At 70.2% G+C, this 55,976-nt stretch carries 54 protein-coding genes and 4 pseudogenes (2 of these 58 only partly in view); 35 read left to right on the forward strand and 23 right to left on the reverse strand.

Annotated elements, in window-relative coordinates; translation table 11 throughout:
* On the forward strand, positions 1–5 hold the 3' portion of the coding sequence (locus ACTMS0_RS17445) for an iron chaperone (protein ID WP_441156267.1). 445 nt of this gene lie to the left of the window's left edge; the window shows 5 of its 450 coding nt (coding positions 446–450); its start codon lies off the left edge, out of view; it ends in the stop codon at positions 3–5.
* Between the two features lie 213 nt (positions 6–218).
* Here ACTMS0_RS17445 and ACTMS0_RS17450 read toward each other — a convergent pair.
* Both ACTMS0_RS17450 and ACTMS0_RS17455 read right to left on the reverse strand, forming a co-directional pair.
* Positions 219–592, reverse strand: a pseudogene (locus ACTMS0_RS17450) (VOC family protein).
* A gap of 234 nt (positions 593–826) precedes the next feature.
* Entirely contained in the window at positions 827–1,516 is a 690-nt protein-coding gene (locus ACTMS0_RS17455) for a hypothetical protein (RefSeq protein WP_441156268.1), read from the reverse strand.
* Positions 1,517–1,578: 62 nt separating this feature from the next.
* Between ACTMS0_RS17455 and ACTMS0_RS17460 the strand changes: the two genes are divergently transcribed.
* Positions 1,579–2,175, forward strand: a complete 597-nt coding sequence (locus ACTMS0_RS17460; protein WP_441156269.1) for a sigma-70 family RNA polymerase sigma factor — start codon at positions 1,579–1,581, stop codon at positions 2,173–2,175.
* A 153-nt stretch (positions 2,176–2,328) separates the two neighbouring features.
* Here ACTMS0_RS17460 and ACTMS0_RS17465 read toward each other — a convergent pair whose 3' ends face one another.
* Positions 2,329–5,667 (reverse strand): S8 family peptidase, encoded by a 3,339-nt coding sequence (locus tag ACTMS0_RS17465; protein WP_441156270.1) that lies wholly within the window; start codon positions 5,665–5,667, stop codon positions 2,329–2,331.
* 320 nt (positions 5,668–5,987) lie between these two features.
* The gene (locus ACTMS0_RS17470; RefSeq protein ID WP_441156271.1) at positions 5,988–6,329 is read right to left on the reverse strand and encodes an MmcQ/YjbR family DNA-binding protein; all 342 of its coding nucleotides are present in this window, start codon (positions 6,327–6,329) and stop codon (positions 5,988–5,990) included.
* Between the two features lie 937 nt (positions 6,330–7,266).
* On the opposite strand from ACTMS0_RS17470, the gene ACTMS0_RS17475 reads away from it, so the two are divergent.
* Complete coding sequence (locus ACTMS0_RS17475) at positions 7,267–7,680, forward strand: STAS domain-containing protein (protein ID WP_441156272.1); 414 nt, start codon at positions 7,267–7,269, stop codon at positions 7,678–7,680.
* On the opposite strand, the pseudogene ACTMS0_RS17480 reads toward ACTMS0_RS17475, so the two are convergent.
* Positions 7,681–7,833: pseudogene (locus ACTMS0_RS17480) on the reverse strand (ANTAR domain-containing protein); the annotation flags it as partial. It abuts the gene before it with no gap.
* Between ACTMS0_RS17480 and ACTMS0_RS17485 the strand changes: the two are divergent.
* The 3 genes and pseudogenes from ACTMS0_RS17485 to ACTMS0_RS17495 form a co-directional block, all read left to right on the forward strand.
* A pseudogene (locus tag ACTMS0_RS17485) lies at positions 7,833–7,943 on the forward strand (ANTAR domain-containing protein); the annotation flags it as partial. The pseudogenes ACTMS0_RS17480 and ACTMS0_RS17485 sit on opposite strands and share 1 nt — an antisense overlap.
* Before the next feature lie 284 nt (positions 7,944–8,227).
* Positions 8,228–8,761 carry a baeRF2 domain-containing protein gene (locus ACTMS0_RS17490; protein WP_441156273.1) on the forward strand — a complete coding sequence of 178 codons (534 nt, stop codon included), beginning with the start codon at positions 8,228–8,230 and terminating at the stop codon, positions 8,759–8,761.
* Positions 8,762–9,232: 471 nt separating this feature from the next.
* Positions 9,233–9,391: a hypothetical protein gene (locus tag ACTMS0_RS17495; protein WP_441156274.1), complete on the forward strand. Its 159-nt coding sequence runs from the start codon at positions 9,233–9,235 to the stop codon at positions 9,389–9,391.
* Between the two features lie 323 nt (positions 9,392–9,714).
* Here the strand turns inward: ACTMS0_RS17495 and ACTMS0_RS17500 are convergent, their stop codons facing one another.
* Positions 9,715–10,212 carry a hemerythrin domain-containing protein gene (locus ACTMS0_RS17500; RefSeq protein WP_441156275.1) on the reverse strand — a complete coding sequence of 166 codons (498 nt, stop codon included), beginning with the start codon at positions 10,210–10,212 and terminating at the stop codon, positions 9,715–9,717.
* A 270-nt stretch (positions 10,213–10,482) separates the two neighbouring features.
* On the opposite strand from ACTMS0_RS17500, the gene ACTMS0_RS17505 reads away from it, so the two are divergent.
* From ACTMS0_RS17505 to ACTMS0_RS17520, 4 genes are read left to right on the forward strand one after another with little or no spacing between them, the layout of a single operon-like run.
* The gene (locus ACTMS0_RS17505; protein WP_441156276.1) at positions 10,483–11,457 is read left to right on the forward strand and encodes an SDR family oxidoreductase; all 975 of its coding nucleotides are present in this window, start codon (positions 10,483–10,485) and stop codon (positions 11,455–11,457) included.
* On the forward strand, positions 11,454–12,215 hold the full coding sequence (locus ACTMS0_RS17510; protein ID WP_441156277.1) for an alpha/beta fold hydrolase: 762 nt from the start codon (positions 11,454–11,456) through the stop codon (positions 12,213–12,215). Before ACTMS0_RS17505 ends, ACTMS0_RS17510 begins: the two co-directional genes overlap by 4 nt.
* Positions 12,212–13,489 carry a hypothetical protein gene (locus tag ACTMS0_RS17515; RefSeq protein WP_441156278.1) on the forward strand — a complete coding sequence of 426 codons (1,278 nt, stop codon included), beginning with the start codon at positions 12,212–12,214 and terminating at the stop codon, positions 13,487–13,489. Before ACTMS0_RS17510 ends, ACTMS0_RS17515 begins: the two co-directional genes overlap by 4 nt.
* Positions 13,490–15,922, forward strand: a complete 2,433-nt coding sequence (locus tag ACTMS0_RS17520) for a low temperature requirement protein A (protein ID WP_441156279.1) — start codon at positions 13,490–13,492, stop codon at positions 15,920–15,922.
* An 11-nt stretch (positions 15,923–15,933) separates the two neighbouring features.
* On the opposite strand, the gene ACTMS0_RS17525 is transcribed toward ACTMS0_RS17520, so the two are convergent.
* From ACTMS0_RS17525 to ACTMS0_RS17535, 3 genes are all read right to left on the reverse strand, one after another.
* The gene (locus ACTMS0_RS17525; RefSeq protein WP_441156280.1) at positions 15,934–16,653 is read right to left on the reverse strand and encodes a hypothetical protein; all 720 of its coding nucleotides are present in this window, start codon (positions 16,651–16,653) and stop codon (positions 15,934–15,936) included.
* Positions 16,593–17,120, reverse strand: a complete 528-nt coding sequence (locus tag ACTMS0_RS17530; RefSeq protein ID WP_441156281.1) for an FUSC family protein — start codon at positions 17,118–17,120, stop codon at positions 16,593–16,595. The genes ACTMS0_RS17525 and ACTMS0_RS17530 overlap by 61 nt, the downstream gene beginning before the upstream one ends.
* Before the next feature lie 244 nt (positions 17,121–17,364).
* Positions 17,365–18,147: an alpha/beta fold hydrolase gene (locus ACTMS0_RS17535; protein WP_441156282.1), complete on the reverse strand. Its 783-nt coding sequence runs from the start codon at positions 18,145–18,147 to the stop codon at positions 17,365–17,367.
* A 79-nt stretch (positions 18,148–18,226) separates the two neighbouring features.
* Here ACTMS0_RS17535 and ACTMS0_RS17540 point away from each other — a divergent pair, with 79 nt between their 5' ends.
* On the forward strand, positions 18,227–19,618 hold the full coding sequence (locus tag ACTMS0_RS17540) for a hypothetical protein (RefSeq protein ID WP_441156283.1): 1,392 nt from the start codon (positions 18,227–18,229) through the stop codon (positions 19,616–19,618).
* A 216-nt stretch (positions 19,619–19,834) separates the two neighbouring features.
* Complete coding sequence (locus ACTMS0_RS17545; protein ID WP_441156284.1) at positions 19,835–21,046, forward strand: low temperature requirement protein A; 1,212 nt, start codon at positions 19,835–19,837, stop codon at positions 21,044–21,046.
* A gap of 109 nt (positions 21,047–21,155) precedes the next feature.
* Here the strand turns inward: ACTMS0_RS17545 and ACTMS0_RS17550 are convergent, their stop codons facing one another.
* Positions 21,156–22,514, reverse strand: a complete 1,359-nt coding sequence (locus ACTMS0_RS17550) for a hypothetical protein (RefSeq protein WP_441156285.1) — start codon at positions 22,512–22,514, stop codon at positions 21,156–21,158.
* 475 nt (positions 22,515–22,989) lie between these two features.
* On the opposite strand from ACTMS0_RS17550, the gene ACTMS0_RS17555 reads away from it, so the two are divergent.
* The 8 genes from ACTMS0_RS17555 to ACTMS0_RS17590 all read left to right on the forward strand — a co-directional run bounded on the left by ACTMS0_RS17555 (position 22,990) and on the right by ACTMS0_RS17590 (position 32,379).
* Complete coding sequence (locus tag ACTMS0_RS17555) at positions 22,990–24,036, forward strand: LacI family DNA-binding transcriptional regulator (RefSeq protein ID WP_441156286.1); 1,047 nt, start codon at positions 22,990–22,992, stop codon at positions 24,034–24,036.
* Positions 24,037–24,076: 40 nt separating this feature from the next.
* Positions 24,077–25,672 carry an FAD-dependent oxidoreductase gene (locus ACTMS0_RS17560; RefSeq protein ID WP_441156287.1) on the forward strand — a complete coding sequence of 532 codons (1,596 nt, stop codon included), beginning with the start codon at positions 24,077–24,079 and terminating at the stop codon, positions 25,670–25,672.
* Between the two features lie 352 nt (positions 25,673–26,024).
* Positions 26,025–27,305 carry an ABC transporter substrate-binding protein gene (locus ACTMS0_RS17565; RefSeq protein WP_441156288.1) on the forward strand — a complete coding sequence of 427 codons (1,281 nt, stop codon included), beginning with the start codon at positions 26,025–26,027 and terminating at the stop codon, positions 27,303–27,305.
* 8 nt (positions 27,306–27,313) lie between these two features.
* The gene (locus ACTMS0_RS17570; protein WP_441156289.1) at positions 27,314–28,261 is read left to right on the forward strand and encodes a carbohydrate ABC transporter permease; all 948 of its coding nucleotides are present in this window, start codon (positions 27,314–27,316) and stop codon (positions 28,259–28,261) included.
* On the forward strand, positions 28,251–29,093 hold the full coding sequence (locus ACTMS0_RS17575) for a carbohydrate ABC transporter permease (protein WP_441156290.1): 843 nt from the start codon (positions 28,251–28,253) through the stop codon (positions 29,091–29,093). Before ACTMS0_RS17570 ends, ACTMS0_RS17575 begins: the two co-directional genes overlap by 11 nt.
* Positions 29,090–29,989 carry an ROK family protein gene (locus tag ACTMS0_RS17580; RefSeq protein WP_441156291.1) on the forward strand — a complete coding sequence of 300 codons (900 nt, stop codon included), beginning with the start codon at positions 29,090–29,092 and terminating at the stop codon, positions 29,987–29,989. Before ACTMS0_RS17575 ends, ACTMS0_RS17580 begins: the two co-directional genes overlap by 4 nt.
* Before the next feature lie 39 nt (positions 29,990–30,028).
* Complete coding sequence (locus tag ACTMS0_RS17585; RefSeq protein WP_441156292.1) at positions 30,029–30,742, forward strand: N-acetylmannosamine-6-phosphate 2-epimerase; 714 nt, start codon at positions 30,029–30,031, stop codon at positions 30,740–30,742.
* Positions 30,739–32,379, forward strand: coding sequence for a DUF4127 family protein (locus ACTMS0_RS17590; protein WP_441156293.1), 1,641 nt, complete (start codon positions 30,739–30,741; stop codon positions 32,377–32,379). The genes ACTMS0_RS17585 and ACTMS0_RS17590 overlap by 4 nt, the downstream gene beginning before the upstream one ends.
* A 34-nt stretch (positions 32,380–32,413) precedes the next feature.
* On the opposite strand, the gene ACTMS0_RS17595 is transcribed toward ACTMS0_RS17590, so the two are convergent.
* Entirely contained in the window at positions 32,414–32,476 is a 63-nt protein-coding gene (locus ACTMS0_RS17595; protein ID WP_441156454.1) for a hypothetical protein, read from the reverse strand.
* A 354-nt stretch (positions 32,477–32,830) separates the two neighbouring features.
* On the opposite strand from ACTMS0_RS17595, the gene rph reads away from it, so the two are divergent.
* Both rph and ACTMS0_RS17605 read left to right on the forward strand, forming a co-directional pair.
* Entirely contained in the window at positions 32,831–35,419 is a 2,589-nt protein-coding gene (gene rph, locus ACTMS0_RS17600) for a rifamycin-inactivating phosphotransferase (RefSeq protein WP_441156294.1), read from the forward strand.
* Between the two features lie 203 nt (positions 35,420–35,622).
* Positions 35,623–36,312, forward strand: a complete 690-nt coding sequence (locus ACTMS0_RS17605; RefSeq protein ID WP_441156295.1) for an alpha/beta fold hydrolase — start codon at positions 35,623–35,625, stop codon at positions 36,310–36,312.
* 230 nt (positions 36,313–36,542) lie between these two features.
* On the opposite strand, the gene ACTMS0_RS17610 is transcribed toward ACTMS0_RS17605, so the two are convergent.
* The 3 genes from ACTMS0_RS17610 to ACTMS0_RS17620 all read right to left on the reverse strand — a co-directional run bounded on the left by ACTMS0_RS17610 (position 36,543) and on the right by ACTMS0_RS17620 (position 38,138).
* Positions 36,543–37,022 carry a YcxB family protein gene (locus ACTMS0_RS17610; protein WP_441156296.1) on the reverse strand — a complete coding sequence of 160 codons (480 nt, stop codon included), beginning with the start codon at positions 37,020–37,022 and terminating at the stop codon, positions 36,543–36,545.
* 57 nt (positions 37,023–37,079) lie between these two features.
* Positions 37,080–37,574, reverse strand: coding sequence for a nitroreductase/quinone reductase family protein (locus tag ACTMS0_RS17615; RefSeq protein WP_441156297.1), 495 nt, complete (start codon positions 37,572–37,574; stop codon positions 37,080–37,082).
* A 141-nt stretch (positions 37,575–37,715) separates the two neighbouring features.
* On the reverse strand, positions 37,716–38,138 hold the full coding sequence (locus ACTMS0_RS17620) for a VTT domain-containing protein (protein ID WP_441156298.1): 423 nt from the start codon (positions 38,136–38,138) through the stop codon (positions 37,716–37,718).
* On the opposite strand from ACTMS0_RS17620, the gene ACTMS0_RS17625 reads away from it, so the two are divergent.
* Positions 38,137–38,442: a hypothetical protein gene (locus tag ACTMS0_RS17625; RefSeq protein WP_441156299.1), complete on the forward strand. Its 306-nt coding sequence runs from the start codon at positions 38,137–38,139 to the stop codon at positions 38,440–38,442. The two genes, ACTMS0_RS17620 and ACTMS0_RS17625, sit on opposite strands and share 2 nt — an antisense overlap.
* A gap of 135 nt (positions 38,443–38,577) precedes the next feature.
* On the opposite strand, the gene ACTMS0_RS17630 is transcribed toward ACTMS0_RS17625, so the two are convergent.
* The gene (locus tag ACTMS0_RS17630) at positions 38,578–39,141 is read right to left on the reverse strand and encodes a PadR family transcriptional regulator (protein WP_441156300.1); all 564 of its coding nucleotides are present in this window, start codon (positions 39,139–39,141) and stop codon (positions 38,578–38,580) included.
* 75 nt (positions 39,142–39,216) lie between these two features.
* On the opposite strand from ACTMS0_RS17630, the gene ACTMS0_RS17635 reads away from it, so the two are divergent.
* Both ACTMS0_RS17635 and ACTMS0_RS17640 read left to right on the forward strand, forming a co-directional pair.
* Entirely contained in the window at positions 39,217–39,633 is a 417-nt protein-coding gene (locus tag ACTMS0_RS17635; protein WP_441156301.1) for a nuclear transport factor 2 family protein, read from the forward strand.
* A gap of 16 nt (positions 39,634–39,649) precedes the next feature.
* Complete coding sequence (locus ACTMS0_RS17640) at positions 39,650–40,675, forward strand: LLM class F420-dependent oxidoreductase (protein ID WP_441156302.1); 1,026 nt, start codon at positions 39,650–39,652, stop codon at positions 40,673–40,675.
* 93 nt (positions 40,676–40,768) lie between these two features.
* On the opposite strand, the gene ACTMS0_RS17645 is transcribed toward ACTMS0_RS17640, so the two are convergent.
* Positions 40,769–41,752: an NAD(P)-dependent alcohol dehydrogenase gene (locus ACTMS0_RS17645; protein ID WP_441156303.1), complete on the reverse strand. Its 984-nt coding sequence runs from the start codon at positions 41,750–41,752 to the stop codon at positions 40,769–40,771.
* A gap of 112 nt (positions 41,753–41,864) precedes the next feature.
* Between ACTMS0_RS17645 and ACTMS0_RS17650 the strand changes: the two genes are divergently transcribed.
* The 5 genes from ACTMS0_RS17650 (at position 41,865) to ACTMS0_RS17670 (ending at position 46,307) form a co-directional block, all read left to right on the forward strand.
* Positions 41,865–42,581, forward strand: coding sequence for a TetR/AcrR family transcriptional regulator (locus ACTMS0_RS17650; protein WP_441156304.1), 717 nt, complete (start codon positions 41,865–41,867; stop codon positions 42,579–42,581).
* 172 nt (positions 42,582–42,753) lie between these two features.
* A complete protein-coding gene (locus tag ACTMS0_RS17655) occupies positions 42,754–43,161 on the forward strand; it encodes a YciI family protein (RefSeq protein WP_441156305.1) in 408 nt (135 codons plus the stop codon).
* Positions 43,162–43,165: 4 nt separating this feature from the next.
* Positions 43,166–44,311: an RNA polymerase sigma factor gene (locus tag ACTMS0_RS17660; protein WP_441156306.1), complete on the forward strand. Its 1,146-nt coding sequence runs from the start codon at positions 43,166–43,168 to the stop codon at positions 44,309–44,311.
* Positions 44,312–44,819: 508 nt separating this feature from the next.
* Positions 44,820–45,866, forward strand: a complete 1,047-nt coding sequence (locus ACTMS0_RS17665; protein WP_441156307.1) for a P1 family peptidase — start codon at positions 44,820–44,822, stop codon at positions 45,864–45,866.
* A gap of 66 nt (positions 45,867–45,932) precedes the next feature.
* Positions 45,933–46,307, forward strand: coding sequence for a hypothetical protein (locus ACTMS0_RS17670; protein WP_441156308.1), 375 nt, complete (start codon positions 45,933–45,935; stop codon positions 46,305–46,307).
* A gap of 102 nt (positions 46,308–46,409) precedes the next feature.
* Here ACTMS0_RS17670 and ACTMS0_RS17675 read toward each other — a convergent pair whose 3' ends face one another.
* The 5 genes and pseudogenes from ACTMS0_RS17675 to ACTMS0_RS17695 form a co-directional block, all read right to left on the reverse strand.
* On the reverse strand, positions 46,410–46,673 hold the full coding sequence (locus tag ACTMS0_RS17675) for a virginiamycin B lyase family protein (protein ID WP_441156455.1): 264 nt from the start codon (positions 46,671–46,673) through the stop codon (positions 46,410–46,412).
* A gap of 19 nt (positions 46,674–46,692) precedes the next feature.
* A pseudogene (locus tag ACTMS0_RS17680) lies at positions 46,693–46,950 on the reverse strand (virginiamycin B lyase family protein); the annotation flags it as partial.
* The gene (locus ACTMS0_RS17685; RefSeq protein WP_441156456.1) at positions 46,947–47,588 is read right to left on the reverse strand and encodes a CatB-related O-acetyltransferase; all 642 of its coding nucleotides are present in this window, start codon (positions 47,586–47,588) and stop codon (positions 46,947–46,949) included. The gene ACTMS0_RS17685 and the pseudogene ACTMS0_RS17680, both read right to left, overlap by 4 nt.
* A gap of 23 nt (positions 47,589–47,611) precedes the next feature.
* On the reverse strand, positions 47,612–48,013 hold the full coding sequence (locus ACTMS0_RS17690; RefSeq protein WP_441156309.1) for a VOC family protein: 402 nt from the start codon (positions 48,011–48,013) through the stop codon (positions 47,612–47,614).
* Between the two features lie 149 nt (positions 48,014–48,162).
* On the reverse strand, positions 48,163–49,050 hold the full coding sequence (locus ACTMS0_RS17695; protein WP_441156310.1) for a LysR substrate-binding domain-containing protein: 888 nt from the start codon (positions 49,048–49,050) through the stop codon (positions 48,163–48,165).
* Between the two features lie 589 nt (positions 49,051–49,639).
* Between ACTMS0_RS17695 and ACTMS0_RS17700 the strand changes: the two genes are divergently transcribed.
* Positions 49,640–50,311 carry a hypothetical protein gene (locus ACTMS0_RS17700; protein ID WP_441156311.1) on the forward strand — a complete coding sequence of 224 codons (672 nt, stop codon included), beginning with the start codon at positions 49,640–49,642 and terminating at the stop codon, positions 50,309–50,311.
* Between the two features lie 390 nt (positions 50,312–50,701).
* On the opposite strand, the gene ACTMS0_RS17705 is transcribed toward ACTMS0_RS17700, so the two are convergent.
* Complete coding sequence (locus ACTMS0_RS17705) at positions 50,702–51,049, reverse strand: CPCC family cysteine-rich protein (protein ID WP_441156312.1); 348 nt, start codon at positions 51,047–51,049, stop codon at positions 50,702–50,704.
* Between the two features lie 354 nt (positions 51,050–51,403).
* Here ACTMS0_RS17705 and ACTMS0_RS17710 point away from each other — a divergent pair, with 354 nt between their 5' ends.
* The 4 genes from ACTMS0_RS17710 (at position 51,404) to ACTMS0_RS17725 (ending at position 55,409) form a co-directional block, all read left to right on the forward strand.
* Positions 51,404–52,918, forward strand: a complete 1,515-nt coding sequence (locus ACTMS0_RS17710; RefSeq protein ID WP_441156457.1) for an ISL3 family transposase — start codon at positions 51,404–51,406, stop codon at positions 52,916–52,918.
* Between the two features lie 184 nt (positions 52,919–53,102).
* Complete coding sequence (locus ACTMS0_RS17715; RefSeq protein WP_441156313.1) at positions 53,103–53,264, forward strand: hypothetical protein; 162 nt, start codon at positions 53,103–53,105, stop codon at positions 53,262–53,264.
* A 257-nt stretch (positions 53,265–53,521) separates the two neighbouring features.
* Entirely contained in the window at positions 53,522–54,571 is a 1,050-nt protein-coding gene (locus ACTMS0_RS17720) for a hypothetical protein (protein WP_441156314.1), read from the forward strand.
* A gap of 157 nt (positions 54,572–54,728) precedes the next feature.
* Positions 54,729–55,409, forward strand: coding sequence for a hypothetical protein (locus tag ACTMS0_RS17725; protein ID WP_441156315.1), 681 nt, complete (start codon positions 54,729–54,731; stop codon positions 55,407–55,409).
* Between the two features lie 420 nt (positions 55,410–55,829).
* Here the strand turns inward: ACTMS0_RS17725 and ACTMS0_RS17730 are convergent, their stop codons facing one another.
* A protein-coding gene (locus tag ACTMS0_RS17730; protein WP_441156316.1) for a TetR/AcrR family transcriptional regulator crosses the window boundary here: on the reverse strand, positions 55,830–55,976 show its end. Its footprint extends 456 nt past the window's final position; only the last 147 of its 603 coding nucleotides appear in the window; its start codon lies beyond the right edge, outside the window — the gene reads right to left on this strand; it ends in the stop codon at positions 55,830–55,832.

Raw genomic sequence — 55,976 nt, forward strand, 5'->3', positions numbered from 1 at the left:
CCTGACCGTTGCCGCGGCCGCCGCGGATGCGTCCTGGTCGCGTTTGGTTCGTTGAGGGACATGCCGGCCACGAAACACCACGCCGACGGAAAGGCCAAGGCAGCTCGTCGCGCACTGCGTGCGGCGCGCGGTCGGGCGTGTCAGTGCACTCGACCTTGGCGCACTCGTGGCCGAGTTCATCTACAGCACCAGATGCAACGGCCGTGGGCCGGCCTCGGTCAGGTGGTTTGCACGATCTGGATCAGGTTGCCGCAGGTGTCGTCGAAGACCGCTGTGGTGACGGTATCCATCTGCACAGGCTCCTGGGTGAACCGCACGCCCAAGCCGCGCAGTCGTTCAAATTCTGCGTGGACGTCCTCAACCGCGAAAGACGTGTACGGGATGCCGTCATTTACCAGCGCCACGGTTTGGCCGCGGGGTGTCCGTCTGGTTCGAGCAGCAACTCGCAGCCATCCGGATCGTCGGGCGAGACGACCGTGAGCCAACGGTCCTCGCCGAGCGGAACCTCCGTCTTCTTCACGAAGCCCAGCACCTCGGTATAGAACCGCAGGGCCTCGTCCTGGTTGTGGACGAGAACGCTGGTGACGTAGATGCCGCATCAGTTCTCCTTCGTTTCGCGGTTACGCCATCGATCGGTCAGGAGCTCCAGGGGTCCGGTGTCGATGTAGTGAAACTGGTAGCGACCCTCACGGTCCTCCCATCGTCGTCGCCGTCACCAAGATCAGCTCTCTGCGGTCGCCTGCGTTGACAACGGGTAGTCAAGAGCCAGGGCATCGTGTCCCGCATCAAGCGGAGCACGACATCGCCGGCAGCCGGCTGTCCGGTCTCAGCGCCTGGGTGACAGATCGGTATCTGGACCTGCGTGACACTCTGCCGAGCGTTGGTCGAGATCAGCGTGGAACGCACCGCTCCTAGCCGGCTCTGCCTTCCTCCACACACCGGCCAGCGCTCCGACCGCCACGGCCTCAGCGATCAGGCACCCCGCGAGGGACGCCAAGAGCTGAGGCTGAGCATCGAACAGATAGCCCTGGGCGGCGACCCACAACGCGAAAAGCGCGATGGCGACTGTCGTTGCTATGAGCGGGTATAGCAGGTCCTGCCTGCCAAGCAGCCCACGTAGGACCACCACAGCTATCGGCAGTGTCAGAGCGTGATACGGCAAGTAGACCGCAAAGTTAGCGGCAAACCGACCCCCGGCCTCCAGGTCGCCCCATGCCTGTTGGTTGTGCGGAGAGAAGATCAGGCCGTAGCCGAGCGCCGCCCAAGCGACTGCCACCATGGATGCGGCCAGTCGTCGCCATGCACGTCGGACCGCGAAGCTCGATGGTGACTTCTGCACGCGGGAGACGATAGTCCTGCGGTGAATGCCCTGGACAGAGCTGGGCTGCTTGTTGGCCACCCGCGGAGGCGGATCCGGTCGCCGCCCGCGACGCCAGCCGTCATCGGCGTCGACGCCAGCGCCCGCCAGCGCCTTCATCTCGGATGTCGCGGCTGGATTGTGGCCGGGATGTGCCATGGCGCCAACGTGCCGGTCGCCAGCCATTGCTCAGGTCGAAGGTGAGCCAGTTCCCTTCACGGATGACCGTGTCCCCTACCGATTTGATCTACAAGCTTGCAGACGGCGTGAAACGCAGCGCCATCGCTGGCACGATGCTGCGGGCGCCCGACGAATCACCGGCCGGCCGGGCCGAGCGCATGACCGCGCTGCATGCGGACCACGCCCGTGCCGTGCTGCGTCTCCTGGTCGTGCTGACCCACGGCCAGCGGCAGACGGCCGAGGATCTGGTCCAGGAGACGATGCTGCGGGCCTGGCGGCACCTCGATTCGGTGCCGGCCGAGCCCGATGCCGCCCGCCGGTGGCTCGTCACCGTCGCCCGGCGGCTCGTCATCGACGGCGTCCGGCTGCGGCGGTGCCGCCCGGCCGAGGTCCACCTCGTCGACATGACCTGGATACCCGCTGGTGACGACACCACCGGCACCGCGCTGGCGTCGCACGCCATCCGGCACGCGCTCGGCCGGCTGAGCCCGGCGCAGCGCAGTCTGCTCTCCGAGGTCTATTTGATCGGGCGGTCGCCGGAAGAGGTCGCGGGCCGGCTGGGAGTGCCGATCGGCACGGTGAAGTCCCGGACCCACCATGCGCTGCGCGCCCTGCGCACCGGCCTCGAGGCGGCCTGAACAGGAACGATTCGCAGCGCGCCCGGACGCTCTTCGACTGGCTCGACCGGCACGCCGACGGACTCGCCGATGGTCCGGCGGATCCGCGACCGGCTGCTCTGGCACCGGTGACCCGGACGCGGCGCCGGTGGACGCCGCGTCCGGGGCTCACCCTCAGTACCGGTAGGCGCGGATGATGGTCTGCTTGACCGTGTTACCGCTGGTGTCCGTCGCGGCGGCCCGCAGCGAGACGAAGCCGGTGCCGGCCGGGTTGCGCACCCAGGCGACCGCCTTCTCGCCGGACCGCCGCACGGTCAGCGGCCGCCAGGTCTTGCCGTCGTCGAAGGACGCCTCGACGGTCAAGGTCCTGGTCCGGCCCGGCGCCGCCCCGACCTGACGGTCGAGCGAGACCGGGATCGCGAACAGCCGGCCGGCCGGTGCCCGGTTGTCGATGTCGAGCTCCGGGGTGTACCGGATCGCCGTCATCGGCAGCTTCACCAGTTCGCCGTCGCTCACATGCGCCGACTTGAAGGTCCACTCCGCGTCGACCACCGTCGACAGGGTGAACGCCGGGTCGCTGCGGAAGGTCGCGGCGAGCCGGTAGTCACCCGTCTCCGCAGGCACGTTCCACACCCAGGGCGCCTCGTTCGCGTCGCCGACCTTGACCCCGTTGCGGTAGAGGGTCACCTGCACGCTGCCGCCGCGAACGTGTCGGAAGCCCATGTGCCCGGTGCCGTCGCCGTGCAGCGGCCCCGGCCCGCCGATCAAGTCGCCCCAGTAGCGGGTGGCGAACTGCTGGCCGAAGTTCGGCTCCGGGAAGACCGGCCCGGCCACCGCATTGGCCCACTTCACCGTGTACGCGCGCCCGGGCTGGAAGCTGGTCCACGCCGACTGGTAGTACGTGTACCTCAGCTGGGCCGAGGTCGACTGCCACACCGCCTGCTTGTCCTGGTTGTAGTACTCGGTGATGGTGCTCGGTACGTCGTAGGTGAAGCTCGGCGGGACGCTGCGCTCATCGCGGTAGATCGGCGAGTTGCCGGGCGCGTGCGCGACCGCGGTCCGCGCAACCGGCACGCCGGCCACGTCGGCGCTGATCCGGGAGCGGACCGTGGCGAAGTCACCCGCGCGCAGCGTGCGGGTCAGCCCGGTCATCATCTTCTTCGGCTCGTACAGGTAGACCCGGTAGGCGTACGGGCTGTTGTGCAGGCTGTAGTCCTGGGCCACCTGGCCCCACATGCCATTGACGTAGGAGACGAAGCCGGGCGTCTCGCCGGCCCCGATCTGCGCGGTCCGCAAGTGGTCGAAGGGGATGTTCATCAGCACGGCGAACAGGTCGTTGCTGCCCCATATCTGCGGCTGCTCGGTCCGGATCGTCCAGCCGAACTCCTGGTGGACCGCGGTGGCCTTCGGGTTCGGCACCGACACCGCGATCGGCTTCGCCAGGCGGGCGTCCATGGTGAGCGCCTGGTCCGTGGTCAGGTCCAGGCTCGGGCGCACCAGCGAAGTGATGTGCGGCGGCAAGAACGGGTCGCCGGTCACCAGGTAGGTCTGGACCAGGTAGCGGCCCGCGCGGACCCGGTACCTGGTGGCGGCGGGGTCGCCGAGCACCAGGATGGTCTGCCGGTCCAGGTCGGTCAGGACGGTCACCCAGCCCTGCTCGGGCGTGGGCGCTCCGCCGTCCGGCCCGACGAGCTTGAGGGTCAGCTGGTGGCGGGCGACGTCGAGCGCGACCGGGGTCTGCACCTGCGCGCCGCCGCCGGTGGCGGTCACCTCACCGCCGAAGTAGCGGTCGGGCAGGTCGGCGCCGGCCTGCACGTTGACGGTCACGGTGGCCGTGCCGCCGGCCGGGACCGTCACCGAGGAGGCGCTGAGGCTGAACAGGCCGGCCGGCGCCGAGGCGCCGTCGGCGTCCTTGGCGTCGAGGGAGACAGCCAGGGTGAGGGCCGAAGAGCCGCTGTTCGCGTACGTGATCGTGCTCTCCTGCGCAGCGGTGGTCCGCTCGAAGGCGACGCTGACCGGGCTCGCCGTGACGGTCTGCTGGATCGCCCGGCCGACGTCGAGGAAGCCCGCGCCCTGCTCGTAGACACCGATGGCGGCGCTCGGCTGCGCGGCTGCCATCAGCGTGGACTTGATCCGCTCAGGCGCCCAGTCCGGGTGCTGCTGGGCCATGATCGCCGCCGCACCGGCCACGTGCGGAGTCGCCATCGACGTGCCGTTGAGGCTGGCGTACTGCGGGTTCTCGTCGTCCGGCCACATGTCGGAGGTCGAGCTGCGGGCGGCGACGATGCCGACGCCGGGCGCGGTGATGTCCGGCTTGATGCCGGCGTCGCCCGCGCGCGGACCCCGGCCCGAGAACTCGGCCAGCTCGCCCGTCTTGGTCACGGCGCCCACGGTCAGCGCCTCGGCCACGCCGCCGGGCGAGCTCACCGTGGACTCGCCGGCCAGGCCGTCGTTGCCCGCGGCGACGACGAAGAGCACGCCGTAGCGGTGGGTGAGGTCGGCCAGGGCCGCCTCGATCGGGTCGGTCCCCGGGCTGTCCGGGCCGCCGAGGCTCATGTTGGCGACCTTGACGCCCTGCTGCGCCGCCCAGGTCATGCCGGCCAGGATCGCCGACTCCGGGCAGCCCACTTCGGTGCAGACCTTGGCGCTGTAGAGGGTCGCGCCGGGTGCCACGCCCTTGTAACGGCCCTGCGACGCGGCCGCGCCGCCGGCGATGGTGGAGGCGACGTGGGTGCCGTGGCCGACCCGGTCGAGGGTGTCCGGGTCGGCGGTGAAGTTCTCCGCGGCGGCGACGTGGCCGGCCAGGTCGGGGTGGGTCTGGTCGACACCGGTGTCGATCACGCCGACCTTCACCCCCGCTCCCGTCCAGCCGGCCTGCCAGGCCTTCGGCGCGCCGATCAGCGGGACGCTGACGTCGAGGGTGGGGCGGCGCAGCCCGTCGAGCCAGACTTTGTCGAACCCGGCCCGCAGTTGCCGCTCCCTGCCACTCGCGGCGGAAGTGACGTTGTTCCAGAAGGACACCGCGTCGGCGCGGCTCTCCTCGACAGCGCTCGCCCCGGAAAGCTTGCGGGTGGTCCGGGCGCCTCCGAGGCCGGCGGCGGCGGCATCGCTGTGCTGGACGATGAGCGGCAGGGTGGCCCGCGTGTCGTCGTAGCCGAAGCCGACCAGCATCGAGATGTCGAAGAGCCGCTCGTCGAGCTTGCCCCGGTTGAGCAGGCCGACGGCGTCGGCGGGGATGACCCGCACGTCCTCGCCGGCGCTGTGGGTGATGAACGGGATCCGTTCCCGTCCCTTGCCCGGCACGACGTCGACAGCCGTCTGGCCGTTCACAGTGCTGACGTGGACGGTGTCGCCGGTGAGCAGAGTGACCGTCCGGGGCTTGGACGCGACCGCGGGTGTGGTCGTCGGCTTCGCGGCCCCGGGCTGCGCCGACGCCGGCAAACCGCCCGGAGCCACCGCCGAGACGCCCAGCACCAGCAGTGCCAGCGCCGATAACTTGCGAACTGAAGGCATCATTCTCCCTGGATGAACGCGAGAGGTATCCGGATGCTCCGGACGTGACCGGCGGGTGAAAGTTCACCCCGAGTGATCTAGGTCACTTGGCCACGTTCGGCGCCGAGGAGTCGACCACCACGGTCTCCAGTGCCGTCGTCAGCGGCACTGTGGTCGCCGGCCAGGCCGGTGCCCCGAGCGGCTGTCCTCGCGGACGGTCTGATGCTGCAAGTCGGTGCCCCAGCAGAGCGGGAACGACAGTCGGGGTTCGGGTCACGCCCGCGGCGGTAGGCCCGCCACGTTCATGGTGAAGTGCGTCGCCGCCGGTGTGCGGGCCCCGTTCAGCCGCCCAGCCGCTGGCGGGCCAGGAACTTCGGCACCACCATCCGCCAAGCCTCGCTCACCAGCTCGATCATCCGGTCGTGGTCGAGACGGTCGAGATGGCAGCAGACCCACTGGAAGCGCAAGTCGGCCGGGCCGGGCAGGAAGAACAGCTCCGGCTCGGTGGCGACCAGGGCGGCGCGTTCCTCCCTGGGGAAGCCGAAACCCATAGTCGTCTCGTCGCGGGAGAACGCCACGTAGACGATCGCGCCAACCCGGAACTTCACCCGGTCGCGGATCAGGTGCTCGGTGGTGCGGGGCAGGGTGAGCGCCAGCGCCCGGACGTCGGCGACGGTGACCATGCCGGCACCCTAGCGGCGCCGTGCGACAGCTATCGGCCGCGTACCTGATTCACCCAGGGCCACGCTGGCCAGCACGGCTACCGGTCGTGCCCGGTCGGGCGGGCCATGTTGGACAAAGCGTCCTGCGGCGCTGCCGTGCGGAGGTAGTCGCGGCGCATCGTCCGCCGCTTGCGGCGGCACCGTTGGCACGCCCACGGAAGCGGCCACCACCGGCCGCAGATCCAACACTTCACGTCGATACCCCCGCGGACACCGTACGCGGAACGCCAACCTCATCGGTTGCGGCCACGTTTCGTCACTGCCCGACCTGCCGGCACCGGCACTCCGGCTGCCGACCGCACACTTCCTGTCCCTGGCGGTAACGCTTCTGCTCAACGGCGCCTCCGGACGACGGTCAGCGCAGCTGCTTCCCGTGTCCACACGTGACCGCTGCGCGCCACGGCCACTGGCCCACAAATGCCCACGACGGGTTGGATCCACGACCACTCCGCGATCTGCCTCCCATTCGGCCCGGCTTCGCCGGCGGCAGCGCACGGCAGGCGCGCCGGCCGCGCTGCTGGACCGGCGCGCCCTGGCCGTGCGCTCGCCCGGGACGGACGCACAGTTGTCACCAGCAAAGCCCACCACTGCCGGATCTGCAAAGGTGCGCGAGCGGAGTAGCCGTCTAGGGGGATTGTGGTCGCCTCAATCGCGGGATGGTCGCGGACCGGCTGGCCTCCTGATGCGGGCCTGGCTGGGAAGGAGTACCGTCGGGGACGGGTCAAGACGGGTGCCCTCGGCCGGCCGGTTCCGCCGCGCAACTGTCGCGGTGGGCGGCACTTTCCCGAGCTCTGCCGGAGAAGCCATGTCGTACGTCCCGCAGCGCCCCGAACGTGAGGGGTGCGATTCCTCAGACGGTCAATCTCCGCCACCAGGCGAGCCCATCATGTGTCTCACCATGGCCAGCGAGGGTCCGACCAGGTCGATCAGCGTCTCGGGTGAGATCGACATGAGTAACGCTCACCTGCTCGTGGACATGGTCGAGCTGGTCGCGGCGCCGCCCGCGCCGTGGGTCGCGCTGGACCTGTCGGAGGTCACCTTCTTCAGTGCGCATGGGATCAGCGCCCTGCTCCGAGCGCACCACCTGGTCACCTGTGCCGGAGGCGTGTTGACCCTGCCGGCCGTGTCACCGGTCGTCCGGTACATCCTCGGCGTGACGGGCGTCCACCACGTCTTCGGAGTCCACCCGCCGTCAGCACGGCGGGAGATCATCGCCCACCGGTCCCGGCTGTCCGGACGGCCAGCCACGCTGGTGCACCTACCCGCCCCGAATCGCGGCGGGGACCGGACTGGTCCCTCCCGCTACGCCTGATCACGAGCGGCGGGCGTCACCCTTCGCAACGTCCGTCGCCCGCCGCACCAGCGCTTCCGCCACCTCCCGGAGCTTGCGGTTGGAGTCCTGAGAAATCTTGACGAGCAGGGCGAAAGCCTCCTCGGCCGTGCAGCGCCGCTCCCCCATGATGATGCAGTGCCGACGAGGCGTTCGCCGTCCTCGCCAAGGTCTCTCAGGACTCCAATCGCAAGCTGCGTGAGGTCGCCGAGGCGCTGGTGGACCAGACCACCCGCGGACGGTGACCGTGAGGAATCGAACGCTCGCCTGAACCGAGTCGACCCGGCCGTCGTGACACCGGCTTGCTGACCGAGCGCCTGCTCTGCTCCTCGAAGCCGTCACGTGGCCGGCCATCGGGTCGCCACGCCTGGTCGGGTTAGCACCGGCCGTCCGGCCCCTGGCCCACTCCGGATGCCAGCCGGGGGATGGACAGCCCCGTCCCGCTTTTCGACGGGCCCGGCCCCTGGACGTCGGTCTACCTTGACGCGACGCGCGCCGGGGAGAACGCCGACCACGAGGTCGACCTGCGGTGGTCGGTGGGGACGTCCGCGCGGCGCAGCTCTTCGTCGAGCAGCTTCCTGATCGCTGGCGGGACCGGACCGTACGTACCGACGCCGGTTCCCGGCACGCCGGCGCCGACCTGGACGGCCTTGACGATGTGACGGTGCAGGCGGTGGCGGAGGTGGCGGATCGCCGTGCCCGCGATGTGATCGACCGGTACCGGGCCCAGCGCAGCGACCGCTCGGCCCCCACCGGTCTGGCCGAGGTCGTGGCCGGGTTGCAGCGTGGTCAGCTCGACACCGTCCTAATGGTGGACGACGCGTCGTCGACGGACACGCTGTGGATCAGCCCCGACGACCCGAACCTGGTCGCGGTGGACGAGCAGACGCTCCGCGACTTGGGCGTCGCGCACCCTCAGGAGGTACGTGCCGACGCCGCGCTGCTGCGGGCGATCGCGGGGACCGGCACCCGGCTCGTGCTCGTCAGTCCCGACGACGTGCCGCTGGAGCACGGCATCGGCGGCGTCCTGCGCTACGCCGACGCCAGCACCGTCGGCTCCTGACGGTCTGCGTGCGGTGGGCTTTCACCGCTTCGTTCACGCCAGCCATTGCCGCCCGCGCTCAGTCCTGGGGCGGGAGTGGCTCGTCCGGCAGGGGCGAGGGGCTCTCGTTCGCCGTCTCGAACGTCGCACGCCCGGCTTCCGGGGTGCTTCGCCCACCCGGTCCCCCGGTCGGCTGCTCGGGATGGGGGCCACCACCTGGTGCGGCGGGAGGCTGGACGGGCGTGCGGTCAGTGTCGCGCCGCTGGTCGTCGTCCGATCTGCTCATCCGATCCTCCTTCGGGGTGCCGTTGCCTCCCAGACGCCCCTCACGAGTGAACCCGTCTGTCCGATCACTGGTCCTCGCCTAGCCGGTCCGCTGACCGGCACACCCGGCGCCGACGGCTCCGCTGGTGTTAGGTCCGCCAGCGCAGGGGAAATCACCCCGGCCAGTACGGCCCGTTCCGGGCTCTGACACCTACAGGGGAGGCTGACATGGCCGATCGCGAGCGGCTTCACGACCTGCGGCAGCGCGCCCACGACGCGGGAATCCAGGGCAACTCGAAGATGACCGAGGACCAGCTGCGGGAGGCCCTGCGCAAGGTAGGCAAGGGCGCCGAACCACAGATGGCGAAGCGAGAAGCCAAGCGCTGACCGTCGGTCCGCCGACGCCAGCATCCGGTGGGGTGCTGGCGTCGCCGTCGGTCGGCATCGGCGTCACCGTCGTCCCGACCTTCCGCTACCCCGGTCCTCCGTGCCTTCTCTCCCGCGTGTGCCGGCATCGAATCTCCCAGCTCAGCTGATGGTCGCGGCTAGATCCCGGCATGCGCGCACTCGTTGAGCGCGTCGACGGTCACCCTTCCTGCGCTTCGCACGCGCCGCGGCCGCCTGCGCGCCGCCCGCGGAACCGGCGTCGTCCAGGGAGCCGCTCGACGCCACCGACACGTTCGTGCAGGTGCTCGAACTGGTGTTCGCGCTCAGGCCTTCACCGCGTCCATGGCCTTCTTCAGGGCGCGGGGAGCAGTCGGCTTCCGGGGCGCCTTCTTCATCATGTCGGCCAACCGCGCGCCGAGATCCTGCAACTGCTCAGGGCCGACACCCGCCCGCAGCTTGGGGAACCACTCCTGTTCTTCCTCCTCGATGTGGTGCGTGACAACCTCGATGAGGACCATGGTCTTGGCCTCGAAATGCTCATCATCGGGACTCATCATGGCGAGTTCGAAGCCGAGCACATCGGCGACATGATGCTCCTCGTACGATTCCAATACGGCCTCGTTGAGGTCGGGCAGCAGTCGACGCGCCTCCGGGTACATGCACTCATTCTCGATGTAGGTGTGCACAGTCAAGGCCTCGATAATCTGCTTGACCACCTGGCCCCTTTTACGGGTGTCGGAACTCGCGTCCTGGAATTCCTGGAACAGCCCGCGTATCTTGCGGTGGTCCTCGACGAGCAGGTCGATGGCGTCAGTCGGCATGTGGCTCCCTCGGATGGCTTTGGTGGCGTCTCAGAGCCTAGGACAGGCCTAACCCGTCATGCCGATGTTTCGGCAAGGCCGTACGGATGCAACGGTCGGTGCTGGCCGTAGCTCAATCCCGCTGCGCCGGTTGACCAGCGGCGTACCGCACCACCGCACGACTCTGCGGGCGATCAGCGACGACGCTTGCCAACACGTACTTTCAGCTCAGGGTCGCGTCGACCGGCGGGTGGCGGCTTGACGGCCTTGGTGTGGGGTAACCGTCGGCACATGCGGACCAGGGATCTGGTTGTTGTGGTCACCGGGGCGTCCAGTGGCATCGGGCGGGCGACCGCTCAGGCGTTTGCCGGTCGGGGCTGTGCTCTGGCGTTGGCCGCGCGTCGGGGTGACGCGCTGGAGCAGGTCGTACAGGAGTGCGTGGCGCGAGGTGGGCAGGCGATGGCGGTGCCGACAGATGTCAGCGACGCCGCCGCGGTCGAGGAACTCGCGCGGCGGACGCTGGAGCGGTACGGGCGCATCGATGTGTGGGTCAACAACGCCGCGCTGAGCATGTTCGGCCCGTTTCAGGACGTACCGTTGGAGGACTTCCGGCGGGTCCTGGACGTCAACGTGATGGGCTACGTGCATGGGGCGCGCGCAGCGCTGCCGGTCATGCGGGAGCAGGGCAGCGGCGTATTGGTGAACGTGTCGTCGATTGTCGGCGTGGTGGCGCAGCCGTACACGCACGCCTACACGATGGCGAAGTTCGCGATCCGGGCGCTGAGCGCCAGCCTTCGGCAGGAGTTGCAGGTGGAGGGCGTACGCGGGGTCGAGGTGTGCACCGTGCTGCCCGCGACGATCGACACTCCGCTGTTCCAGCACGCGGCGAACTACACCGGTCGGGCCGTGCGGGCGATGCCGCCGGTCTACCGGCCGGAGCGGGTCGCGCGGGCGATTGTGAACCTGGTGCGGCTGCCGCGGCGGGAGGTGGTTGTCGGCCCGGCCGGCCGCGCACTGGTGATGCAGTCCCGGTTGACGCCCAAGCTGGTCGAGAAGCTCATGGCCGTCCGGGTCGACCGGTCGCACCTGTCGCGGGGGCGGCCCGCACCCGCCAGCGCGGGGAATCTGTACCAGCCGGCCGCGGGGTCGGGGTCGGCGCATGGGGGCTGGGATCGCAGCCCGCGGGCAGTGCTGCGCCTGGCCGGTACCGCCGCGGCCTTACTGCTGGCCGCGACCGCGGCTGCGGGTCGCTGGCTATTGAGATGAGCGGCTGGTGGCGGTCCGAGTTCACCGCGGCGGCGGGTACGCGGATGCATGCCGGCGTCCTCGGCCCGCCGGTCGCAACCGACGTGGTGTGCGTGCACGGCCTCGGGTGCTCGCACCGCTACTTCCTGCCGTTCGCGCGGCGACTGGCGCCCGCGGCGCGGGTGGCGGCCCCCGACCTGCCCGGCTTCGGCCGCACGCGCGGCCCGCGAGAGGCGCTGGACGTCCGGGGGCTGTCCCTGGCACTGGCCGATTGGTTACGGGCGACGGCACGCGGCGGCGCACTGCTCGTGGGCAACTCCGGCGGATGTCAGGTCATCGTTGACCTCGCCGTGCACGCCCCGCAGTTGCTGGGTCCGGTCGTGCTCAACGGGCCGACGGTGGACCGGCACACTCGCTCACCGCTACGCCAGCTCTTGCGAACATTTGCCAACAGCCGGCTGGAACGCCCGACTCTGAATCTCGTCATCGCCCGCGACTACGTGGACTGCGGGCCGCGCCGGTTGCGTGCGACCTTCTACCACCTGCTCGGTGACCGCATCGAACGCAAGCTGCACCACGTGCGTACGCCGGCTGTGGTCGTGCGTGGCTCCCGCGACCTGATCGTGTCGAGGCCGTGGGCCGAGGAGGTGGTCGCCGCACTGCCCGACGGTCGTCTCGCCGAAGTGCCCGGCGCCGGCCACGCCCTCAACTACTCGGCCCCCGACGAGCTGGCGCGGATCACCCGGTTGCTCCTCGAGGAGACGGCGACGTCGTCATGAGGCTCGACCGCAGACGGGCCCGGGTGGCGCGCCTGGTCACCGACTTCGACTCGTCCGTGAACATGGTCCGCGCCCTCGGCCGGTTCCTGCGGGGCAAGGATCACCGTGGCATGTCCGTGGGCCCCGGCTCCGCCCGGCTCGCCGACGCGGTGTCCGCGCTGCCCGCCCCGCTGCGGCGGCGGATGTTCATCGAGATGGGCGCCTTGCAGGGCATCCCGCTGGACCGTCTCGGCCAGGTCCGGGCCGAGGACCTCGCATACTGGGCGACCCGGCAGTACCCGGACGGACCCTACCCGGTGGTGGTGATCGGCGCGGCCAGCGGAGCCGGCCTGCACCTGGCTGCCGCGTCGGGCGCGCCGTACCTGCCGCAAACGGTGCTCGTCGCCCTCCGTGACCGCACCAGCCATCCCGACGACCCGGCCGGCGCGATGCGCGCGGTCGCGCCGCTGGCCGCCCGCGTCGCTCGGGACAACCCGGACCTCGCCGTCTACCACATGCACGACCCGGCCCAGGACCGTCCGATGCTCGAGCGGATGGCCTACCTGCGGCTCAAGCGTCTACGGCTCGGCCCGACCTACGAGCGCTTCCTCGCCGAGCGGCTCAGCCCCGGCGGCACCATCATCCTCCTCGAATGCAGTCGCGACTGGCGCACCACCCAGGTGGCCGACCGCACCTACTTCCAGTTCGGCGCTCTCGGCGGCGTTCCCGAAGAGGAGTACTTCGACGGTGGCGAGCGGATCGCTGAATACCTCGCCCGCCAGGGCTCGCAGCGGTGGCGGCCGCCGCGACCGGACGCCCGCCGACCGGAAGCCGAGTGGGGCTTCGACCCGGCGCTGCGCCCCGACGTCGAACACCTTGCCCGCCGAGCAGTGGCGCGACCTCGCCGACTCGCGGGCCCACGTCAGCGGCGGCCTCATCGGCGTCGACGAGCAGGCGTATCCCGGTCGATGCCGGAAGCACCCTCCGCTACCAGCCCGCCTACCAGGCACTCTCCCCGCGTCACCCGCAACCCCCACCGCTACCGGCCGACGACATCGACCAGTTCCTCGCCGGCACCGACGGGACATACCCAGTCGAATGGATCTGACTCGACTCCGGTGACGTCAGCCCTTGGACGGTTGGTTGCCGGTACGAGGAGCTCGGCGCGGGTGGGGCGGTTGGCGCCGCGGCGAGCGCTGGTGTGCGCCGCCACCTCGGCGGACAACTCGGCCACCTCGGTGACCAGCTTCGCTGATCCCAACGCCCGTACACAGGTTCGTTGGCACAGTGATTGAGTGGCCACCAACGCGTCGGGGGTCGAGCGGCTGCGTGCCGCGGTGTCCAGGCGGATTCGGTTCGCTCCCGGCGATGTGACGCGCCTGGAGCTCTTCCTCGACCTGGTCTTCGTCTACGCCTTCATCAACGTCACCGAGCTGATGTCGGCGAACTTCCACCCGGTCGGCCTGGTCCGGGGATTGCTGGTGGTTGCGCTGCTGTGGCGGTGCTGGGTGTCGTACGCCTGGCTCGGGAACATGGTTCGCTTCGATCGCGGCATCATGCCGCTGATCGTCTTCGGGGCGGCGGCCTGCATCTTCGTGGTCGGCGTCACCCTTCCGGAGGCGTTCGCGGACCGATCGCATGGTCTGCCGGGCCCGCTCGTCTTCGCCATCGCGTTCGTGCTGGTTCGCCTCGGGCCGCTGATGGTCGCGACCGTCGCTGTGTGGAACTCCGATGGCAGGCGCGCTTTCGTTCGACGGGCGTGGATGCCGCTGTTCGTCAGCGCGCCGTTGCTGCTGGCCTCCGCATCACTTCCCTTGCTGCTGCCGACGTGGGCACCGGTGCACCTCGTGCAGCTGGTGCTGTTCGCCGTGGCCACTGGTGCCGACTTCCTCGGTCTGGTGGCGCTCGACGCGGGTGACTGGCAACTCACGTCGGTGGGCCACTGGGCGCAGCGCCACAGCCTGATCGTGCTCATCGCCCTGGGTGAGACGATCATCTCGATCGGCACCAGTCGTGGGCTGATCGGTGATCCGCCCATCACCTGGTCGGTGATCGTCGGATCGGCTCTGGGCTTCGTCGTCGTGGCGGTGCTGTGGTGGGCCTACTTCGACATCGCCAGATTCGCCGCGGAGCAGTCACTGCAGCGTCTCCCGACTGGCGCCCGGTCGCTGTTGGGCCGCGACGCCTACGCGCTGCTGCACCTACCGATGGTGGGTGGCCTCATCCTGCTCGCGCTCGGCCTCAAGCACGCCCTGAGCTCGACGGAGGTGAGCACCGCGGATCGCTGGGACACGGGCAGTGTGCTCGTCCTCTACGGCGGAGCGGTGCTCTACCTGCTCGGGCTGCTGGCATTCGAGAAACGCAGCATCAACCTGATCGGTCGCAGTGTGGTGCTCGGCATCGTGCTGCTCGTCGCCGTGACTCCCGTGGCCCTGGGTATGCCGACGCTGGGATCTCTGGCGATTCTCGCCGCCGGTGCGGCCGCTGTCGTGGTGGCCGACCGTACCGTCTTCCATGGTCGGCATCGCCGGTTACACGGCGATATTGCCGGCACGGTGGGGCGAGTGGTGGCGGTGCGGCCCAACGAGCTCTTCCTCGACCTGATGGTCGTGTACGCGTTCATCCAGATCACGGTCCTGGTGACCCGTCAGCCGTCGCCGGCGGGGGTGCTTCAGGGCCTCGGCGTCCTGGTCCTGCTGTGGTGGTCCTGGTGCTTCTACGCCTGGCTGGGCAGCGCGACGCCCCACGTCACCACATCGGTGCGGGTGACCACACTGACGGCAGCAGCGCTGACCCTCGTACTCGGCATCGCCACCCCACAGGCGTTCAGTCGCGTTCCCGGCGGGCTACCCGGCCCGCTGATCGTCGTGACCTGCTACGTGGCGATTCGGGTGCTGCACTTCGCCTCGTTCTGGTGGTTCACGAGGGCGGATCCAGCGCTGCGAGCCCAGGTGTCCCGGGCCGCCGTACCCGCCGCGGCGGCGTTGTCGCTGCTGGTGGGCGCGACGCTGACCTTTCCCGAGAACGGGGAGGCCATCTCGCCGGTCAGCGCAGCGTGCTGGGCGGCGGCGTTGGTGGTGGACCTCGCGGGCGGCTACCTGATCGGTCCCCGCAACTGGCGGATACGCTTACTCGAGCACTGGACGGAGCGGTATCACCTCATTGTTCTGATCGCCTTCGGTGAGGGGTTCATCTCCACCGGCGTTGCTCTGGCGGCCACCCCGATCTCCCTGGCCGCCCTGCTCGCCATCGCGTTCATCGTCACCCTGCTCGCCGCCCTGTGGTGGACCTACGTCGGCACCGACCGCCTGCTTCGCCAGCGCCTGCCTCAGGTGTCGAACGCTCTGCGCCGGGCGGCGCTGGCCCGAGATGCCTACACCTATCTGCATCTGCTGACCGTCGCCGGGCTGATCTTGGTCGCCTTCGGCCTGACGATGACGCTCGAGCAGGTGGCGGACCGGCCGGCCGCGTCGTTGGAGCCCATGGGTCACGCCGCACTGTACGGAGGCGTGGTGCTCTTCCTTGCGGGTGACCAGCTGATCTGGAGGCGCGCTCATGGCGGCGTCTGCCGCCGGCGGCTGCTCGGGATGCTGGTGGTGGCGCTTGCCGCTCCGGCAACGATCCTGCTACCCAGTCTCGTGGCGCTGGTACTGCTCGCGGCGGTCGGTCTCGCGGTCGCCACGACCACACCGCTTCCTGCCGTCGAGACTTCCTCCGCCAATCAGTAGGCCGGCAGCCGTTAGGCCCCGGCTTCGCCGGCCCGGCGCACCGACCGAGCGGTCTCATCAGCGGTGTGGCGGACGAGGTGGTTGGCGTGTGTGCGCTCCAGGCCGGTGGCGCGCAGCAGGTCACTTGCGGCGGTACGAACCTGCGCCACCACGACGGTGCCGGACAGGTGGGTACCTTCAGCGGCGGCCCTGGCGGCATTCTGGACGGCACGCAACGCCCGCCGACGAGTGTCTTCGAGGTCGCTGCCGCTGCGCAGCTCGACGTGTAGGGTCTGCACGGCCTCGGCGAGGCCCGCGACCGCCGCGGGCAGGCTGTCCGGAATCGGCTCGTCGTCCTCGATCACGCTCACCGCCCGCCGCATGAGGCCGCGGCTGTTTCCGAGTGTGCGCAGCAGATGATCGGAAGCTTCTCGGTAACGAGCGAGGGCATGGCGTCGGTGCCACCGCACTGGCGCCAGGGTCACGACCTCGCCGGCGCCCTTGAGCGCTTCGGCGAACCGGCCCAGATCCTCGGAGATGCTGCGGAGGCGGTCGAGGGCTCGTTGGGCGCTTCGCTGATCACGCTGCGCCAGGGCGTGTGCCGTCGTCTCCAATTGTTCGTGGAGTTCCTCGAACACCGGCACGGCGGTCCTGTCCAGGATCCGAAGCGGGTTGAGTGGTAGCAGCAGTATCACCACGACGAGACCAACCGCACCCCCGACCGCCGCGTTGATGAGCTGGGAGAATTCCACGTCCGGTGCGGAGGCGAGAGCGTGGCGATGAGGACTGCAGTTCCGCCGGCCTGGGTCAGCAGCACGCCCCGTCCGGTCAGGGCGACGGCGACGATCACCGCGAGTGTGACGATCAGGCCGGTCTGCCAGGGCCCTGTGCCGAGCACCATGAGCAGCACGTCTCCGGCCGCGATGCCGATCGCCACCCCGGCCAGTACGGTGAGTGACCGGCGAACCCGCTCACCAACCGACGCCGCGACGATGCCGACGGCGGTGATGGGCGCGAAGGTCGGCTCCTCGTTACCCAGCACCTCTCGGGCAAACCACCAGGCCAGTGCTGCGGCGAGCCCTGCCTGGAGGGCAAGGATGGAATAGATCCGCAACTGCCGGATGCGGATCTGACCGGTGGTGGCGCTCAGCTGCCGCCACCTCTGCAGGGAGGCCTCGATGCGGCGCCCCTCATCGTCGGTGTCCCGCTGGCCGCGCACATCCGATCTCCCCATGCGATGCCTATCTCCTGCCTCGTGTCGAACTGACCGACGAGCTTGCGTGCCACGCCCGCTCCAGTGCCGCCCGGTTGTCGCGCAGCAGCGACCCCAGGTCGGTGTTGTAGAGGGAGTCGGGGACGTTCTGGGGTACCCCGCCCCCACCAGGCCAACCCCTGCCTCCGCACCGATGAGCGCACGCACGATGACGGCAGACGCCGCTCACGGTTCAGGGGGCCGATGACATTCAGTCGAGCCGGGTGGCGAAGCAACGTATCGGTTCGGACCACGCCTTCGGGTCCAGCCACGGGAAAGTGTGGGCGCCGGCGACTTCGACGTACTCGCCGGTGGACGGTAGAGCCGCCAGCTGACGGCCCCACCGGGCCGTACTGATCAGGTCGTCGCGCCCGCGGATGACCAGCAGCGGAACCGTGAAACGGGCCACGGGTTCCTCGATCGAGTGGTCGAGATGTGCGCGTGCGAGGTGCAGCATGCGGCGGAGGCCCGCCCGCTTCCACTCGGGGCGGTGTGACTCGGTCAACCCCGGTGGCTCCCGGCGCCCGTCCAGTCGCCAGCGAATGAACAGGCGCAGCGGGCTCCGAGCGACGGGATCAATCGTGGGGCTGGCGAGGACGACACGATGCACATCGGGGTGGCCCACCGCCGCCTGCGCGGCAACCTGGGTTCCGCTGGAATGGCCGGCGAGCACCACCGGACCAAGTCGCCGGGCGGCAAGCCAGTCCGCGACCGCCTCACCGAACTGAGCCACGGTCAGCTCGTGCGGCGGATCACCGCTACCCGCGAAGCCAGGTAACTCGACCAGGTGCGCACGGGTCCATTCGCCGAGGGCGCCGAGGCCTGGCATGAGGTAGTCGGCCACTCCCATGCCCTGGACGAGCACCAGCTCGGGCGCATCGGACCGCGGCTCGCCGACCGCCCGGCTGCGCATCCGGCCAAGCGGACCGTCGTGGTACGAGGTCGTCACATCCGTGGGAGACGGCGGCGCGTACCGTTGGGCCTTCTTCTGCATAGCTCGGGTGTACCCGACAGCCGCGGACGGAACCGGGCGTACCGGACGACTTCCGGGGTAACCGCCTGCGGGAGGTGAGATGAAACTACCCCGCGAGGTGGCGGCGTTCGACTCCGCTTCGGCCATGGTCATGGCAACTGCCCGTTTCCTGCATGACCGCGACACCCCACCGTTGGGCACGCCAGCCGGCCACCTCCTGCATCCACTCGCGGTCGCCGCCAACCGGCTCCCGGTCCGGGTGCGAGAGACGATCTACAGCCTGGCCAGCGGAGCCGAGGCACGGCCGGCGGCGCGGCTGGCAGCCCTCGACATCGAGGACGTCGCCGCCGCGATCGTCGGACTCTATCCGCGGCGCCGGTATCCGGCGGTCATTGTCGGCTCCTCCAGCGGGGCGCTCGTGCACTTGTGCGCGGCCCTCGGTATCGCGTGGTTGCCCCAGACGCTTCTGCTCCCGCTGCGTCAACGGCATGTGCCCACTGATGACCCGATGCGAGCCGTACACGCCTTCGACGCCACCGCGCGTGCCCTGTTGACTCGCAACCCCCACTTCGCGCTTCACCACATGCATGACCCGAACCAGGATCGGTTGACGTCGCGGCGGATGGCCTACTTCCGAGTGAAACGCACCCGCCTTGGACCCGCGTACGAACGATTCCTGACCGACACGCTCGAGCCCGGCGGCGTCCTCCTGCTCGCCGAGTGCAACCGGCGATGGCCCACCACCAGGGTCGGGGAGCGACACGTCTTCCAGTTCGGTGCCCTCGGCGGGCTGCAGCCGTCGCAGTACCACCAGGGCGATCCCCGAATAGCCGCCTACCTACGCCGTTACGGAGTCGAGCGGACACGGTGGGAGGCGCCGCGGCCCGACGGCGACAGTCCTGAGGCGGAGTGGGGGTTCGACCCGGCGCTACGGGACGACGCGATCGCGTTCGCGCGCCGGCACGGCTATCAGGTACGGCGACTGACCTTCGACGACCCCGAGGACCTCAGCCCACTCGTCGCCGACCTGTATCGCTGGTGGAACCGCCGCCGCGGCCTGCCGACCGATCGACTGCTGGTGGAGTCATTCATCCTCATCGACCCCTGGTGGACTCTGCGGACCGGTTGCGTGCCTTACTGGAGCACATTCCCCGTCCAGCGGTCAGCTGAGGCGCTAACACACTATCTCCATCAGTCGAACGCTTACGACTTCATCCATCTCATGCTGTTCTGCCACGGCGTGGAATCCGCGGGACTCGCAACCGTCGACCAGTGGCAAGCGGTGCTACAGCATGCTCGAGTGGCGGGATCGTTCGCGGGAGTAGAGCCGGGTCGGTACCCGAGCGACCTCGCGACGTTCTTCCGCTACCAGTCGGCGCTGCGCGCCATACCCGCCCGGCACCCGATCCCCGAGCCACTCCCGTTGAGGGAGTTCGACAAATTCTTCGCGCAGCATCGCCATCGCTACCCTGCGGTGAAAATGCAAGGCTGAAGGCGGTCCCGTCGCTGCGATAACACCCGCCCGCCGACGGCATGGCGGATCCCGAGGCACGTCTCATGCCCTTTTCGGCCGAATGGGAGATAGACGGCCGTGCCCAGCCGGTTGGCCCAGGCCCGCCATCGTGTAACCGCCCGGACCGGGCTTCTTCCGGGTGGACGACGTCCACTCGGCGCCGTGCGGGCGTTGTGGGGGGTGAGCATGGGCGGCATGGGGCTTCGGGGAGGCGGCGGGCGGGACCTGCTGGAACGCCGCGAGGACGTGCGCCAGGCGAACTTCCTAGAACTGTTCGTCGACCTGGTGCTGGTGTTCGCCCTGGCCGGGGTCGTCAGCCGGGTCGTGCAGGACATCACCGCCGACGACCCGTTCGTCCGCTGGCGATCGCTGGCCTACCTACTGGTGCTCGCGCTGCCGCTGGTCTGGCTGTGGATCACCACAGCGCACATCACCAGCTGGTTCGACCCCCGTCGCCGCAAGATCCAGGGGATCGTGCTGGCTAGCGCGTTCGGACTTCTGATCATGGCCTCGTCGCTGCCGTACGCGTTCGTCGGCCGCGGCTGGGCGTTCGTGCTGCCGTACGTGATCCTGCACTGCGTCCGACCGCTGATCCTCTTGCCGAGCGTGCGCGGGCACGTCCTGCGCGGCCTCTACCGCCGGTCGGTGCTGTGGTGCACGCTGACGGCGGGGATCTGGTTCGCGGGCGCGGCGGTCAGCGGCGACGCCCGCGCTGCCGTATGGGCGGTCGCGGTGACGGTAGACATCGTGGCCGCGCAGCTGCGCTGGCCGGTGTCGGGCATGCCCCGGCCACGGGTCAACGCGTGGGCCATGGACAGCGGCCACCACCTGCCCGAGCGCTACCAGCAGCTCCTGATGATCGCCCTCGGGGAGACTGTGCTGGCCGTGGGTATCGCCTTCACCGACCGGTCGATCACACCGGCGACGTCGGTGGCGCTGGTGGTGGCGTACCTGTCGACGGTGCTGCTCTGGCGCATCTACTTCTACCGCTCCGGGCAGGTCCTCGCCGACGCCGTCGCCGCTTCCGGGGACCGGCTGGCCGCCGGCCGCGCCACCGGGATCGCCCACGTCGTCATGGTGATCGGCATCGTCGCCACCGCCGTCGGCTACGAGATCCTGCTCAAGCATCCCACCGACCGGCCCGAGCCGGTGTGGTTGGCGGTGATCCTCGGCGGCCCGGCGCTGTTCCTCTACGGCCGCATCCGCCTGGAGCGCGTCGTGTTCGACCGGCTCTCGATCCGGCGGATCGTGGCCATCGCGGTCCTGGCGGTCATGGCCGTGCCGCTGTATCTCGCCACACCGCTGGCCGCCGCGGTCGCGGCCGCGCTCGTGCTGCTGGGCGTTGCCCTCGCCGACGCATCCCACGCCGCCGGTCGCCCGCCGGAGGCGCCGTCCCCGGCGCACTGACGCGGTGGACGGCGACGATCCGGGCCAGAGCTGCGGCGGGGTCCGCGCCGTCGGCACCCGGCTGAGCCGGTCGGGCGGCACCCCGAGCGGAGTGCCGCCCGACGTCGGTCTACTCCACGCCCTGGTCGTGCGGGACCGTGACGGTGACGGTGCATCCGACCGGCCGGCCAATCTCATCGTGGCCGGCGTACGTCAGCGTGTAGACCCGGTCCCCGCCGTTGCCGGCCCGTTCCGCCCGGAGCTTGCCGGCGGTGTCGGGTGCGCCCGCGGTGAAGTCGCTGACGTCCGCGGCGTCGCCGCCGGTCACGCCGGTGAGGGTGAACGCGTTCGGGCCGAGCACGCCGTCGCGCAGGTCCACGGTCACGGCCACGTCGACCAGTTCGTGGTTCGGCGGCCACAGGACCGGCCGGTCCACCGAACAGTCCAGCTGCCGCTCCGGCACCGGCTCGGCCAGGGTGGCCACCGCGTGGCCGATCGTCGCGGTGACCCGCCCTCCGGCCTCGTAGTACATGTGCACGGTGCGGCCGTCGAAGTAGAACGTCGGTGCGGCCGACCGGCCCGAGTCGGGTGCGGCGCTCATCGAGTCGTGCACCATGCCGAGGTGGATCTCCTGGTCGAAGTTCTCCCCCACGTCGACGGCGTGCATGTTGCCGTCGGCAGCATGGAAGATCACCAGGTTGCGGCCGTTCCAGCGCAGGAAGAACGGCCCGGACGCGTTGGGACCCTCGATGCCCTGCGGGGTCACGATCGGTTCGGGCTGGATGGTCCACGTCCGCGCGTCGTTGGACACCGCCCAGCGGATCCGGCGGGACACCGGGCCGGTCGGTCCGGGCAGCGCCGCCGTGGGGTTGTCCATGAAGACCATCAGGTAGCGGGTTCCCAGGCGCGGCACCGACTGCTCGAACACGCGGGCGTACGAGGTCTCGCCGCCGGTCGTCTCATCCCGGGTGACCGCTGTCCCGCCGTAGCTGAAGTGGATGCCGTCGTCGGAGGTGGCGTAGCGGGTGATCGAGTTTTCGCCGTGGTAGTAGAGGAACAGTTTGCGCTCGCCCTCCACCCAGACCGCGTGCGGGGAGGACACGTGGCTGACCGTCGGGTAGTGCGGCAGCCAGGTGTTGCTGATCAGGGGGTTGGCCTGGTACTCGGTCCAGGGGCCGTCGATCGAGTCGGCGTACGCGAGGGCGATCCCGCCGGGTCGCTCGTGCGGGGCGTAGTACATGTAGTAGGTGCCCAGCGGGTTGGGGAAGTAGTCGGCGGCCCGGATGACGCTCGGGAAGATGAACTCGTTCGTCGGGTTGTAGTCGAGGGTGCTCTTGTCGAAGGCGGTGCCCGCGTACGTGAACTGCGGGAAGTCGAAAGCCGGGTCGGCGGTGGCCGGCGCGGCGCCGGCCAGGGTGGCGACGAGCAGGCCGGCGCCGGCGGCCGCCGTGGCGGCGCGGCGGGGTGATGAGGCAGGTGCTCTCGTCATGCGTCTTCCCCTTCGGTCGGATCGGTCGAACGCTGCGCCGTCCTGATAGGACGGCCGGGGCCGGTCCCGGGCGCACGACGCCGGCAGTCGGGACCCCCAGAGGGTCGCTCCCCCGCGCGTCGCCGATCAGGATGAGGTGACGCTGAGTAAGAGTGCGCGAGGACTCGACCGTCGGCGGTCCGACCGGCCACGGTGCTAATACGTATTAGCATCTATGTTTCTCGAATGTTGCGCGGTCGGACGCGGTCCTGTCAAGAGGGTGGCACCGTTCACCATGACCGCCACCCGGCGCGCCCGCGCCGGCCGACCGGACAGGACGGTCGAGCACCCGCCGCGTCCCGCTAATGCGCATTACTTCAGGGACTTCATCTGATCGAAATCTCGGGTCACACTCTTGACACAGGCAGGAGCGCACACCAGGCTCCTTGCCAACGCCGAGCGCTAATACGCATTAGCCGCACCGGAAGGACTCGTCGTGACCGCTCCCCCCAGACGCGTCACTCAGCGTGACATCGCCCGCTTGGCGGGTGTCAGTCAGGCGACAGTGTCCCTGGTGCTCAACAACCGGGTCGACGCCGAGGTCCGGATCGCTCCGGAGACCCGCGACCGGGTGCTGCGGGCGATTGCCGAGACCGGGTACGCCGCCGACCCGGTCGCCCGCCGACTCGCCTCGCGGTTCAACCGGATCATCGGCGTCTTCACGTACGAGCCCGCCTTCCCCAGTGGCAGCCGCGACTTCTTCCACCCCTTCCTGCTCGGCATCGAGGAGTACGCCGAGCGGGTCGGCTGCGACCTGCTGCTGTTCACCAGCGCACCCGTGGTCGAGGGCCGGCGACGTATCTTCCACCAGGACAACCGGCTGCGCCTGGCCGACGGGTGCATCCTGCTCGGGCGCGAGATCGACGCCGCGGAACTGCAGCGGCTCAACCGCGACGGGTACCCGTACGTCGCCGTGGGCCGTCGCGACGACGCCGGCGGGCCGGTGCCCTACGTCGGCGCGGACTACGCCACGGCGGTGAGCCGGCTCGTCGAGCTGGCGCTGCGCCGCGGCCACCGGCGCCTGGCCTACCTGAGCATGGGCGCCACCGCCGAGTCCTCCGAGGACCGCCGCCGCGGGTTCGACGCCTCCGCGTCGGCCGCGGAGAGCGCCCGCCAGCTGACCGCGACGGCCCGGGACGCCGACACGGTCCTCGACGACCTGCTCGCCGAGGGGACGACCGTCGCCCTCGTGGAGGACTTCGCCACCGCCGTGGCGCTCGAGTCGGCCACCCGGCGGCGCGGGCTGACGGTGCCGGGTGGCCTCTCGATCCTGACCCTCGGCGACCCGACGGTGCCGGTCCCCACCGACATCGCGTTCACCGGGTTCCGCATCCCCCGCGAGGAGATGGGCCGGCAGGCGGTCGAGGTGTTGCGGGGCGTCATCGACGGCAGCGCCGCCGGCGTGCAGCAACGACTCCTCCCCTGCGAACTCGTCGAGGGCGACACCCTCGGCACCCCCGATCCGGCGGTCGACCGCCGCTGAGGCGGCCGGCCGCGCAACTGGAAGGAAGCAAGTGGTACAGATGCGTGCGGACGTCCTCGTCGTCGGGGGCGGACTGGGCGGCGTGGCCGCCGCGCTCGCCGCGGCCCGGGCGGGCCGGTCCGTCATCCTGACCGAGGAGTTCGACTGGCTCGGCGGGCAGCTCACCAGCCAGGCCGTCCCGCCGGACGAGCACTCCTGGATCGAGCAGTTCGGCCTCACCGCCAGCTACCGGGCCCTGCGCACGGGCATCCGCGACTACTACCGCCGCTACTACCCGCTGACCGAGCGCTCCCGCGCCTGGACTGACCTCAACCCGGGTGCCGGCTGGGTGAGCCGGATCTGCCACGAGCCTCGGGTGGCCGTCGCCGTCCTCGAGCAGATGCTCGCCCCGTACCGCGGCGCCGGCCGGTTGACCGTGCTCCAGCCGTACCGGCCGATCGCCGCGGAGACGGACGGGGACCGGGTAACCGGCGTCACGCTGGCCCACCGGGACCGCGACGACCGGATCGACGTCACCGCGCCGTACATTCTGGACGCCACCGAGACCGGTGAGCTGCTGCCGCTGACCGGCACCGAGTACGTCACCGGGTTCGAGTCGCAGGCGCAGACCGGGGAACCGAGTGCACCGGCCGAGGCGCAGCCGATGAACATGCAGGCCGTCTCGGTCTGCTTCGCGATCGACCACGTCGACGGCGATCACACCATCGACCGCCCGGCGGGCTACGACTTCTGGCGGGACTACAAGCCCGACTTCTGGGGTGACCGGCTGCTGTCCTGGCGGTCGCCGCACCCCCGCACGCTGGAGATCGTCGAGCGCAGCTTCACCCCCAACCCGGACGACGACCCGTTGAGCGTGAACGCCGACCAGCGCGTCAACCCCGGCGACGGCAACCTGTGGACGTTCCGCCGGATCGCCGCCCGGCGCAACTTCACCGACGGGTCGTACGGCAGCGACATCACGCTGGTGAACTGGCCGATGATCGACTACTTCGAGAGCCCGGTCATCGACGTGCCGAACGCGTCGTGGCACCTGGCCAAGGCCCGGGAGCTGTCGTACTCGGTGCTGTACTGGCTGCAGACGGAGGCGCCCCGGCCGGACGGCGGCGCCGGCTTCCCCGGGCTGCGGCTGCGCGGTGACGTGACCGGCAGCCGCGACGGCCTCGCCCAGGCGCCGTACGTCCGGGAGTCGCGCCGCATCCGGGCCGAGTACACGGTCGTGGAACAAGATCTGTCACTGGCGGTGCGCGGGCACCACGGCGCCGTCCAGTACCCCGACTCGGTCGGCGTGGGGATGTACCGCATCGACCTGCACCCGTCGACCGGTGGCGACAACTACATCGACGTGGGCTCCTGCCCCTTCGAGGTCCCGCTCGGCGCGCTGATCCCGCAGCGGATGGAGAACCTGCTGCCCGCCGGCAAGAACATCGGCACCACGCACATCACCAACGGCAGCTACCGGCTGCACCCGGTCGAGTGGAACGTCGGCGAGGTCGCCGGTCTGCTCGCCGACTTCTGTCTGGCGCGGGGCGAGTCCCCGCGCGCGGTCCGCGGCACCCCCCGCCTGCTGGCCGAATTCACCGACCGCGTCTCGGCCAGCGGCGTGGAACGACGCTGGCCGCAGATCGCGGGCTACTGAACCGTTGCGAGTGAGTGAGCATGAGTATGCCCACGCATCCACAGTTCCGCCTTACGGCGGAACGCTCCTCGTCTGACCCGCTGGCGCGGTGCGAGGTTGACGCTTCACCGACCCGCGCCAGGAAAAGCCCTGGTCTTACCTGGTCTCCACGTCCGTTCGACCCGTGCGGGCCCGGTTCCCGAGGCACTCCCGGTACCGATCATCAGGGCGCGTTTAGCCTGCCGCCGCAGGAACCGAACGGGCTTGGCTCTCGCCCGAGCGGCGCCGGCCACCATACCACAGAAGCGCATCCACGCTGTACGAACGCTTACTCCACCAGCAACAGTTTGCAACCCCGATGAGGAGAGACATTGTGAAATCCGGAAAGTCGATACGCGTTGTCGCCGCGACCCTCGTCGGCGCCCTGGTCCTGTCCGCCTGTGGTGGCGGCGAGGCGGAGGACACCGGCCCGGCCAGCCTCCGGGTGACCGTCTGGTCGGCCAACGAGGCGCATCTGAAGCTGTTCAACGAGATCGCCGACGAGTACCGGAAGAACCACCCCGACGTCGCGGAGATCAAGTTCGATCCGCTGCCGTTCGAGAACTACACCACCACGCTGACCACGCAGATCGCCGGCGGCAACGCACCCGACCTGGCGTGGGTGTTCGAGAACTCCGCCCCCGACTTCGTCGCCTCGGGCGCGCTGCTGCCGCTGGACGACATCCTCAAGAAGGCCGAGGGCTACCAGTACGACGACATCTCCCCGGCCACGCTGAGGCTCTGGCAGAACGACGGGAAGCTGTTCGCGTACCCGTTCTCCACCTCGCCGTTCGGTGTCTTCGTCAACACCGACCTGCTGAAGCAGGCCGGCCAGAAGACCCCGGCCGAGCTGATCACCGCCGGGCAGTGGACCTGGGACGCCGCGCTGGCCGCCGCCGGCGCCACCCAGGCCGCCACCGGCAAGGCAGGTCTGGTCATCCGCGACTTCGACTACAAGGGCTGGGACAACCTGTCCACCTTCTGGACGGGATGGGGTGCCCAGGCCTGGAGCGAGGACGGCCGGACCTGCGGCTTCGCGAGCCCGGAGATGGTCGACGCGATGACCACCCTGCACAAGGCGATCTTCACCACGAAGGCGCTGCCCGGCCCGGGCACGACTGCGGACTTCTTCGCCGGTGACGCCGCCATGACGATCACCCAGATCTCCCGGGCCTCCCTGCTGAAGGACGACGGCTTCGCCTGGGACCTGGTCCCCCTGCCGGCCGGTCCGAAGGGACCGTACTCAGTGGTCGGGCAGGCCGGCATCGGCGTGATGAAGAAGAGCCGGCACGCCGACGCCGCGGCCGACTTCCTCGCGTTCCTGACCAACCCCACCAACTCGGCCAAGCTGGCCCAGTTCTTCCCGCCGCCGCGCCAGTCCCAGCTGACCGCGGAGACGCTGGCCAAGACGAACCCGAAGCTCAAGCCGGAGCAGTTGCAGAAGGTCGTCATCGACGGCATCACCAACGGCGTCGTCAAGCCGAGCCACTCCGGTCAGGCCGAGATCAGCCAGCAGGTCCGCGCCGGGCTGGACCCGCTGTGGAAGCCGGACGCGGACGTCAAGGCCGTCCTGGACGGGGTCTGCGCCAAGATCCAGCCGCTGCTGGCGAAGTAAGGAAACCGATGACCCGTACGGACACCAGGGTGGGCCCGGTCGAGGCCCGGCCCGCCCTGGGCCCGGCGCGGCCGTTCTGGACCAGCCGCCGCCGCGACCACCTCGCCGGTTACCTCTTCATCGCGCCGCAACTGGTCGGCAGCGCGGTGTTCGTGATCCTGCCGCTGGTTCTCGTCGTCTGGTACAGCCTCCACGAGTGGAACGTGCTCGCCGGCACGTTCGAGTTCGTCGGCGCCGACAACTACGCGGCCCTGGCGGACGACCCCAACCTCGGCTCGGTGCTGCGGGCCACCGGTCTGTTCTCCGTCGGCCTGGTGGCGTTCAACCTCGCCCTGGCGTTGCTCCTCGCGGTCCTGCTCCACCAGAAGCTGCGCGGGACGATCGTGTTCCGCACCCTGTTCTTCTCCCCCGTCGTCGTGTCGCTGGTGGCCTGGACCATCGTGTGGGGCTTCCTGCTTCAGGACAACGGCGGCGTCAACGGCCTGCTCGACACGATCGGGGTGGACGGGCCGAACTGGCTGCGCGGCGAGGGCACCGCGATGCTGTCGGTCATCGTCGTGCAGGTCTTCAAGAACGTCGGCCTGAACATGGTGCTGTTCCTCGCCGCCCTCCAGGGCGTGCCCGGCGAGCTGTACGAGGCCGCGGAGGTGGATGGCGCCAGCCGGATGCGCCAGTTCTGGCGGATCACCGTACCGCTGATCAGCCCGACGATCCTGCTCACCTCGATCATCACCGTGGTCGGCTCGCTCCAGGTCTTCGCGCAGATCGCGGTGCTCACCCAGGGCGGTCCGGGCACCTCGACCACGGTGCTCGTCTACTACCTCTACCAGCAGGCCTTCCAGTTCCATCACTTCGGCTACGGCGCCACGCTGTCGATCCTGCTGTTCGTCATCGTGCTCGCGCTCACCGTGCTGCAGTGGCAGATGCGCAAGAGGTGGGTCTTCCATGAGTCGTGAACTCTCGCCGCGGACCAAGCTGGTGCTCTACGGGGTGCTGCTGATCCTGGCAATCCCGTTCGTCTTCCCGACCTGGTGGATGGTCACCTCGTCGCTGAAGCCGGTGGCGGACATCTTCGCCTTCCCGCCGCAACTGCTGCCGGTCAACCCGCGGCTCGACGCCTACCAGCGAGTGTTCGAGTTGCAGCCGTTCGGCCAGCAGTACCTCAACAGCCTCTACATCGCCCTGCTGGTCACCGTCGGCACGCTGGCGGTGTCGGCCCTGGCCGGGTACGCCTTCGCGCGGATCCGGTTCCGCGGGCAGAACGTGCTGTTCCTGGTCGTCCTCGCCGGCCTGCTCATCCCGAGCGAGGTGACGATCGTCCCGCTGTTCCAGATGTTCTTCAACCTCGGCCTGGTCAACACCCACTGGCCGCTGATCCTGGTGCCGATCCTCGGCGCGCCGAGTGTGCTGGCGACCTTCATCATGCGGCAGTTCTTCATCAGCCTCCCCGGCGAACTGGAGGAGGCGGCCCGGGTCGACGGGCTCGGCCGTTTCGCCACCTTCTGGAAGATCGCCCTGCCGCTGTCGCGGCCCGCACTGGGCGCGGTCGCCATCTTCACCTTCCTGCACAGCTGGAACCTCTACCTGGAGCCGATCGTGTTCCTCTCCTCGCCGGAGAAGTTCACCCTGCCGCAGGCGCTCACCCAGTTCGTCGACGCGTACGGCGGCCCGATGTGGGACGTGCAGCTCGCCGCGGCGTCGATGACCGCGCTGCCGGTGCTGGTGGTCTTCGTCATCGCGCAGAAGCAGTTCGTCGAGGGCCTCGCACACACCGGTCTGAAGGGTTGACCGGAGCCGTGGTCGGCCTGGACATCGGCGGCACGAAGACCGCCGCGGCGTTGGTCGGCCCGGGCGGGGACGTGCTCGAGCGCCGTCAGGTGCCCACCCCCGCCCGGTCCGGGCCCGCTGCCGTCCTGGACACCGCCGCGCGGCTCGCCGCGGACCTGCTCGACGCGGCCGGTCCCGGACCGGTCGGAGTCGGCACCGCCGGCACGGTCGACCCGGCGACCGGCACGATCCGGTACGCCACCGACAGCCTGCCCGGCTGGACCGGCACCCCGGTCGTCGACGCCCTGGCCGGGCGGCTGGGTCGATCCGTCCGGGTCACCAACGACGTGAACGCCGCCGCGCTGGGCGAATGCTGGGTCGGTGCCGCGCGGGACTGCCGCGATGTGCTGCTGGTCGCCGTCGGCACCGGCCTGGGTGCCGCCATCGTCCGGGACGGCCGGGTCGAGGCCGGCGCCCGCGGCGCCGCCGGCGAGATCGCGCACCTGCCGGCCCCGGGTGCCCAGCGGCTGCGCTGCGGGTGTGGCCGGTACGGGCACCTGGAGGCGATCGCCTCGGGCACCGGCGTGGCCGCCGCGTACGCCCTGGCGACCGGCACCCGGCTCACCGGGCGGACCGTCGCGGAGCGGGCGGCTGCCGGCGACATCGTCGCGCGGCAGGTGCTGGACCGGGCCGGCACTGCCCTCGGCACGGCCCTGGCGGGGCTGGTGGCCCTGCTCGATCCGCAGGCGGTCCTGGTCGCCGGCGGGGCGGCCGGAGGCCTGCTCCCCGCCGGCTCGGCCGCCTACTCGGCTGAACTGCCCGCGGGCTGGGCCGACGTGCCCCTGCGGCCCGCCGCGCTAGGCCCGGACGCGGTGGTGGTCGGTGCGGCGCGACTGGCCATGGACACACAGGAGTGAGCAGCGACGGCGCGACCCGAGTGGGAGGGACCGGACGTGGTGAGTGTGCTCGACGACCTGGCCGGCGGGCTGGTGGTGTCCTGCCAGCCGCTGCCCGACGAGCCGGACGACCCGATGCGGGACCCGTACGTCCAGGCCCGGGTCGCGGCGTCGGTGGTACGCGGCGGCGCGGTCGCGGTCCGGGTCAACGGACCGGACGACGTCCGGGCGGTCCGCGCCGTGGTCGACGTGCCGGTGATCGGGCTGTACAAGTACGGCACGGACGACGTCTTCATCACCCCGACGGCCGCCCACGCGGTCGAGGTGGCGCTCGCCGGGGCGCAGATCGTCGCGGTCGACGCCACGGACCGGCCGCGACCGGACGGCCGGACCTTCGCCGACACGGTCCGGGCGGTCCGGGAGCGGACCGACGCACTGGTGCTCGCCGACGTCTCCACCGCGGCGGAGGGCGTCGCCGCCGTCGAGGCGGGCGCGGACGCCGTCGCGACCACGCTGTCCGGCTACACCTCGGCCAGCCCGCAGTCCGACGGGCCCGACCTCGGGCTCGTGGCGCGACTCGTCGCACTGTTACCGGTTCCGGTGCTCGCCGAAGGGCGGTACCGCACGACCGAGCAGATCCGCCGGGCCTTCGAGGTCGGTGCCCATGCGGTGGTGACGGGCAACGCCGTCACCTCGCCGCTGTGGATCACCCGCCGGCTCGTACCGGCCACCCCTCACGCGGGTGGCGCCCCGGAGAACAGGGAGAGCAGATGAAGAGACGGACCCTCCTGGCCACCGGCGTCGCCGGGTTGACTGCCGCAACCGTCGGTCGACCGGCGTCCGCCGCACCACGTGACCAGCAGCGAGCGGTGGCGCTGGTGCCCCTCGACGACCGGCCGGTCAACACCTACTGCCCGCAGATGACCGCAGCGAGCGCCGGCGCCGAGGTGCGACTGCCGCCCCGGGAACTGCTGGGCCGCTTCCTCACCCCGGGCGACGGCGGCGCCATCGCCCGCTGGCTCGGCGCCACCGACGGCGTCGACGGGTACGTGATCTCGGTCAGCATGCTCGCCTACGGCGGCCTGATCGCCTCGCGCACCGCCGCTCCGACCCTCGTCGCCGCACTGGAGAACCTGGCCGCGATCCGGAACCTGCGCGTGACCCGGCCGGGGGCGGTGATCGAGGTGCACGACACCATCCAGCGGCTGGCCATCACCAGCACCGGCACCGACCTGGACAGGTACCGGGACCTGTTGGTCGAGTGGGCGAAGCTCCACGACCAGGTGGCCAACCTCGGGCAGGAGCAGTTGCGGGCCCGGCTCGACGCCGTCCGGGCGCAGATCCCGGACCAGGTCGTCGAGGACTACCTCGCCGCGCGGGCCCGCAACCACCAGGTCAACCGGCTGATGGTCGAGTGGGTCGCCGACGGCACCATCGACCATCTGGTGCTCTCCGAGGACGACACCGCACCGGTCGGTCTGACCCGGGCGGAGCGGGTCGAACTGGAGGCGCTGGTGGCACGGCTCGGCGTCGGCGACCGGGTGGAGATCTTCCCCGGCGCCGACGAGGTCGACGTGCTGCTGGTCGCACGGGTGCTCGCCGTCGGCGCCACGCCGACCTACCGGGTCGAGTACGCCGGTGTCTCCGGCGAGGACTGGACCGCCCAACTGGAGGGCATCCGGTTCGCGGAGAACATCCGTCGACACGTGAGCGCCGTCGGTGGACGGATGGTGGACGGCGACGCGGACATCGTGCTCGCCGTGAACACCCCCTCGGCGGCGCCCGCGCAGCGGGCCACCGACCTGGATGCCTTCGTCGGGCGGATCGGCGGACTGCTGGCCGCCGGCACCCCGGTGATCGTGGTGGACCCGTTGATAGTCAACAAGGCGGACCACGAACTCGTCACGCGGATGGAGGCCCGGCTGGACCTGGTGGCCCTGCTGTCGTACTCGGGGTGGAACACCGGGGGCAACGCGCTCGGGCTGGCGCTGGGTCACGGCACCGCGCGCTGGGCCCACCTTCGCTCCGCGGGCAACGGGTACGGCGTGCCCGAGCTGCGCGGACCCGCCCAGGCGCACGCCGAGTACCTGCTCTACCGGTTCGTCAAGGACGACGCGTGGAAGAACGTGGTGCAGGTCGAGGCGTACGCGCACGCTCGTGCCCAGGGCTGGAACCCACTCGCGCTCTCCCCTGAGCAGAAGAGCTACTTCGACAGCTGGGTACGCGACCGGCTGGTGCCGCTGACCGAGCGTTACTTCGCCGACCACTTCGCCGGGCACCGCGTCGTGCTGGGCCGGCGGGGCGCGAAGACGTTCACGGCGCCCCTGACGCGCTTCGAGTCGGCCCGGGTCGAGCTGCCGTGGGACCGACTCTTCGAGGTGATCCTGGAGCCCCGTCTACGACTGTCCTGACCGGACGGTCACCCAGCGGACGCTGCCCCCGGCGTCAGCGACGCTGCCGGCACGGTACGCAGTACCGGGCCGAGGCCAGGACCTCCAGGCGGGCCACCGGGATCTTGCCGCCGCAGCCCCTCGCAGCTGCCGTAGGTACGTGGGAGGCCGAAACGAACTCGCGCCAGCGTGATCCGTGACCGCGGCTGCATCCGTAGGCCGATGGGACATCCGCCTGGGCCAACGACGCGTACCGCCGTACGAGGCGCGCCGCCGCTTCGCGAGAAGCTTGTCAGTTCCAGCGGACGGCAAAAGGCAAAGGCAAGGAGATCTCTCTCCTTGCCACTCTTAACGTGCACTGGGGGGCTTGCGGCAAGACCCGTGTTGTGGCGCAGAATCGTCGGCCGAGGCCACAACCTGCGGAAATGGGGGCACGACGTGCCTGTGTGGTTGTCGACGTATGGGGGACGCGGTGAACGTGTTGGATCTTCAAGATGTTGACGAGATGCGGGTCGCGGTCGTTGGCGGCAAGGGCGCGCACCTGGGCGGGCTGTCGCGGATCGAAGGCATCCGCGTGCCGGCTGGCTTTTGTGTGACGACGGACGCCTTCCGGCGGGTCATGGCGGAAGCGCCGTCGATCGACGATCGGCTCGATCAGCTGTCGCGCCTGAACCCGGACGACCGGGAGGCGATCCGCACGCTCAGCGCGGAGATCCGCCGGACCATCGAAGGGATCGCCATCCCGGGCGATCTGACAGCGGCGATCACCCGCGCGCTCGCCCAGCTCGGCGAGCAAGCCGCCTACGCCGTCCGATCCAGCGCGACGGCAGAGGACCTGCCGACGGCCTCCTTCGCCGGCCAGCAGGACACGTACCTCAACGTCGTGGGGCCGGCGGCGATCCTCCAGCACGTCAGCCGGTGCTGGGCGTCGCTGTTCACCGAGCGGGCCGTGACCTACCGCCAGCGCAACGGCATCGACCACCGTACGGTCCACATGGCCGTGGTCGTGCAGCAGATGGTCTTCCCGCATGCGGCCGGCATCCTGTTCACGGCCGACCCCGTCACGGGCAACCGGAAGGTCGCCACCGTGGACGCCAGCTTCGGCCTCGGCGAGGCCCTGGTCTCCGGCCTGGTGAACCCGGACGTCTACAAGGTGCGCGACGGCCGGATCGTCGCCAAGGCGATCGCCGCCAAGCAGCGTGCCGTTCACGCCCTGCCGGCTGGCGGTACGCAGGAAGTGGCGATCGACCCGCAGCGGCAGGAGCAGCCGGCGCTGACGGACGCGCAGGTCGTGCGGCTCGTGCAGCTCGGCCGGCGGATCGAAGCGCACTTCGGCCGCCCGCAGGACATCGAATGGTGCCTGGTCGACGACGGCTTCCGGATCGTCCAGAGCCGGCCGATCACCACGCTGTTCCCCATTCCCGCGGCCCGCGACGCAGAGAACCACGTCTACGTCTCAGTCGGCCACCAACAGATGATGACCGACCCCATGAAGCCCCTGGGGGTCTCCGTGTGGCAGCTGACGGCCATGGCGCCGATGCACGAGGCCGGCGGGAGGCTGTTCGTCGACGTCACCCGGGGCCTGGCCTCGCCGACGAGCCGCGCCGGCCTCCTGGAGCTCGCGGGGAGATCCGATCCGCTGACCAGGGACGCGCTGGAGACCGTCCTCGACCGCGACGACTTCGTCCCGTCGCTCCCGGACGCGGGTCCCGGCGGGCCGCCGGCCAGCGGCGGGTCCGCCCCGATCGAGACCGATCCGGCCATCGTCACCGAGCTGATCGAGCGCAGCCAGGCGTCCATCGCCGCCCTGCGGCGCGACATCCGGACGAAGACCGGACCGGCGCTGTTCGACTTCCTGCTGGAGGCATTCCAGGATCACAAGCGAGTCCTCAGCGATCCGCTGAGCATGCAGGCGATCATGGGGGGGATGGAGGCCACCTGGTGGCTCAACGACCAGCTGCAGGAGCGGCTGGGCGAGAAGAACGCGGCCGACACGCTCACACTGTCCGCCCCCAACAACGTCACCTCGGAGATGGGACTGGCGCTGCTCGACGTCGCCGACGTGATCCGCCCGCACCCGGAGGTGGTGGCGTTCCTGCAGGGCGTCGAGGACGAGGGCTTCCTGGACGAGCTGCCGAAGCTCGCGGGCGGGACCGAAGCGCGCGACGCCATCGAAACCTACCTCGACCGATACGGCATGCGCTGCGTCGGCGAGATCGACATCACGAGGCCGCGCTGGAGCGAACGCCCCAGCACGCTCGTGCCCCTGATCCTCGACAACGTCAGGAACTTCGAGACGGGCGCCGCCGAGCGGCGCTTCGAGCGAGGGCGGCAGGAGGCGCAGAAGAAGGAACAGGACGTGCTCTCACGCTTGCGGGCCCTGCCGGACGGAGAGCAGAAAGCCGACGAGGCCAAGCGGATGATCGACCGGGTCCGGACCTTCATCGGCTACCGGGAGTACCCGAAGTACGGCATCGTCAGCCGCTACTTCGTCTATAAGCAGGCCTTGCTGGAAGAGGCCGAGCGCCTCGTGCAGGCCAACGTGCTCCCTGAGAAGGAAGACATCTTCTACCTCACGTTCCAGGAACTCCACGACGTTGTGCGCTCGAACAGAGTGGATGACCAGCTCATCCAGCAGCGCAAGGACGCGTTCCGGTCGTACCACGCGCTCACGCCGCCCCGGGTGCTCACATCTGACGGCGAGGCCGTCGCCGGCGCGTACCGGCGCGACGACGTGCCGGCCGGTGCCCTGATCGGCTTACCGGTTTCCGCCGGGACCATCGAGGGGAGGGCCCGCGTCATCCTCGACATGGCGGAGGCCGATCTCGAGGCGGGCGACATCCTGGTCACGGCCTACACCGATCCCAGCTGGTCGCCCCTGTTCGTCGCGATCACCGGCCTGGTGACGGAGGTGGGCGGCCTGATGACCCATGGCGCAGTGATCGCCCGGGAGTACGGCTTGCCGGCCGTCGTCGGTGTGGTAGATGCCACCCGGCTTATCCGGGACGGGCAGCGGATCCGCGTGCATGGAACCGACGGGTACGTCGAGATCCTGCCTTGACCAACCACACCGGGAAGGCCCATTCGTAGCTTGCGCTGGCTGCAGGACGTGCGCCGTTACCAACCGACCGTCTCGCGCCGGCTGTCTGTCGTGGTCGGCTTCTACCGCGTAACGGCGACGAGCGACTCTGCCAAATGCAGCGTGTAGATCTGCCGACGGCGGAATGCCTTGAGTCCGAGGCGACGGTTGGAGAGGCTCAGGGCGTGCCTGAGCTGATGAACATCGCGGTCGGGGACCTGCGCTTCTCACTGCGGGTATGGCAAGCCGTCGGCAAGGACAAGACGCCCACCGTGCTGCTTCATGCCACCGGAAAGACCGCACGCGACTGGGACGTGATCGCCTCAGGCCTGTGTGCTGAGCGGACGGTGTACGCCGTCGACCTGCGGGGCCACGGTGCCAGTGACTGGCCCGGCACGTACGGCGTGAATCTGTTCGCGCAAGACGTCATCGGCATTCTGGACCAACTGGACACCGGCGCGGTGGACCTGGTCGGTCACTCCCTCGGCGGTTTGGTGGCCTGTGTGGTGGCCGCCGAACGGCCGGGACACGTCCGTAAACTCGTCCTTGAGGACATTGCTTTCCCACACCCTCGACCGCCGGGACTTCCCAACCGTCCCGCAGGGGATCTGCCCTTCGACTGGCACATGGTGGAGCAGGTCCGGCCCGAGATCGACGATCCGGATCCGGGATGGGCCGACATCGTCGCCCGGGTCACGGCATCCACCCTGCTCATCGGTGGCGGAGCAACGAGCCCGGTCCCCCAGCAGCACGTCGCCGAACTCGCCGATCGTCTGGCCGACGCCCGGCTGACGACGATCGAGGCCGGCCATCTGGTGCACGAGACCGTTCCAGACCAGTACCTCAGTACCCTGGTCGCATTCCTCGCCGAATGATCGAGTGGCAGACAGTGACCGGCCAGGCCTGTGCTTCCACTCGGTACTGCCGAGTGTCGTGCGTTTGGACCTCCTGGTCAGGCGGGGTCGTGGCTGGTCCTGCCGAATGCGGCTGCGGCAGACGACATGGGCCAGCGTCCGATCGACGTCACCTGCTCGGCGCTGTCCACCGCCCCGGTCGGGTTCGACGGCGAGGCGAACACTCAGGCCTTAGTGCGGTCCGTGCGCGGTCACTTACCGGCGGGGTGCAAGCCGTTGACGAACGCGGCGAACGTGGCCCGCTGCTCCTCGGTCATCAGGTCCTTCGGGATCGTGATCGCCTGAATCTTGCCGAACATGATGTACCAGACCTCGGGAGTCTCGATGACGCGGCCGAGGCCGCTCCACCGCAACCGCGACTCGGCAAGCGGGTAGGTCAGGGTGACCCACTCGTCGTCCAGCGTCATCTGAAACCCGTCCCTGATGACGTCGGACTGCATACGCATCGACCGAGCCACCGTTATCGGTGCGATCGCGACCACGAACAGCAGTCCGAGAACCAGGGCAACGTAGGCCAGCGGCGATGACGCCTCCAGGGCCGCCAGGGCGAGACCGAGGACGACCAGCACTCCACCCAGGATGCGGATGGATTTCAGCTGCGGACGGAGGATGAACTGGAGTGTGCGCCGTAGCTGTTTCTCGTCGTAGGGGACCCACATGGAGATCTGCATCGCCGCATCCTAGATCCAGCATCAAGGGGTGCTGCTGGTGATCGGCACCCGGGCCGATCAGCCACCCGGCAACGTGTCCGACGCGCCGGGTCTGGGCTCCAGGACCACCACCGCGGTCTCGGACGACCGTAGTGCCGCGTAGGCGTCGAGGTTCGTGTCGATCTCGCGCCAGCGGGCCCACAGCCGCGACCGCTCGTCACCTGTTGCGGCGCGACCACGTACCAGCCGCCGTCCGTCGACGAGGTCGACGGTCGCGTCCGGATGCGTCCGCAGGTTGAGCCACCAGGCGGGCTCGCCCTCACCCCACCCGTTCATCGCCAGCGAGACCAGGTTCGGCCCATCCTCGACGTACCCGAGGATGACGCCGCGCTGCTGGCCGGTGCGGCGGCCGGTGGTAGTCAGCCGTAGTGTGCCCCAGCCGTGGGCGCGTGGCCGCCACAATCCGACTCGGCCGCGGAAGACCCGGTACAGGCCCCGGTGCACCGACCAGGCCAGACGGATGAACCAGCGCGGCGGAAGCCGCGGTGTTTTCGCCCGGTTCTCGACCGACATGACGACCTCCCACACGCAGGCCGCCATCGTACGAACAGGACGCCAGCCGCAGCCTCGGGCGGACCAGCACAGCCGATCGGCCCGCCGATGCCCCCGGCTGCATCACCTCCTCGCCGGCCTCGCACCGCTGCAGCTGGGTCTTCACCCTGCCGGCTCAGGACGGTGCCGAGCTGTGCCGCGGTCGCGCAGCATCCAGGCGCCGAGCGCCGCAAGGCCGAGCAGGGCGATGAAGACCAGGTTGTGCTCCGCTCGCTGTCCGGCGGCGCCAGCGGCCGTGAAGAGCAACGAGGTCGGGAGTACTCCCGCGGCGCCGACCAGGGTCACGCGACCCCAGCCGAGGTCGGACGTGCCGGCGAGCATGGCGACGGTTTCGGCCAGCACCGGCACCGGCCGGGTGAGACAAACGGCGAGCAGCCCGTAACGTTCGAGCAACGCCTCGGCGCGAGCGCGCTGCGCCGGCGTCGTGATGCGGGTCAGCAGGCCCCGGCCGCGCCGGCCGATGCCGAAGGCGGTGAGCGTGGCCCCGAGCCCGCCCATCATGGAGAGCAGGGCGCCCGGAAGCATGCCGAACAACGCTCCGGGTGCGCGCTCTGTGCTCGCCGACGTCCGCTCACAGTGGCGACGCGTCGGCGTCCCGCAGTGCGAGGAGGCACCGATCGGCTTCGGCAGCCTCTTCCGCCACAACCTCCGCCTGGCCGGCGGACCCGCACCGGTCCGCGCCTACATCGAGGAACTGATGCCCGACATCCTCAACGGCACCATCGAACCGGGGAAGGTCTTCGACACCACGACCGACCTCGACGGCGTCCCGGCCGGCTACCAGAACATGGCCGACCGCACCAGCCTCAAGGTCCTCATCAAGCACTGACCCCAGGGCGCACAACGGCGAGGGGGTACGGCCCCGTCCGCGCCCCTAACCGCGACGTCGGAACAGAGCACCACCGGGCCCCCGGTGGCCAGCTCCCGGCGCACGGCAGCGCCCAGCAGGGCGGCACCGGCGGGGTCAGCCCGGCAATGGCGCCCGGGCGCGCAGCAGCGCCGCGACCCGCTCGCACCACTCGCGGTTCTCCTGCTCGAACCGGCGGCCGCGCAGACACGTCAGGTACGGCCCGATCCGGTCGCCCTCGCGCAGGAACGTCTCCTCGTCCAGCTCGCCACGCAGCCGCTGTAGCATCCGATCGAAGATTTCCACCTTTGCCGCCGCCATGACCGCGCGCTCCTCGAGCTGGACGATGACCGGGGCCGGGTCCAGCCGGTCGACGGCCTGGACCATGACGAGCAGATCCTCCCGGATGGACGACGGCTTCGACGGCGTCGCAGTGAACGCGGCCAGCTCCGCGAGGCCGGCGTCGGTGACCGTGAACAGTCTCTTGTTGGGCCGGTCCCGCTGGATGACCTGCCGGCCGGCGATCAGCCCCTCGCGCTCCAGCTTGGCCAGCTCGGCGTAGAGCTGCTGGGGCACCGCGTACCAGAAGTTCGACAGCGACACATCGAAGGTCTTGGCCAGCTGGTACCCGCTGTACTCGCCGTCAAGCAGTGCCGCCAGCACCGCGTGGCGCAGCGCCATCGGCCGCACCTCCCGCTTCCCTCGTCGCATAGTCAGTGATATGACTACTCCTATCGTTGACTATAGGAGGCAGCCATGAGGACCGTCGAGCGGTTCCGTGCCGCCGTCGAGGCCCGAGACTTGACCGCGTTCGACGGGTTGTTCAGCCCCGACGTGCGCTTCTTCAGCCCGGTGAAGTTCACTCCGTTCCAGGGGGCGCAGTCCGTCCACGGGCTCCTCGGCGTACTCCTGCGCACGTTCGAGGATTTTCGGTACGTCGGGCAACTGGCCGGCGAGGCCGAGATCGGTACGGCGGGCCGGCCGGCCGAGTCGCACATCCTCATCTTCCGCGCGACCGTGCGTGGCAAGCAGATCCACGGCCTCGACCTGCTCCAGCTCGGTGACGACGGCCTGATCGAGGAGTTCACGGTCATGGTCCGCCCCCTGTCCGCCGTCAACGCGCTGAGCGAGGCGGTCCTCGCCGGCCTCGCCGCCGACGGGATCGCCCCGTGACCTGGAAGGACGCGAGATGAAGCTTGGATACACCACCGGCTACTGGTCCTCCGGCCCACCCGCCGGCGCCACGGAGGCCATCGCGGAGGCCGACCGCCTCGGCTTCGACTCAATCTGGGCTGCCGAGGCGTATGGGTCGGACTGCTTGACCCCGCTCGCCTGGTGGGGCGCCAGCACCTCCCGCGTGCGGCTGGGCACCAACATCATGCAGATGTCGGCCCGTACGCCGACCGCCGCCGCGATGGCGGCGCTCACCCTCGACCACCTGTCCGGCGGCCGGTTCATCCTCGGGCTCGGCGCCTCCGGCCCGCAGGTCGTGGAGGGATGGTACGGCCAGCCGTACCCGCGGCCGCTGGCCCGCACCCGGGAGTACATCGAGATCATCCGCGCCGTCCTCGCCCGCACCGGCCCGGTCGAGTACGACGGTGCCTTCTTCCAGCTGCCGCAGCGCGGCGGCACCGGCCTGGGCAAGCCGCTGAAGTCCACCGTCCACCCGCTGCGCACCGACATCCCGATCTTCCTCGCCGCCGAAGGGCCGAAGAACGTGGCGTTGGCCGCCGAAGTCGCCGACGGCTGGCTGCCGTTGTTCTTTTCCCCCAAGGCGGACGGCTTCTATCGCGCCGCGCTGGCCGAGGGCTTCGCCCGACCGGGCGCCCGCCGCGGCCCGGACGCGTTCGAGGTCGCCGCGACCGTGCCGATCGTCGTCGACGACGACGTGGAGCAGGCGGCCGACCGGATCCGGCCGTTCGTCGCGCTGTACGTCGGTGGCATGGGTGCCAAGTCGGCCAACTTCCACCGTGACGTCATCGCCCGCCTCGGGTACGAGCGGGAGTGCGACGTCATCACCGAGGCGTACCTGGCGGGCAACAAGCAGGAGGCCATCGCCGCCGTTCCGACCGCGCTGGTGGAGGACATCGCGCTGATCGGGCCGGCCGCAAAGATCAAGGACGAGCTGCAGCGGTGGCGCGAGAGCGTGATCACCACCCTGCTGGTCCAGGGCGGCCCACGGCAGCTGCGCCAGATCGCCGAGCTGGTCGACTGACGACACGCATCGACCTTGAAGGCTCCTCGCGGTTGGGTTGTCTTGTGCATTCGGGCGACGACCACGGCCCCGGCCGGGGCCGTGGTCGGGTTGTCAGATGGTGATGACCACTTTCGCCCGCGCGTGTTCACCTTCGAGGTACCGGATGGCTTGGGGCACCTCGTGGAGCGGGTAGGTCCGGTCGATGACCGGGGTGAGGCGGCCGGTCTCGGCGTGGGCGCGGAGTGTGTCGAGATGTTGCCGGCTGGGTGCCGTGGTGAGTGTGACGATGCGGTGTCGAACGAAGGGTGCCAGCAGCCGCCCGCGCGCGATGAGCCAGATCGGTCCGATGAGGCTGCCGCCGCGGTACACGCCGCCGCCGGAGAGCACCAGGGTCCCGGTCGGGGTCAGCGCCCGCCGGAGCGCGGTGAGTGAGCGGTTGCCGACCAGGTCGAACACGACGTCGTGGCGGCGGGCGTCGTGGGTGAAGTCGTCGCGGGTGTAGTCGACGACGTGGTCGGCGCCGAGGGAGCGGACCAGGTCGACGTTGTGGGTGCTGCACACCCCGGTTACGGTCGCGCCGAGCACCTTGGCCAGTTGGACGGCCAGGGTGCCGACGCCGCCGGAGGCGCCGTTGATGAGGACGCGGTGGCCAGGCTGGACCTGGCCGACGTCGCACAGTCCCATGAGCGCGGTGATGCCGGCGAGCGGCAGGGCGGCCGCCTGCTGCGGCGTCAGGTTCGCCGGCTTCGGCGCGACCAAAGTCTCGGGTACGCATACGTACTCGGCGAACGCGCCGTTGGTGTCGCCGAGGTCGCCGAAGACGGCGTCGCCCGGGCGCACTTGTCGAACGTGGGCGCCAACGGCCTCAACCCGGCCGGCGAAGTCGCGGCCACGGATGCGCGCTCGCGGCCCTGACCGGCCCATGGCCAACCGCGCCATCCGCGGATCGCCACGCATGACATGCCAGTCGTACGCGTTGAGCGCGGCGGCCCCGACCCGCACGAGCACCTCGTCGGCGGCAGGCACCGGCGCGTCGACGTCCGCGAGCGTGAGCGTCTCCGGCGGGCCGTATCGGTCTTGGACGATCGCTTTCATCTTTCCCTCCCCCCGGTGTACGGCGTACACCTCGTGGGAGCAACGTAGGTGTACGCCGTACACCTGTCAAGGCGGTTATGGTTTCAACCGCCGCCGGAAGACGAGGACCGAGATGGCTGAGCAGGCTGAGATGCTGCGCCGGACGCCGCTGAGCAGGGACCGCATCCTGCGCGCCGCCGTCGCGCTCGCCGACGAGGCCGGGATCGAGTCCCTCAGCATGCGCAACCTCGCCCAGGATCTGAGCGTCGTGCCGATGGCCCTCTACAAGCACGTAGCCAACAAAGACGAACTGCTCGACGGCATGATCGACGTCGTCGTCGGCGAGATCGACCCGCCGGTGCCCGACGCCGACTGGAAGCACGCGATCCGCGAGCGCATCCTCTCGGCGCGGCAGATGCTGCGGCGCCACCCCTGGGCGCCACTCGCGATCGAGTCGCGAAACACGCCGACGCCGGCCATCCTCGCCTACCTCGACTCGATGATCGGGACGCTCCGCGCCGGCGGGTTCTCCGCCGACCTCGCCCACCACGTGATGCACGCGATGGGCAGCCGGATCCTGGGCTTCAGCCAGGAGCTCTTCGACGCCTCCCGGCGCGCCGGCCGGTCCGGCACGACCAACCCAGACCCGCCGGCGGCCCTACCACCGGAGGTCGCGGCCCGGTTCCCGTACCTCGCGGAGATCGCCATGGCGGCATCCCACGACAACGCGTCGGTCGTGGGGCAGGGCTGCGACGACCAGTTCGAGTTCGAGTTCGCGCTGGACCTCCTGCTGGACGGCATCGAACGGCTGCAACAGCAAGGCTGGACGTCGTCGCGCCGACCCCGGTGAGACGGGTCAGGACCGGCGGCATCCGACCGATCTGACCGTCGTCGGTAGGCTGCGCGGGGCTCATCTACGCGAGCCAAAAAATCCGGACGGCAATGTCGAGAACCCGTGGCCGGCTCCGTCTCCGGGGTGAACGTGACCAGAATGGGTCGCACCAGCATCGAGGAGAACCACGATGGCCAAGTACTTGCTGCTCAAGCACTACCGCGGCGCTCCGGCTGCGGTCAACGACGTGCCCATGGACCAGTGGACGCCGGAGGAGATCTCGGCGCACGTGCAGTACATGAACGACTTCGCGGCCCGGCTCGAGGAGACCGGCGAGTTCGTCGACGGCCAGGCGCTCGCCCCCGAGGGGACGTTCGTCCGGTACGACGGTGAGGGGCGCCCGCCGGTCACCGACGGCCCGTTCGCCGAGACCAAGGACCTCATCGCCGGCTGGATGGTGATCGACGTCGACAGCTACGAGCGCGCCATCGAGCTGGCCGGGGAGCTGTCGGCCGCCCCGGGGGTGGGCGGCAAGCCGATCCACGAGTGGCTCGAGTTGCGCCCCTTCCTGACCGCGCCGCCCACCATCACCGAGTGACCTGATGGACGAGGCCCTGCTCCGGAGCCTCACGCCGACCGTGCTCGGCATCCTCGTCCGCCGCGGAGCCGACTTCGCGGCGGCCGAGGACGCCGTGCAGGACGCGCTGATCGAGGCGCTCCGCGTCTGGCCGGCCGACCCGCCGCGGGACCCGAAGAGCTGGCTGGTCACCGTGGCCTGGCGCAAGTTCCTCGACACGACCCGGGCGGATGCCGCCCGCCGCCGACGTGAGGACCTCGTCGACGACGAGCCGGCGCCCGGGCGCGCGCCCGCGGTCGACGACACGCTCCAGCTCTACTTCCTGTGCGCCCACCCGTCGCTGACGCCGTCGTCCGCGGTCGCGCTCACGCTACGCGCCGTCGGCGGGCTGACCACCCGCCAGATCGCCCAGGCCTACCTGGTGCCCGAGGCCACCATGGCGCAGCGCATCAGCCGGGCCAAGCGCACCGTCTCCGGCGTGCGCTTCGACCAGCCCGGCGACGTCGCCACCGTGCTGCGCGTGCTCTACCTGGTCTTCAACGAGGGCTACTCCGGCGACGTCGACCTCGCCGCCGAGGCCATCCGGCTCACCCGGCAGCTCGCGGCCGCGATCGACCACCCCGAGGTCGCGGGGCTGCTCGCCCTCATGCTGCTGCACCACGCCCGCCGCGCCACCCGGACCGCGCCCGACGGCAGCCTGGTGCCGCTCGCCGAACAGGACCGCCGCCGATGGGACACCACGTCGATCGCCGAGGGCGTCGAGATCCTGCAGGCGGCCCTGGCCCGCGACCGGCTGGGCGAGTTCCAGGCCCAGGCCGCCATCGCGGCACTGCACGCCGACGCGCCCACCGCCGAGGAGACCGACTGGGTGCAGATCGTCGAGTGGTACGACGAGCTCGCGCGCCTGACCGACAGCCCGGTCGTCCGGCTCAACCGCGCGGTGGCCGTCGGCGAGGCCGACGGACCGCGCGCCGGGCTGGCCGCGCTCGCAGCGCTGGACGACTCACTGCCCCGCCACGCGGCGGTGGCGGCGTACCTGCACGAACGCGACGGCGACCTGGCCACAGCGGCACGGCTGTACGCCGAGGCAGCACGAAAGGCCCCCAACCTCGCCGAGCGCGACCACCTGACGCGCCAGGCCGCCCGGCTCAACGCCCGCCGGGGTCGCTGACCCGCCGGTGCGGTGCCGCATCTTCGTGGCAAGAATGCCACTTCGGCCTCGCCGAAGAGGTCACCGACCAAGGAGTCCTGGTCAGCGACTTGCTCGTGAGATTGACGTTCCAGTACCGCAAGGTCTGCACGCCTCGACAGTAGAAATGGCTGACCCGGTGGCGACCGGGTCAGGTGGCAACGAAATCGCGGCTGCGTCACCCGATCGCCCTCCGTCAGACCCTGGAGCCGACCGGTCGCAGCCCAGCTGCGACAAGCACGATCGACCCCGCGCTCCCGTACCCGACGGCCACCGGCACCTTCGGCGGCTCGGCAGGCTTCGCCTGAACGGGATTAGCGGTTCCGGCCACCAGCGTAGCCACAGCTATCTTCGGGGTGACCAGGGCCGGAGGTAGCATGCGGCCTCCCCGGACCGACGTAGGCGGGCCACCTGCCTACTCCCCGAACGGGGAGGAGGCAACCCGAAGAAGCCGGAGACCCGCCCGAACGTGGCACCGAACGGGAGCATCATGAAGCAGCCGGCTCACCACCGCGCCCGCGATCTCAGCATCGTCGTCGGATCACTGCCCACCGGACGGCACAACGCCATCACCGACGTCCCCGGGGTGCTGGTGGGGCACACCACCGTCGACGACGGCCGAGACCTGCACACCGGAGTCACGGCAGTCGTACCCAGCCAACTCGGCCCGGGACGATGGTCCGTGCCGGCCGCCGTCCACACCGGAAACGGCTACGGAAAGCTGGTCGGCTCGACCCAGGTGGACGAGCTCGGCGTACTGGAATCCCCGATCGTCCTCACGGCCACGCTGTCGGTGTTCCGAGCCGCGGACGCGGTGCTCACCTACCTGATGGACCGCCGGCCGGACGGCCTGTCGTTCAACCCACTGGTGGGCGAGACCAACGACGGCCACCTCTCGGACATCCGCCGGCGCCCGATCACCGAAGGACACGTACTCGACGCTCTGACCCGCGCGTCGAGTGAAGCGCCGGCGGAAGGCTGCGTCGGCGCCGGGACCGGCACCACGGCCCTGGGCTACAAGGCGGGCATCGGCACCTCGTCCCGCATGGTACGAGCGGCCGGCCGCCCGATGACGGTGGGTGCTCTCACCCAGTCCAACTTCGGCGGTGTGCTGACCGCGCTGGGTGTCCCACTGCCGGTCGAGGAGCTGATTCCGCAGGCCGACCGGACTGAACCGCTGGGCAACTCCTGCATGATCGTGGTGGCCACCGACGCACCCCTGGACGCCCGGCAACTCGGTCGTCTCGCCCGACGGGCGATCTTCGCGATGGGCCGGGTCGGCGCGTCGTACAGCAACGGCAGCGGTGACTACGCGATCGCGTTCAGCACGGCGGAGCCGGCCCAGCCACCGATGCCGGACTCGCAGCTCAATCCGGTCTTCGCGGCCGTCCTGGACTCGGTCGAGGAGGCGCTGCTGAACTCCCTCATCACCGCCACGACCACCACCGGAGTGGGTGGCCGCACCAGTCACGCCGTACCTCACGAGGCCGTCGTCCGGCGCCTGGCAGCGGCCGGCCGGCTGACCCCACCGGCTTGAACTGCAGCGTGGGAGTTTGCCCGGCAGCCGGCTGTCAGGTTGCACTCGCTGCCTGCCACGATCACCGTGAGCCAACAGGACTGGGACAACCTGAGCTACGTCGAACAGTGCTTCTTCATCAACGCAATGGAGATGGACATCCTGCCAGGCGTCCGCGGCGACCTCGACGAAGCTGAGCGACCGCTGCCATTCGACGAACTCGCCGGAATCCTGCTATCGCTGGTCGATCGCGGATGGATCGAAGTCCGCAGGTACGAGCGGTGGATCTCGGACGAGGGGCTCGAAGGGCTCACCCCCGGCGAGGTCGTCCCCCGACCAGACCTCCCGCACGTGCTCGCAGATCCAGTCAACTGGGAGTACCCCGACGACGCCAGCTGGATCGGCGCGCTGACACTCGTTCGTACCGACGCCGGCCTGGCAGTCAGCCGCCTCTCCCCCTGAACTGTCGCCGACCCTTTCGAGCAGCATCGAGCAACGGTTCGGCTTCGAGTTCGCCGACGACCACCCCGCCTTCCTCGCAGCCGGGCTGCCTACTCAGGTCGTTCACAGCTGTCGGGCGGCGGACCGCCCGACGAGCAGCGCCGCGGCCGCGCACGACAGCGCCCTGAACACGATGACGCGCCACATGCCGCCGTCTGCGCCGGCCGTGATCGCCGAAGGGAACGCGCCGATGACAGGCAGCGGAAATTGGGTCACTCGGCCGTCGATGGTGATCGGTCCGATGCGGTCGGCGGCGGTCTCGGTGAACCACATGGCGCCGTCGGGTCCTGCGACGATCCCAAACGGCCCGCAGCCCGGGGTGGGCAGGGCGGACTCTCAGGTCGCCGTCGGTGATGATCCGCCCGATGCGGTGTTCCTGGTACTCGGTAAACCACAGCGCGCCATCCCCGTCCGGTGGCGATGACCGTCGGGCCGCATGCCGGATCGAGCTGGTGGCAGATGGGCTCACCGCAGGGGTCGAACCGGCCGATCTGGCCGCCGTGCACCGAGTGAACCACAACGCACGGTCCGGACCAGTGGTGATGGCGTAGGGGCTGCAGGCCGGGTCGGCCACGACGTGCTCCTGACTGGACGCGGCTGTCATGCGGCTCGCTCCAGTCCGTTCTCGACGGCAATTCGTTCGATGTCCGCCGGCGTGCCGGCCATGATGGCGCGGGTGTGCTCGGTAACCAGTTCGACTGGCCAGTGCCACCACGCGGCGCGGCACAGCCGGTCGACGTCCGCGTCGTCGAAGCGTCGCCGGATCGGCCTGGCCGGGTTACCGCCGACAATCGTGTAGGGCGTCACGTCGGCGGTGACCACCGCCCCACCCGCGACGACGGCCCCGTCGCCGATCCGTACGCCGGGCATCACCGTCGCCTGGTAGCCGAACCACACGTCGTTGCCGACGAGGGTGTCTCCCCGGCTGGGCATCGAGGTGACGATGTCGAGTGTCCGTTCGGTCCACTCGCCGCCGAACATCGTGAAGGGAAAGGTGGACACGCCCATGGTCGGATGGTCGGCTCCGGCCATCAGAAACCGTGCCCCCGATGCGATCGCGCAGTACCTGCCGATGACCAGCCGTTCCGGGCCGTAGCCGTAGAGCACGTTACGCTGCTCGAAGCCGGTCGCCCCGTCCGGGTCATCGTAGTAGGTGTACTCGCCGACCTGAATGCGCGGATCCGTGACGAGCGGCTTGAGAAACACCACCCGATCGTGGCCGGAGAGCGGATGCAGGTTCATCGGGTCGGGATAGCGGCGCGCGCTCACCGTGCCCACTCCACGAACTGAACCACGACCCCGTTGGGATCGGTGACCTGGAACAGCCGCTCACCCCACGGCTCTTCACACAGCGCCATGGTGATCTCGACTCCTGCCGCATGGAGACGGTCGTGCTCCGCCAGCAGGTCCTCGACGGTGAACGCGATGATCAAACCAACCGCCTGCTGGTCGCGGACCCCCTCAGGTAGTACCCGCGAGCCGCGCTGCAGCAGGACCACAGCCACCGCCGCGTCATCGCGCGCCAGTGAGGCGAACCCGTCGGCGGCCATGACCTGCGCGTAGCCCAGGTGGGTGAGGAAGAAGTCGCGCGAGGCGGCTACATCGTCCACAGTCAACGACACGGTGGATGTGGTGATCGACGCAGGTGCTGTCGTGGAAATTGCCATGACCTCACCATCGCCGCCACAGAACTTCCGATCAACGGCAGATGCCCGAACCATTCATAACCCAGGCTTATGAGGATGGTCCTGGTGCCAGGGGCGACGTCCTTTGAACTGTCGGGCTGCACGGCTGGAGCCGGTTCATCCGCGAGGGATCATTCGCTGGTGACGACGTCGCGGGCGGCCTGCGCGAGCGCACTCACCAGTGCGGTCTGGCCAGCCGTGCGCCATACCAGCGCCCATCGGCACACCGGAGCGTCGCGCACCGGCAGGTAGGTGATCCCCGGCCAGGGAAAGTAGCGGGCGGCTTCGGCCTGGACCGGCTGTACGACCGTGCCTGCCGCCACGACGGTGAGGACCTCCTGCCAGGTGGCGACCTTCGGGCCTCGCCGCACCTGGCGTCCGCTGGGAGTGTGGAACGGCACCAACGCCTGTTCCCAATATCGCGGGGTCGGGGCCGATGGCTGGGCGACGAGGTGATCCCCGAGGTCCTCCATGACGGCGCTGCCCCGGCGAGCCATCGGGTGGTTGTCGGCGACCATGAACATGATCGGCTCGGCACGTACGACGGGCCCAACTGTCAGATCGGGCTCGTTGACCGGCGTCCACAGCAGCGCGACGTCGACCTCGCCAACCCGCAACGGGGTGAACGGGTCGTTGACGTGCACCTCCCGGAACCGCAGTTCGCAGCCAGGGTTCCGAGCCCGGAACAGTCCGGTGACATCGGCGATGTCATGAGCCAGCGCGCCCATCGCGCCAAGGGTGAGTACGCCGGTCATCCCCCGGGCCGCGATGGCAGCGTTCTCGATGCCGGCGAGGATGCCCTGATAGTTGACCGCCAGATCATCGCGCAGGCGCACGCCGATCGGGGTCAGTGACACCCGCCGGCTCGTGCGCTCGAACAACGCGGCTCCGATCCGGCGCTCCTGAGCGGCGATCGACTGGCTGACCCGGGCCTGCGACAGGTGCAGGCGCTGTGCAGTACGCCCGAAGTGCAGCTCCTCGGCCAGCGTCAGGAAGATCTCGATGTCGCGCAGTTCCACAACGGCTACCTCCACGTCCGACCGCAGGCGTCGGCGTGCCGACGACCGGGTAACGACCCCGCGCGGACGGTGGCGCCCGTCGACCAGCCGGCCCTCACCTGCCGCACGGCCTGACCTGGCCGTGCAGGCCCGGCCGTCCGCCGGCCGGTGCTGACCGAGACGCCATTCAACCACGCGCAGCACACCACCGTGGCGGCGACCAGGGCCGATAACAACCGGCTATGTGCGCCCACGCCTTCCTCGCCGTCACCACCGCCCAGGCGCAAAAGGGGGCACCACCGACCGGGCGGGCTCGTCCCCTCAGCCTCGCCGAGGCTCGACGTCTCCTGGCACACCTGATCACCCGCAGACGAACCCGCGACCACATCGATCGATGGTCATGGTGGCCCACGCCGGCGCGCCATGAGCGAGGCGGGAACCATCGCCGCGGTGCCCCGCTCGGTCGATATTCGGACTGTCCCCGGCTCGGCGCCCCGCCCCACACCTGGCGGCGGCGCCGGTCACGTGTCGTCAATCCGTCGTTGCCTCTCACTGAAGCCCTCCGTAGCGTCGCGGCTACCGATCGGTGTTCAGCGGAAGGGCTCCCCTCGTGACCGAACTCGTCGCTCCGCAGCTCGTCGTGAACAGCAGGATGATCTACTTCGGCTGGACACCGGCCGACCCCGAGGCCGTGGCCGCCTTGGTGCCCGGAGGGCTCAAGCCGACGCCGAACCGCCAGGTATTCATGAACCAGTACGTCGTCGACGCTCCGGGGCAGACCTCCGGCTTCGGCGCCTACTCGCTCACCTATCTCGGGCCGGACCTGTCCGGCGTCGACGCCCCCGACGGGGTCACCCCTGGTCGCTGGTGGACGCACTACTTCAACTCCAGCCCGGTGGTCCGCGAGTACGCCGCCGCCCGAGGCGTGCCGGCCACTGTGGGGACCACCAGCATCGAGGTGAGGGGTCACCGGCTGGTCGCCACCACCGAGGCGGACGGCGTGCCCGTGATCAGGACGACGGCCCGCGTTGGCCGCACCGGCGATGCGGTGAACCGGGGACAACTCCGCTACCTCACCGAGCTGGACGGCAAGCTGCTCAGCGGGAACTATCCCTTCGTGGCGGCCCCGGTTGACCCCTTCGAGGTGGAGTCACTGGAGTTCCTGGAACCCGACCACTCGGTCTACGCGCTGCGTCCGGCCGAGCCGCTGGAGGTCGTGTGGGGCTTCTACTCGCCGCGTTCGTCATTCGCCTACCCGGGTGGCGAGTCGGTGCTCGACTGAGCGGTTCCGAAAGGCTTCGTCGAGCTTCGGGTGACTGCCGAACAGCGCCGGCGCGACAGGAGAGGCAAGATGCGGTACACCTGTCGCACCCATCCGCTGAGTGCGGGACCGTGGGCGGATCTCGCCGCGATGCTGGCGCACGATCACCAACCTGGCTGAGGAGTACTTCGCCTAGAAGCCAGCGTCAGTTCGGAAGGATGAAGATCACCGTTCGTCTTACAGACCCTTCCGTTTTGGCATGTCCCTCAACGAACCAAACGCGACCAGGAGCGCATTCACAGGCTGCGATGAGAGCGGTCGTGGCGACGTGGTGAGAGAGCGGAAACCGCGGACCTCCTCGGGATACCGCCGCACGGCGGTGCGCGTGCAACGGATGCGCTCTACGTACCGCTACGGCAGCTCATCGCGGCGGGGCGGGCGTACCACGTCCACGTACCGTCGGTGGCTCGCCCCGTAGATGGCGAAGTTGAGCCGCGCATCGCTCAAACTGACCTCTCCATTGGGGCCGCCAGCCACCATGGGGGCGTCCGCACCCCTTCGTCCGTCATCGGTCCAGAAACATACCGGGCAGGTCGTGCACCCGGTCCGGTTGCCACAGCAGGGACACCGGTTGACGGGATGCTCAATCACGCCGGCAAGCCTCCCATGGCAGCCCCGAAAAGGCACCCTCGCCGGGCTGCGAATCGCGCCCGTTCGGACCTCGGACGAGTGCTCGATGTAGTCCTGTCGGAGGCCCACCTGCCAGGCCGCTCAGCATTGGCTGATGCCTGCAGGACGTGCGCTCATGGGCGATCCGGATATCCACCGCCTTCATGTAACTGCGGGTGACTCGGTCGCTGACCAGGATCTTGAGCCGTCCAGCGGAGTTTGACCCGCCCTGCCGACGTAGGTCTCGCCAACCGCACGAGGTCACACCAACCTGGGTCTCTGCCAGTGGCCTAGGCACGTTCGGTGGGTCTGTCGCTGATCTTGTGACGGCTGTCGACGGTCGTGATCATCTGCGCCGTGCCTCCGCGATTCCTGAAGGAAGTCCTTCCTCATCTGTCCAACGTGGTCGTCGACATGGTTGAGTCGTCAGCTGGCTCGATCCGGATGCGGGGGCGGTCCCGCGCTCGCCGCGGGCGATGTCCACGCTGCGGTACGCCATCACGACGAGTGCACGGCCGCTACCATCGCCGGTTGGCGGATGCCGCCCTGGGCGGTTGTGCGGTGGTGATCGAGCTGGTGGTGCGCCGGTTCAAGTGCGTGTCCGGCACCTGCCCGGTGGTGACGTTCGTCGAGCAGGTGGAGCATCTGACCCGGCCGCACGCGCGGCGGACCCCGCTGCTGCAGCAGATCCTCGCTCAGATCGCGGTGGCGCTCGCGGCCCGGCCGGCTGCCCGGCTCGCCCGCAGGCTCGGTGTTCCGGTCGCGAAGGACACCCTGCTCCGCCTGGTCCGCGCGTTGCCTGAGCAGCCCGCCGGCGACGTGCGGGTGGTGGGCGTCGACGACTTCGCCCTGCGCCGGCGCCACGTGTACGCGACGATCCTGGTGGATCTGGAGACGCGGCGGCCTATCGAGGTGCTCGAGGGCCGCGACGCCGGACCGGTGGCGGCGTGGCTGGCGGCACACGCCGAGATCGAGGTGGTGTGCCGCGACCGTGGCCGCGCCTACGCCGAAGCCGCCCGCGCCGGGGCACCCCAGGCCCTGCAGGTGGCGGACCGCTGGCACCTGTGGCACAACCTGTGCCAGGCCGTGGAGAAGACCGTCGCGGCGCACCACGGGTGCATCACGACCGCGTTCGCCGCCGCGGAACCGGCACCCCTCGACATGCCGCCGCCACCGCTACCAGACGAGTACTGCGACGTGCGTGGTCGTCCCCGCCCGCTGGTGGCCCGCACCCGCAGCCGGTACGCCGCGGTGCAGGAACTGGTCGCCGCCGGGCGGTCACTGCGCGGCATCAGCCGCGATCTGGACCTGGACTACTACACCGTGCGCCGCTACGCCCGCGCCGACAGCCTCGACGCGCTCCTCGCGCCGGCGATCCACCGCCGGACCCTGCTCGACGCCTACAAACCCTGGCTCTACGAGCAGTTCACCCAGGGCGAGCGCAACGCCTCACACCTCTACCGACAGATCCGCGAACAGGGATACACCGGAGACCGCAGCGCCGTCGGCCGATACATCCGCCTGCTCAAAGCCGGCATGGTCGCCCCGCCAGTGGCCCAGCCGATCCCGGCCCCCCGCGCCATGGCGAGGTGGCTCCTGACCCACCCCGACCGACTCCAACCCGACCACACCGTGACCCTCCACGACGTCCAAGCCGCCTGCCCACACCTGGACGCCGCCGCCCGGCACGTGCGCGCCTTCGCCGCCATGATGACCAACCTCACCGGCACCCAGCTGCCAGCCTGGATCGACCAGGTCCGCCACGACGACCTACCCCACCTGCGGCAGTTCGCCGACGGGCTCCACCACGACTACGACGCCGTCGTCGCCGGCCTCTCCACCCCATGGAGCTCCGGCCAGGTCGAAGGCCAGAACACCAGAGCCAAGCTGATCAAGCGCATGGGCTACGGCCGCGCCAACTTCGACCTGCTCCGCAAACGCATCCTCCTGCAAGCCTGAGGAACGTCACAAGATCAGCGACAGACCCCGTTCGGTCGTACCGGGTTGGGCACGGTGATCTGTACACCGGCCATCTATCTGCCACTGCTCGTCAAGAAGCTTCCGTCGCCCCTTTCCTTCGGGCTTCATCAGCCCTTCACCCCACCGGCTACTGGCACGTGGACGGCACGGCGACCGCGGGGTTATGACATCAACCCCCGACCCGGACAACACCACTGGCCCCACCTCGGTGGCGGCCAGGGTGGCGCCGCCGGCGGCGGCGAGCCCGATGGCCGTCCAGGCCGCCACCACGGAGGTACCGCTACTGCTCGGCGAGGAGGTGGGCTACTTCGGGGACCTGAGGTGAGCAGGCCGGGCCTGTTCTTCAGGCGGGCGACGACCGCGACGACGCCGGCCGCCCGGGTGGCCGGGTCGACGACGGGGCGGTCCGCGGTGCTCGTGCTCATGGCCCCAGTGGTACCCAGCGGCCGGAGTGTCCACGACTGACCACGGCGCGACGCGCCCGATTTCGATCAGCGGCAGGCTTGTGATCCGGTCGACCGCATTCGATAGAGTGCGGACGGTGACCGTCGGCGATGGCCGGGGGGTCGGAGGGGTGCCGGGATGACTCGACGGGGCGGGCGGTTGACGCGGGTCGCGCTGCGCCTCGGGCTCCTGCTCGGCGGGGTCGTCGTGGCATGGGGCGTCCACGCGGCTGCCACCACCGGGGCCGCCTACGCTGCCGATCGTCGGCCGGACCCGCCGGCGGACGCCGCCGTCGACCTGCTCACAGGCGTCCTCCGCCCGATCCTCGACCCGACGTCAGCACCGGCGGCCACGGAAGGGTCCGCCGGCGAGACGGCCCCCGGGCCCCTGGGGAGCGGAGCCGGCCCGGCGCCGGGCCGTCCGCCGGCCCGGCCGGCGGACCAGGTCACACCACCGCCGGCCTGCCCCGTCCAGGTCGGCCCGCCGAAGCCCGCCGCCAAGGGCGCCAGCCTCCCAGCCACCCGTCCGGGCGGCGGGGAGGCGCTGCCACCGGTGGGTGGCATTCTCCGTCCGCTCGCGGAGCCGGTCCGGGCCGGGGTGCTCACCCCGGCGAGCGAGGTGCTACGACCCATCACCGACCCCGTGCGGGCCGGCGTTCTCGCCCCTGCAGCCGACGCCCTCAGCCCGGTGACCCAGCCGCTCGCCCCGATCGTCTCCCCCGTCGGGCGAAAGCTGCCACCGGTGCTCGAGCCGCTGGACCCCGTGCTCGAGACCCTCGACCCGGTGACGGACCTCCTGGACCCGCCCACCGGCCCGCCGGCCACGCCACCACCCGCGCCGACGCTACCGACGCCGACCGGATCGGTCGGCGAACCGGGCAGGCCCGTTTCGAGCGCCGTCACCACGAGTACCTCGTCGGACTGGCACACCACGACACACCTCTCGTCGCCGCCGCGCCTCGTTCGTCCGGACGGGCCGCACCCGCTCCGCCCGGACGCCGACTTCGCGCCAGCCATGCCCGCCCCCGGCACCAGTGGATCCGGCTCGTCCAGCGCCGTCCACGGGGGCCCGGCCGACGCCCCCACTTCGGTATGGACGCCGTCCAGCCTGGCGGGGCGCCGCTGGCACCCGACCGGCGGCGACGCTCTCTCGTCCCGCTCGCCCCGTCCGGACACCCGGCCCGCCTGACCGGCGGGCCGTTGCGTGCCGTCCGCGCGGCACCGGCGGCTGTGGTTCCCGTATCCCTGACGGCCCTTGCGGGCCCACGCCGGCCCGCGGCGGTCCCGCGGCGATGCCCGGCATCCTCCCCGACGTACCCGATCACAATGGTGACCAGGAGTTACCCATGAACGTCAGCACGCCCGTCGTCCGTGCCCGGTGGTGCGACATCGGCCGGATCGCCGATCTCGTCACCGAGACCCTCGCGCCCACCGCCCTCGGCACCTGGCTCGTCCCCGACGAGCGACGCCGGCCGACCATCCTCGCCGCCGTGGCCCGGATCTGGACCGAACACGCGCTGCTCTTCGGCGACGCGTTCCTGCTCCCGGACGGCACGGCCGCGACCGTCTGGTTCCACCGCTACCGGCCCATCCCACCCCCCGCCCGGTACACCGACCGGCTCGCCGACGCATGCGGTACACACCAAGACCGGTTCCTCCAATTCGACCAGGCTCTCGCCGCGCGGCGGCCCACCGAGGCGCACAACCACCTGGCACTGCTCGCCGCACCGGGCCCGGCGAACTCTGGCCGCGCCGCGGCCGTCCTCGCCGGATCGCAGCGCTGGATGGACACGCTCAGCCTGCCCACATACGCGGAGGTCTTCTCCGACGCCGACCTCGACCTGTTCCAGCGGCGCGGCTACACCCACCGGGGCGCCTTGCCCGTCGAGGGGCAGACCACTACACACGGGATGTGGCGGCTGCCGCCGTACCGGACCGGCCGGTCCAGCCCTAACACCCGCTCACCCGTGCAGCGTCCGCTCGTCCCAACCCACAACAGCCCGTCAACCCGGTGGGCGCTGCGCTGATCCACTCGATCTGGCCGGGGTGGCCCTGCCACCCGGCCAGCAGGCCGCATTGCGGCGCACCATAGGCGACCCGACACGAGGTCAGGCTCCGACCCACGATCAGCCGGGCGCGGTGCCGAGGCCCACCATCGCTGCGCCTGTGCCGACCGCGGTGACCGCCGAGGCCGGCGGCGGTGAAGCGCTGGCCGGCGCGGACCCGGGTTACCGGCAGCGGCGCCCGGTCGGCAGGTCGGCGCCCTCGGGGGCGTACACCGGCACCCGAGGCCGGCCAGGCGCAGCACGTCGACGTGATCGGTGTGCTCGTGGGTGACCAGGACGGCTTCCGCGCCGGCCAGGGCACGCGCGGCTCGCTCCAAGTGCCCGGATCGATGACCAGCACCCCGCCGTCGTGCTCCAGCCGCAGCCAGGAGTGCGTGTTGCTCAGGTGGGGGTCTCGGTCCGGTGGCATCCGTGCTGTCGGATCAGGGCCCGCGCAGCCTCGGCTGCAGCCGTCGCCAGCCCCGGGTCCTTCTCCACCCGGGCAGCCACAAGTGCACCGTCGATGAGCAGGGTGAGTTGCTGGGCGAG

This window comes from Micromonospora sp. H33 (genome assembly GCF_052068455.1).
In the GTDB taxonomy this organism is placed as follows: Bacteria; Actinomycetota; Actinomycetes; order Mycobacteriales; family Micromonosporaceae; genus Micromonospora.

Bases quoted from the DNA above. Each gene is read 5' to 3' on its own strand.
- ACTMS0_RS17460 (WP_441156269.1), top strand. From the start codon at position 1,579: ATGACCGTGTCCCCTACCGATTTGATCTACAAGCTTGCAGACGGCGTG.
- ACTMS0_RS17540 (WP_441156283.1), top strand. From the start codon at position 18,227: ATGAAACTACCCCGCGAGGTGGCGGCGTTCGACTCCGCTTCGGCCATG.
- ACTMS0_RS17685 (WP_441156456.1), bottom strand. From the start codon at position 47,588: ATGAACCTGCATCCGCTCTCCGGCCACGATCGGGTGGTGTTTCTCAAG.
- ACTMS0_RS17725 (WP_441156315.1), top strand. From the start codon at position 54,729: ATGAACGTCAGCACGCCCGTCGTCCGTGCCCGGTGGTGCGACATCGGC.
- ACTMS0_RS17635 (WP_441156301.1), top strand. From the start codon at position 39,217: ATGAGGACCGTCGAGCGGTTCCGTGCCGCCGTCGAGGCCCGAGACTTG.
- ACTMS0_RS17610 (WP_441156296.1), bottom strand. From the start codon at position 37,022: ATGCAGATCTCCATGTGGGTCCCCTACGACGAGAAACAGCTACGGCGC.
- ACTMS0_RS17650 (WP_441156304.1), top strand. From the start codon at position 41,865: ATGGCTGAGCAGGCTGAGATGCTGCGCCGGACGCCGCTGAGCAGGGAC.
- ACTMS0_RS17475 (WP_441156272.1), top strand. From the start codon at position 7,267: ATGGCCAGCGAGGGTCCGACCAGGTCGATCAGCGTCTCGGGTGAGATC.
- ACTMS0_RS17615 (WP_441156297.1), bottom strand. From the start codon at position 37,574: ATGTCGGTCGAGAACCGGGCGAAAACACCGCGGCTTCCGCCGCGCTGG.
- ACTMS0_RS17710 (WP_441156457.1), top strand. From the start codon at position 51,404: ATGCGGGGGCGGTCCCGCGCTCGCCGCGGGCGATGTCCACGCTGCGGT.
- ACTMS0_RS17720 (WP_441156314.1), top strand. From the start codon at position 53,522: ATGACTCGACGGGGCGGGCGGTTGACGCGGGTCGCGCTGCGCCTCGGG.
- ACTMS0_RS17620 (WP_441156298.1), bottom strand. From the start codon at position 38,138: ATGCTTCCGGGCGCCCTGCTCTCCATGATGGGCGGGCTCGGGGCCACG.
- ACTMS0_RS17640 (WP_441156302.1), top strand. From the start codon at position 39,650: ATGAAGCTTGGATACACCACCGGCTACTGGTCCTCCGGCCCACCCGCC.
- ACTMS0_RS17570 (WP_441156289.1), top strand. From the start codon at position 27,314: ATGACCCGTACGGACACCAGGGTGGGCCCGGTCGAGGCCCGGCCCGCC.
- ACTMS0_RS17630 (WP_441156300.1), bottom strand. From the start codon at position 39,141: ATGGCGCTGCGCCACGCGGTGCTGGCGGCACTGCTTGACGGCGAGTAC.
- ACTMS0_RS17545 (WP_441156284.1), top strand. From the start codon at position 19,835: ATGGGGCTTCGGGGAGGCGGCGGGCGGGACCTGCTGGAACGCCGCGAG.
- ACTMS0_RS17660 (WP_441156306.1), top strand. From the start codon at position 43,166: ATGGACGAGGCCCTGCTCCGGAGCCTCACGCCGACCGTGCTCGGCATC.
- ACTMS0_RS17590 (WP_441156293.1), top strand. From the start codon at position 30,739: ATGAAGAGACGGACCCTCCTGGCCACCGGCGTCGCCGGGTTGACTGCC.
- ACTMS0_RS17455 (WP_441156268.1), bottom strand. From the start codon at position 1,516: ATGGCACATCCCGGCCACAATCCAGCCGCGACATCCGAGATGAAGGCG.
- ACTMS0_RS17560 (WP_441156287.1), top strand. From the start codon at position 24,077: ATGCGTGCGGACGTCCTCGTCGTCGGGGGCGGACTGGGCGGCGTGGCC.
- ACTMS0_RS17715 (WP_441156313.1), top strand. From the start codon at position 53,103: ATGACATCAACCCCCGACCCGGACAACACCACTGGCCCCACCTCGGTG.
- ACTMS0_RS17495 (WP_441156274.1), top strand. From the start codon at position 9,233: ATGGCCGATCGCGAGCGGCTTCACGACCTGCGGCAGCGCGCCCACGAC.
- ACTMS0_RS17465 (WP_441156270.1), bottom strand. From the start codon at position 5,667: ATGCCTTCAGTTCGCAAGTTATCGGCGCTGGCACTGCTGGTGCTGGGC.
- ACTMS0_RS17625 (WP_441156299.1), top strand. From the start codon at position 38,137: ATGCCGAACAACGCTCCGGGTGCGCGCTCTGTGCTCGCCGACGTCCGC.
- ACTMS0_RS17505 (WP_441156276.1), top strand. From the start codon at position 10,483: ATGCGGACCAGGGATCTGGTTGTTGTGGTCACCGGGGCGTCCAGTGGC.
- ACTMS0_RS17550 (WP_441156285.1), bottom strand. From the start codon at position 22,514: ATGACGAGAGCACCTGCCTCATCACCCCGCCGCGCCGCCACGGCGGCC.
- ACTMS0_RS17500 (WP_441156275.1), bottom strand. From the start codon at position 10,212: ATGCCGACTGACGCCATCGACCTGCTCGTCGAGGACCACCGCAAGATA.
- ACTMS0_RS17655 (WP_441156305.1), top strand. From the start codon at position 42,754: ATGGCCAAGTACTTGCTGCTCAAGCACTACCGCGGCGCTCCGGCTGCG.
- ACTMS0_RS17510 (WP_441156277.1), top strand. From the start codon at position 11,454: ATGAGCGGCTGGTGGCGGTCCGAGTTCACCGCGGCGGCGGGTACGCGG.
- ACTMS0_RS17575 (WP_441156290.1), top strand. From the start codon at position 28,251: ATGAGTCGTGAACTCTCGCCGCGGACCAAGCTGGTGCTCTACGGGGTG.
- ACTMS0_RS17535 (WP_441156282.1), bottom strand. From the start codon at position 18,147: ATGCAGAAGAAGGCCCAACGGTACGCGCCGCCGTCTCCCACGGATGTG.
- ACTMS0_RS17470 (WP_441156271.1), bottom strand. From the start codon at position 6,329: ATGGTCACCGTCGCCGACGTCCGGGCGCTGGCGCTCACCCTGCCCCGC.
- ACTMS0_RS17515 (WP_441156278.1), top strand. From the start codon at position 12,212: ATGAGGCTCGACCGCAGACGGGCCCGGGTGGCGCGCCTGGTCACCGAC.
- ACTMS0_RS17690 (WP_441156309.1), bottom strand. From the start codon at position 48,013: ATGGCAATTTCCACGACAGCACCTGCGTCGATCACCACATCCACCGTG.
- ACTMS0_RS17665 (WP_441156307.1), top strand. From the start codon at position 44,820: ATGAAGCAGCCGGCTCACCACCGCGCCCGCGATCTCAGCATCGTCGTC.
- ACTMS0_RS17645 (WP_441156303.1), bottom strand. From the start codon at position 41,752: ATGAAAGCGATCGTCCAAGACCGATACGGCCCGCCGGAGACGCTCACG.